This is a genomic window from Moorena bouillonii PNG (assembly GCF_001942495.1).
Taxonomy (GTDB): Bacteria; Cyanobacteriota; Cyanobacteriia; order Cyanobacteriales; family Coleofasciculaceae; genus Moorena; species Moorena bouillonii.
Window position 1 is genome coordinate 2,192,555 of the sequence record NZ_MKZS01000001.1, and the last position, 57,671, is coordinate 2,250,225.

Here is a 57,671-nt window from a genome sequence, read left to right on the forward strand (position 1 = left end):
TCAGCTATCAGCTATCAGCTATCAGCTATCAGTTATCAGCTATCAGTTATCAGCTTAAGCGCTACGCCCACGCTACGGGAACAGCTAAAGGCCTTGGCCTATGGCCACGCTTTGCGAATGGCTGACCGCTGACCGCTGACCGCTGACCGCTGACCGCTGACCACTGACCGCTGACCGCTGACCGCTGACCGCTGACCGCTGACCGCTGACCGCTGACCGCTGAATGCTGAATGCTTAGATAAAGCCTTTATTCAGTCTTTAGAACTGATTCTTTGGAATCGTCTTTGGCAACGTTATCCCTAGGAAAACCCGATATCAATCCACTTTCAATCATTAAACCAATCCCAGCATTAATCACCACTAAGCTTAAGGTTCCTAACCAAAACCAAGGCTCTCCTTCAATTCTTTTAGAAACGGCTTCTCCAAATAAGCATAAACCTAAGGGAAAAAGCAGAACTCCAACTTGAGATTTGATATACCAAATTACTTTCTTGTTCATAGTAGTGGGATAGTGTTTACCAATACAATATAGTAGCTTAATGGTGATAAATTTAAAAGTGGCGCGTTTACCAACTGTTTACCAACTGTTGTTAATAAAACGCGAAATTGTAACGGGCAAGATGCCCATTCCACATTGTGCTACACGGGCAAGATGCCCATTCCACATTGTGCTACGCAGACGCTACGGGAACGGATCTGATAATAGCAGATAGATGCTACACTAACCTGATAACTGAACACCATTATTAAAACCCGTGGCAAATTCCCCAGGATCTCCAGAGTCCCAATCCGAAACCCCTAAATTGGCTCGCACTCCCCTATTTGACCAGGTGGTAGCACAAAATGCCCGCTTGACAGCTTTTGCGGGTTGGGAAATGCCAGTACAATTTAGCGGCTTGAAAAAAGAACATGCTGCAGTACGAACTGCTGTCGGAATTTTCGACATCTCCCATATGGGTAAGTTTGCTTTTCATGGTAAGCAACTACGGGAGCAATTGCAGTCTCTAGTACCTTCAGATTTAACCCGCTTGCAACCAGGTCAAGCTCAATACACGGTGTTGTTAAATCCGAATGGTGGCATCATTGATGACATTATCTTCTACTACCAAGGTGAGGAGGAGTCTGGGGAGCAGCGGGGGATGATGATTGTTAATGGAGCAACCTGCACCAAAGACAAAGACTGGTTGTTAGGTCACCTGGATGCTGACTTAGTTACCTTACAAGACCTTTCAACATCCAAAGTGTTGATCGCAGTACAGGGACCATTAGCTATATCACATCTTCAGCCATTTGTCAAAGAAGCCTTAGCACCAGTCAAAGCGTTTGGACATCTAGAGGCAACGGTGTTGGGAAAACCGGCATTTATTGCTAGAACCGGTTACACGGGGGAAGATGGATTTGAGCTGATGCTAGACCCAGATGTGGGAATAGAGCTGTGGCTGACACTTTTAGAGTCTGGTGTCACTCCCTGTGGTTTAGGTGCCAGAGATACCCTGCGCCTAGAAGCGGCAATGGCACTCTACGGACAAGATATAGATGATACCACTACACCCTTAGAAGCTGGGTTAGGTTGGCTAGTGCATCTTGATAGCAAAGGAGACTTCATCGGACGCTCGGTGCTAGAGCAACAAAAAGCAACGGGGATCGAACGCAAGCTAGTTGGGATCCAGATGCAAGGACGGCAGATTGCTCGCCATGGTTACCCAGTCCTAGCTGATGGTGAGGTGGTAGGAGTTGTCACTAGTGGTACATTAGCACCAACCTTAGGAAATGCGATCGCACTAGCCTATGTTCCCAAAAAGTTGGGCAAAGTTGGACAGCAGCTGGAAGTAGAAATCCGGGGTAAATCCTATCCAGCCGTTGTGGTCAAGAAGCCTTTTTATCGCTCTGAAAATCGTCCATCGGCAAAGTAAAGCTATCCATGGCTGACAGATAACCTTAAAGTTTCAACTTTCAACTTTCAACTTTCAACTCTCAACTTTCAACTTTCAACTTTCAACTTTCAACTCTCAACGTTCAACTTTCGATTGCCTAATGCCTAATATATTTCTGGACAACTTCCCAACCAGTCAGGGAAACCCAGGTAAATCCGACTAGCAAAGCAATGTTGGTAGCAACGTGAACAGCCCTTGCTAAGGGTTGTCGAGGACTTATTTGGGTAGCACTAAAGGCTGAGAGCAACACCAGTGCTACCACAGACCATCCAGCAATTAAGTGGGCTGAATGACCTAGATGACCGTAATGGCCGATGGTCCCTACTAAACCAATTCCCAGCAGAACCAAGACTAGAGCGACCATGATCCAGCCAATGATGTAGTGCAAAGGGCGTAACCAAGTCGGTCGTGGGCGTCCGGAGTGACGTTGATAAAACGCAATGCTGCCGGTGATTGCCAGGAGTACATAGGCAAAGAGGGATAAACCCATTGACCAAGCAGCAATTTTCCAGAGCCAGAGAAAAGAAGGGAGATTCACAGGGTGATGGGGTGATAAAACATAACATGAAAAAGGGGTTGCTCCTGTTGTAAGCAACCCCAACGTATAGATTATAGTAACTAGACCGCGCTAACGAGCGTAGGCAATTTTTCAGTTAAAACTCTTTCACTATCAACTGTTTCTGGATGTGCTTTGATATCCGCAGGTTTGGCTGATTCGGCGGAAACAGCATAGCCATAAGCATTACCACTTTGGCTAAACAATAAGCGGTAACAAGGGATGGTATCTGAGAGAATAGAACTTGCCATCATCCCCGTATGTATTTCTAGAAGAGCCTGTGGCGGTGCTTCAAAAACTAAGCGCTGCCCTGGGAAAACAACTCTTTCAAAGTACCAGTTAGGTATATTAGTTATTCTAGCAATCTGGATCTGGCTAGTAGCGTTCACATAGCAGCACAGAAGGGAATCTTGGCTATCTGAAGGAATAGGATCAAAAACTTGTGTCATATCTATTAATTCTCTAAAGGTTAATTTATTACAAACACCAAGGTAGCATTGATGATTCCGGCGAGCTGTAAACATGGCTACTAATTATTGGAGTTTACCTCAGCCGATCACCAACAAAACACCGTTAATATGCTGATTATTGGGATTATTTAGGATTATTTGCTGGTTTTAGCGATATTCAGCATCATTCAGGTGTAATGCTCACTCTATAAACCCTATTATATGACTTTACTCTATTAGATGACTTTATGCTGATTTTTGATCCCTATAGACAAAACTACCATACGCTTGAGGTAAGTCCCTAATTTTGGTAAAGTTAAGATATGTAAACACCAATTTCATAATTGTTGCCCACCCTTGGTAAGTTCTGCCCGCCGTAGTCTCAAAGTAGAGAAAACGGCGGTAGATAAATCTGTCTATAACTCTAGCTATAACTCTAGGTATAGATCTGCCTTGAAATCTTGAGCTTAATTGGCCTTTGGGCCACGCTACGCGAACGGAATTGGTCAAGAATAACCCAAACTAACCTTCCTGATAAAAAAAACTTATAATAACAAAAAATCATTACTATAAACAGTTACCAATGGAACAGAAAATACTATATGTTCGCCTTCCGTGTAATCCAATCTTTCCGATCGGGGTGGTTTATTTAGCTGACCATGTTCATAAACAGTTCCCGGATGTAGAACAGCGCATTTTTGACTTGGGAACTGTACCTCCCCTAGACTTTGGCAGCGCCTTGGATACTGAGATAGACCAGTTTAAACCAACCCTGTTGGTATTTTCCTGGCGCGACATTCAAATCTATGCTCCAGTGGGTGGTAGGGGTGGTAACCCGCTCCAAAATGCCTTTGAGTTTTACTATGCTGGCAATCCCTTGGTGAAATTACGGGGAGCGCTGGGGGGTCTGCGTTTAGCTGCCTCTTACTATGGCGAACTGTGGGGGAACTTGGGGTTAATCAAACAAGGACTCAAACGAGCTAAACGATATAACCCAGACGCTCGCCTGATTGTGGGGGGTGGAGCAGTTAGTGTATTCTATGAGCAGTTGGAAAATAAACTGCCAACTGGAACCATCGTTTCCGTTGGAGAAGGGGAAACCTTACTCACGAAACTTCTCCGGGGTCAGGACTTCGATGATCAGCGCTGTTATGTGGTAGGGCAAGCTAAGCCACGCGATCGCATGATCCATGAGTCTCCCACTGCCATTGAAAAAATTGCTTGCAACTACGACTATATTCAAAGCATCTGGCCGAGCTTTGATTATTACTTCCAACAGAACGACTTTTACATTGGAGTTCAAACCAAGCGTGGGTGCCCCCATAACTGCTGCTACTGTATCTATACCGTTGTAGAAGGCAAACAGGTAAGGATTAACCCGGCAGATGAAGTGGTGGCAGAAATGCGCCAACTCTATGACCGAGGCATCCGCAAGTTCTGGTTCACTGATGCTCAGTTCATTCCTGCCAAAAAATTCATTGGTGATGCGGTTGAACTGTTGCAGAAAATCCTTGATGCTGGAATGAGCGACATTAACTGGGCAGCATACATTCGGGCAGACAATCTCACCCCAGAATTATGCGACCTGATGGTAAAAACCGGGATGAATTACTTTGAAATCGGGATTACCAGTGGTTCTCAGGAACTGGTGCGGAAAATGCGCATGGGCTATAACCTACGCACCGTACTGCAAAACTGTCGTGATTTAAAAGCAGCTGGCTTCAATGACCTAGTTTCCGTCAACTATTCTTTCAATGTGATCGATGAAACCTTTGACACCATTCGTCAGACTATTGCCTATCACCGGGAACTAGAGCAAATATTTGGTAGGGATAAAGTAGAACCAGCCATCTTCTTCATTGGTCTACAACCCCATACCCATTTAGAACAGTACGCCTTTGACAAAACTATCCTCAACCGGGACTATGATCCCATGAGTCTGATGCCCTGGACAGCCAAGAAACTCCTATGGAATCCCGAACCCCTAGGGTCTTTCTTTGGTGAAGTTTGTCTGGAAGCTTGGCGGCAAAATTCTAATGATTTTGGGCGTGAAGTGATGAAAATCCTTGAAGAAAGACTAGGAGTGGCTCCATTAGAAGCAGCCCTCACTGCCCCAATATTACCAAATAAACACCAAGAAAAAAAACTAGTAAGTTTAAATAACTAGAAAGGGATAATGGCAAAATTAAATTAACAAGTTTAAATAACAAAATTTAATTAACAATTTTTTAGTAACCATGCGCTCAGGTTCGATATTACAAAAACTAGAACAAGCCCATCGCGGCACCAAAAAACCTCTAAGCTTTGGAGTTTATTACAAAAATACCTTAGTATCGCTGTGCCATGCCCTAGAAGACTTTATCCTAGAGTCGGACAGTGCTCCACTAATGATTACGGCCTTCCAGCGGGGCAAATGGTATCTTGAGGAAGCTGAACGCTATGGCGATATAGCGCTGAAATCATCTCAGGTGGTGATCATGGCCGCACCGGATGCTGGCTTTGCTGAACATCCCACCAGTCAGCGGTCGAATGTTGCCCTAGTTAGTTTAGAGTCCTCCGATCCTGTAGCTCAAGAGTGGCACTTGATTATTATTTCCGAGACATACACAGCAATGGTGTTATGTCAAGAATTATCTGAGTCGGATTATGGAACTCAAGGACTGCCAGAGCAGGACCGGGAGCGCAAATTCTATGGATTCTGGACATTTGAGCCAGACTTGGTAAGGGAGACCGTGGAGTTTGCGATCGCTCACATAGGTAACTATAACCCAGACTTGCAAGCCAGCTTAACTGCACAACTTCAACAGATGATCGACAGCACCAGGCCACGAGACTATATTGGGGCAGTGGTGAATCGGGTCGTGAACTATCTTCAGAAAGGTCAACAAGAGTTACCGTCCCATACCTCCCCGAGCCATGTTCAGGTGTTAGACGATAACCTCGTTTCTAATGAAATGCAAGCTTTCTTGCGTATGGCTCAGCTAATTGACCAAGCGGATGCTGTCAATCCCAACGCTGGCGCTGAGGTAAAAAGCTTGTCTGAGACTATAGGCCAGTTGCTGGATTTACCAGCATGGCAACTGAAACGTTTAAGTCTGGCAGCACTCTTGCACCGTCTATCTCCCTTGCAGGGGGTCAAGATAGAACTACCCCCTAAGTCAGCTGCTCAGAAAGAGGTGATCGAGAAGCAGGAATCTCTTCCGAGGGGATCGGTGTTACGGATTATGCCTCGATTGCAGGCTGTCGCTAACATTATTACCCACCAAACCGAATCCTGGGATGGTTCAGGACAACCGGATGGCTTAGCTTACGATAACATTCCCTTGGAATCGAGGATTTTGAGGCTGATGGCTTATTTTCAGCAGCAACTCAATACCTATAAATCTGAGGAGGATGCTCTGTCTCAAGCTCTAAGAAACTGTCAGGCATTGTCAGGGGAAGCCTTTGACCCTAAACTGGTGGAAACCCTGGGACTGATAGTGATGGGAATGCAGCAGGGTATGAGTTTGCAAGCTAATCAGCCTAAAATTCCTTCAGGGATGTGGTTGCTTGATTCCTTATCTGAGGAAAGAGTAACGGTTGAAGGTTGAAGGTTATCAAGGTTGAAGGTTATCAAGGTTGAAGGTTATCAAGGTTGAAGGTTATCAAGGTTGAAGGTTATCAAGGTTGAAGGTTATCAAGGTTGAAGGTTATCAAGGTTGAAGGTTGAAGGTTGAACGCGATGGACAAAGTCCCGCTTTGCTGCGAAGCGCGTGGCCTTTTGGCCAAGGTTGTTCTTGCCCAGGGGTCTGGTGTAGGGTAGGTTGAAGGATGAACAGTTCAAGGTTATCTGGTTGATGGAGATTGAAGCAATTCGGGCGGGGAAAGTAAAGCAACTGCCAGGAGCAGATTTGGAAGATGAGGATCTTTCCGGTAGCCAATTGGAAAAAATTAATCTTGCTGGTGCAACACTTGTGGGGGTGAATTTTTCTGGCTCTAATTTGAATGGTGCTCGTCTCGATGGTGCTAACTTAATTGGTGCCAAACTGGAATCTGCTGACTTACGGGCGAATTTGCTTGGTGCTAACTTAATGCAGGCGGATTTGAGTAGTGCGGATTTGCGGGGTGGTAATCTCCGAGGCGCTAATTTGATGGGGGCTAAGTTGAGTCAGGCTTGCTTTACCGGTGCTTTTTTAAGTGGTGCCAATTTGATGGGGGTGAATTTGCAAGGAGTGGATTTGCGAGGGGCAGATTTGCGAGGAGCTAATCTTAATAGTGCGAATTTGAAGGGAGCAGATTTGTCTCAGGCCGATTTACAAGGGGCAACCTTAAGTGAAGCAAATCTGGAAGAGGCCGATCTCCGTGGAGCTAATCTATCTGGTAGTAATCTCAGTGGGGCGAATTTGCTTTGTGCTGAGATGGATGGAGCTTCTTTGAGTGGTGTTAATTTGGATCGAGCTTGTTTAGTGGGGACTTGTGTGAGTGAGGGATGATTGGCAATAGTGGGTAACGGATATACGGATATAAAGGATGGCAGCTGGGGAGGTATGTGATGGAATTGCTTAGCAAGAAGTAAGAGTTATTTGGAATGAAAAAGTTGACTTTTTAATTCCCTTAACATTCGGCTTGTTCCTTGATTAATTGCCTGTTCTACGAGTTGAGGAATCTGTGTAGTTAAGGATAAATTGGGAAAGGTTGGACTGAGCGACGTTTCTTGATAATTTCCATCTTTGATGATGTAAATTCTAAGTTGTTGTTTGCTATAAATCCATACTTCAGGAACACCAATAGCTGCATAAACCTCAAGAGTTGTTTTTGAAGTAACATCAGATTCAATGGCTAAGTCTGGGGGTGGATAAATGTCTAAGTCAATGTGAGTACAGCCTCGCATTTGAGGAGCATTCTGAATATAAAGACAGGTATCCGGTTCAACACCAGCAATTTCAGGACGTTTAAAGGTAGTTGAACCAAAATCTTCCCAGTCGCGCCCCTGTAGGTTTAATATGGCTTTAACAATATCGGCAATAATCCGGTGGGGTCTTTCGTGAATGGCAAGGGGGGACATGATTTCTAAATTTCCTTGATAGTAGGTCAGCCGCACTCGTCGCTTTTCCCCAAGTTCGTCAAGAATTGTTTCAAAGTCTTGCCATTTAAGGTTATCTATAGTAATAGTACTACCGGGTGTGAGTTGGATAGCTTTGATGGGTATAGTAACGGTCATAGTTTTTCCTCAAGTTTACCGACTTGATGGGTAAGTCCTAATTGGATTAATTTGAGGGACGGAATGCGATCGCAAAATGCCTACACAAAATGCGATCGCATTTACAAATCCTAACTAGTCCCTGGGTTTAAGCAACACCGTTCAGCAGTCAACAAAGAAATCTATTCCACAGTCACCGACTTCGCCAAATTCCTGGGCTGATCCACATCCAACCCTCGCCTTGCCGCAATGTGATAGGCTAACAACTGCAACGGAATCACCGCCAGAATTGGTGAAAGCAACTCCTCCACTTCTGGTACAGGTAACAAATCATCAAAGATATCCATCGCCTCTTTGCCATTGCTCGGTGTCACCCCAATCAACCGAGCATCCCGGGCTTTAGCTTCCTGAGCATTAGAAATTACCTTTTCATAGACAGTACCAGGCATTGCGATCGCAACCACAGGCACCTTAGCATCCAGCAGAGCTATCGGACCATGCTTCATTTCCCCAGCTGGGTAGCCTTCAGCATGAATATAGCTAATTTCCTTAAGTTTCAGCGCCCCTTCTAAAGCAATCGGAAAATTAATCCCCCGTCCTACAAAGATAAAGTCTTGGGTTTCCGCAAAGTCATGGGCTAATTCTTCAATATACTTTTCTTGACTTTCCAGCATCTGCTCAATCTGAGTAGGCAATTGCCGCAAGCCTGCCATAATTGCTTGAATTTTTTCAGGGGCGAGAGTATTACGTCGGTAGGCTAACTCTAGCGCTAGACAATAAAAGGCCACTAACTGGGTCACAAAGGTTTTAGTAGCCGCCACCCCAATTTCAATCCCTGCCTGGGTATCAATCACATCAGGCACCAACTGAGCCAAAGAACTTTCTGGTCGATTCGTAATTCCCAGCAGTCGGGGCTGATACAGAGGGTCTAATCCACTGCGACGGTGTTTTTCCATCTCCAGTGCTGCTAAGGTATCAGCAGTTTCCCCAGACTGAGTTACCCCAATAGTTAGGGTATTCTTAGTTAACGGACCTGGTGCATAACGAAACTCAGATGCGTACTGCACCATGGTAGGAATTCCTGCCAACTGCTCCAACAAATATTTACCCACCAAACTAGCGTGCCAACTGGTCCCACACGCCAGAATCTGAATCTGTTCTACATCCTCGTACAGTGACTCCGGTATGCCTAACTGAACTGGGGAATTAGGCAGGTCTGCCTCTGTCTGTGTAGGATTAGCATGCCAATTACTATTGAGATACCGCTCGAAACAGTTGCGCACTACCCCTGGTTGCTCATAAATTTCCTTAAGCATAAAGTGTCGGAATCCCTGCTTTTCCACTTGAAAGGGGTTCCAACTGAGGGTACGGGGGAACTTATTCAAGCGACGACCCTCAAAGTCGTAAACTTCTGCCCCTAGGGGAGTTAACCGTGCGATTTCCCCATTGTCTAAGTTCAATACTGCCCTGGTATGGGGTAACAATGCTGGGGTATCTGAGCCAAAGAAAAATTCCCCTTGACCAAACCCAATAATCAGAGGAGCCTGTTGCCGCACTCCAATCAATTCATCAGGATAGTCAGCACAAAGGATAGCTAGGGCAAAAGCTCCCTCTAATCGATTCACTGTTTGCCGCACTGCTTCTAAGAAAGGAGAGAAGAAAGAAGAGGAAGAAGCAGAATTTTGCTGTAAACACTCAGCAATTAGATGGGGAATAACTTCTGTATCGGTATCGGAGCGGAATTCATGTCCCCGCTGGATCAATTCCTCCCGCAATTCCCGGTAGTTTTCAACAATGCCATTTTGTACCACTGCCACCCGCATTGCCATGTCCATGTGGGGGTGAGCATTATACTCTTCCGGTTTACCATGGGTTGCCCAGCGCGTGTGTCCAATGCCAATGCGTGCCTGGTTTTCTATTTGTACCAGTTTTTCCCGCAAATTGTGCAATTTTCCCTTAGCACGCACACAATGAACGTCCCCTTCCGAGACTGTAGCAATTCCAGCAGAATCATAGCCTCGATATTCGAGTTTCTCTAATCCTGCCATTAAAATTTCTGTAGCGATTTGCGGACCGATATAGCCGACAATTCCACACATAGTATTGAGTTTAGTCAGTAAGCATAATACTCAAACTATAGCCGTGCTAAGAGTGGACTGTCCTGTGTTGACGGTTGACCGTCAACGGTTGACCATCAACGGTCAACCGTCAACATCGGATAGATTCCTAGGTTAATGCTTAGTAAGCCAAGCCCATGCTGCGAGTTGTTTCACCTCCCAGATAAACCCGGATACTCAAGAAGTCAGTCGGACAAGCCGTTTCGCACCGCTTGCAACCAATACAGTCTTCTGTACGAGGAGAAGAGGCAATCTGACCAGCTTTACAGCCATCCCAGGGAACCATCTCCAATACATCTAGAGGGCAAGCCCGAACACATTGGGTGCAACCAATACAGGTATCGTAAATTTTAACGCTATGAGACATTGATTTAAGAACTCCTACATTTTTTTATCGGACATTGCGGAAAAACCGCTTACCTGTCTCCTTGGGAAAATTGGGTATATTCCCGATGATTCCACCAGGATTATCTTTGCCTAGGTTCGATCTTTGGGCGTTTCAGGCAAACGACAGGGAATTTTAAGGATCAAGGGCTAGTTTACCGCAGGGTTTTGATAGTCTTGCGCCAGAGGTTACAGAACTTTAAATTCTTTAATATATCAGTATCAGAAACTATTGTGTCATCGAACCTAATCTATGGGTCAATCTCAGGAAGAACGATAACGGGGAAATCTTGGTAATTCAATAGAGGCTAAGGATTTGCGCCCTTTGGAGGGACGTAGGGGATAGAGTACTGGTGATGGCGACTGACCCTGAGACGGAAATAGGTCATTGGTTTGATTTGACTGTGACTCAGCCTCTATGATACCTTCTGGGAATTCCTGACTCGATGGATTGGCTTCAGGCTCCAAGGTCTGAGTATGCTCTGACCTACTGGTTTGCTCAGGGTCACTAGTCAATACAACGGTTTGGTCAGATTCATCTAAGTTAGTGGTTTCTAGTGTGGTTTCTAGTTCTGATCTGCCATCGACTTTGGTATCAGCCCACTCTGATGGCAACTCGGACAACCCAAATTCCTCTGCCAGGGCAGACATTTGTTCAATTAACTGTTGTGCTACTTCTAATTCTTTGGCGGTCACATTTTCAGGGGAGATTCCCTGAGTTTCACCTGATGCTAAAGCATCTGCTGGGGATATAGGATCAATTTGGTTAGGTTGGCTGCTGTCAACCGATAATGCTTCTGTGGTAGATTCAGACTGGGCAGGAGAATTACCAGTACTGTTAAAAATAAATTCTTCTGCAAATAACTCTGGGTCGGCAGACCAGGGTCTAATTGGCTGGGCTTTTTGTAGTAGAGATTGCTGAGCAATGATGCTGCGACTCTCTTGCTGTTGTACTACAGAACTCTCAGAGGCAGGCATTTCCAGACACTTTTCTAAGGCTACCTTAAATTGCAAGGTTTGCTGTTGTTGTCGGTATAGACGGGTTCTAAGTTCTCGACAGGTATCTTTCAATTGCACCAGCTGATGAGATTGTTCGTTGTAGCGCTGCTGGGTTTGGGAATAGTCCTGCTCGAGTCTGACAACTTGATCCTGAGAGCTTTGTAACTGTTCTGATAAGGTTTCGACCAAAATTTGCTGGCGTTGACCGGATTGATGGGATGATTCTAGAGTGTGGAACAAACGGGTTAATTGGTCTTGAACTGTATTCAGTTCCAGATCTTTTGTGGACAGGAGTTTGTCGTACTCTCGCAATTGCTTAGCTTGTCCGTTTAACTCCTGCTGTTTTTCCTGGAGTGCTTGCTGCAGCTGAGTCACTTGCTGCTGTAAGCGATGATTGTCCAAGCGCAGTTTTTGAGCTAAGCCAAACCATTCACCATCTTTGGCTAACTGTTCCTCAGAAACATCAGCTATCTCAGTGTCAATATCAGTGTTATCAGTATCATCAGTACCATCAGTATCCGTTTCTGTAACTGATGATGCCATGGTGGTAAGCAGTGATTCTATAGTCTGTTCTAGTATTGACTGTTCAATAAGATTATCTATATCATCAGATACGATTGTGAAATCATCAGGTACTGGTGCGAAGCTGAGCATTTTTGGGTTATGGTCGGTCTGCTGCTGATCTTGCTTCTTAGTATCCTGGTTATCCATTTCGGTAGTAGACTCAGGCAGGGGAAGGTTATTGGGGTTTTCAGATTCACTCATTGCTCTTCATCAAGGGGTTCACAATTTCACCATTGGGGCAAGGAGCCAAAAAGTCAATTCCTCAAGATGATTTTAGTCTTGAGGGGCAACTTTGGGTCAAGATGCAGACTCTTGAAAGTGCCGATGGCTTGATATTGACTTAAGTTTGGGCGCAGATGGTTGACATTACTTTACTACTTACTAACCCAAGAATAATGCATAAAAATTGACTGGCTAAAAATTTTCAGACCACAAATGGATGCTGATTAGAAAACAGGAGCTAGGAAGCAACACTTTAATACAAATGTACTATCATTGAGCAATCAGCTAATGGTTTCCCGTAGCGTAGCCACAGACCAATCGCCATTTCAGTTTTTGATAAATCTGATTACTATATAGCGTTTGGCTATGAAAAATTAGCAGTATTTTTCATGATATATTTGGAAATGCTATAGAGATTAAATGTATTTAATTTTCCTTTATTATACTATTTTGTTTATTGAATTGTAAACTAGTAAAATCTCAATACCTTCATCTGTTTTCAAGACAGAGTAAGGGGTTAAAAGGATGACACAGTTTGGCTTGAAATGAGAGGAAACCGGATTGATCTCAGAGTCGGAAATCACCCCTGGTTGATAACCAGTGAAAAAATCGATTGACCTATGGCCACGCTACGCGATTGCATAACCAGTATGGGGACGAACGTCTGGTGGGTGAAACCCTAGCACAATATCTGATTTGGGAATCCCTGCAGCGACAAGTTCTTCAGTGATGCCATCTTCGATACCATCCCGTTGAATCCAGATTTTCCCATCAATAATCTGAACATGGGTAATGCAGCCGTGGACTCGACGTTTGCCATCCCAGCCAACAACCATTAGCATAAAATGATTGTTCAGAGTATCAGTAATGGCATAACTTTGGATATCGCCGTGACTGTAACTAATCCGAGCGTAACGCTCTAGAATTTCTCGAATTAATTTGGAATACTCATCTAATCTATCCATTGCACTATTTCTTCTCCTTCTGCATCAAAAATTAGCAAATTAAACTGATTGTTTTCAATAGCAATTCGAGCAATTTTATCTTGAAAAAAATCTAAGTAAACTGCATTGCGAATCGCTAGATATAATGTTCGATATCGATGGTTTGTTGATTCTTTTAACAAACCTCGATAAAGCACATATTGACCGAGGGCATTTTCTAGGTCTTGTACAGGAGAAGGACGAATAAAACTTTTTACCTCAACTGCAATACGTCGCCGACCTTTTTCTGCTGCAAAAAGTTTCTCCGATCCCATATCTACGTAAACGGTTCCCTCTCCAACAGCTAATGCTAGGGGATCGTTAGTAATCACCCATCCGTCTTTGATCAGAGCCGTTTTAACCGTTTCGTGGTAGATATCTTTTGCCATTAAAAGTAGCTCATTCTTGCCATGCTCAAGGGTATCTCTATGGTAACTTGATCACGCTTTAGGTATTGGTCACAAGCAGAAATTTTGAATCTTGAAATAAAACGTTACACAAACCTGCAGATTTTTACTATAGCGCTTTCTATCCTAATGAGATACACAGGATTTTTTACTTCTTGCCTCTTGCCTCTTGCCTATTGCCTCTTGCCTATTGCCTGTTCCCTATTCCCTATTCCCTGTTCCCTATTCCCTGCTCCCTGCTCCCTGCTCCCTAAAAATGTACCTCTGCTAGTTAATCCATGGGCAAGTCCCGCAGGAAGTAAAAGCAATCACTTTTACTATCCGTTTCCTTGATTCGCCCCAAGTAGCCAGTTAAGGGAGAAGAAAGCTCAATCAATATTTCGTGTAGTTCTGGCTGAGTCAAGGACTGGGGTGGATTGGAGAAGTTATAGGCTCCATAGATCATCTCTACTCCCACGGTGTGATTATCTCTATCGTCAATTAGCTTTTTCACCAGCTGGACAATATGCGATCGCAATTTCATTTTTTCAGAAATATGATTAATATATTTCTCAACTTCCTGATCAGCTTGACCAGGTATCAAGTAATTCTTTAGTATAATTAAATCAACGGAATTGGGATACTGGCTTTGGAGTTTCACCAGCTTCTCAAGAGTTTCAGGATTAATAATTGCCATACCATGTACCATAGCTGCATCCATAAGTTGTTTAGTCGGCTCACCAGGGCCAATAATTAACTTAGCAGTTTCTTTAAGTAGTTCTTGATTGTTTAAACGTAACGTTCCTAAATTCAACAGTTGTACTGCCGTATCGTTAGGAATTTTTTTCCCAGCCTTGCACTCACCCACCAACGGATAAGGTTTTGAGCAGAATAAATCTAAACCACCAGCACCACCTTTGTGAGTATGATCGATGGTAAATCCCAGAAACTTAAGGCTATCACGAACAATATTTTCAAAATCTGTGCCAGCTTGATAATTAGTTTTACCTTGATCCAACTCTTTGCTGCGATTTCCCAATGCTGTTATGGTATTTATCCAAGCTAAATCTGGATTAGATGAGGTTAACTGATTGTTGCTACTCCAGCCTATAAATTTTTTTATCTCTTCGTCAAGGGCTTCAGCCGCTGGGTTAGTAATGGCCAGGTTAGCGATTTGACTCTGTAATTCTTCCAATTCTGGATACAGTGGCGGGAGTCGATTTTCTAGCTGGTGTCGCCGTTGGCTGAAAATGCGATCGCTTAATACTGGCCAATCCTCAGTAACCCTAATATTATCACCTAAACTAACAAATTTCCCAAGGGGCTGACTAGTATTCTTTCTAGTATTACTTCTAGCTACTTCAAGTACTTTAGGCAACTGATAAACCCGCAAGTAAGCCAGGAAAATACGCTGCTGTTTCTCAAGTCTTGCTTGTAATCCTGCTGCTGTCCATACCGTTAACGGTGATAAGTTTTCCAAGGATTCAGTTGTCTTCAGATGTTGGCAAAGTTCACACCTAGCCCAAGCCTTAATTAAAACTGTTTCAGAATTCAGTGCCGCTAGGCTTTTTTGGGCTATTTCTCTAAAACTAGAGCGATAATACTGCTCAAGAGACAGGGGATTACTAGATATATTCTTATTAGATATATTATTAGATATAATATTACTTGATAGTGTAGACGGATATAGGACAAATTTACGCCCTGGATTGATAAATAAGTGAGGTATAGCAGCAATCATTCGCCCTTCGAGTAAGGCTTCGATATCTGGTGCTGGTAAAAGTAGGGCTATTGAAATTCTATCTTGCTGACTCATTCTCTTGCTAACTCATTACTAGATATCTAGAGCACTTACTATCAATCAATTTCATCCCTTGCGTCAACTGTGTAACTCCTGTTAAATTTAGCATTTAAAACTAAAAATTATATAATAATCACTGTAGTAATTGTGATAATTTTTATCCGAAGTTTCCTACTCCCTACTCCCTATTTCCATATCCGCTGTTCCTTTTGCTATATAGCTTCGTTGACTTAATCACCCAACTTTACGCCTCTTCATGCACTGCCTCTTCAGGAATTTCGACCGATGGAGCACTCAAAATTTTTCGCAGTAATCGGTTATCTATTGCTAGGTTTGTTTTAGAGATAAAATCCTTAATCTGCTCTTCACTCAACTCATAGTCTTCACGACTGTCATAAACAGCGCGAATCGCAATTAAGGGCTTAACGTCCTCTGTTTTCAACACTACCCATTTTCCTTCTTGAGCCTTAAGGTTATTCAAAGACTCTTGAGCCTTCTTGGCATTTGGACTTATGGGTTTAGAGCGGACTAAACAACCACGGGTCAGATCATATTTTTTATAATTCCCAAGATGAGATAACCCAGCTGTTACACTGTTTGAACTAGACGTTTGGATGACCGCTATTCCAATTTTGACCGTCTTCCCCTCTTGTTTACCAACTATCTTTACCCCTAGGTATTTATTTTTGGGCTTAACCGGAGCTTCAATTTTTTCGATTGTGACTCCTTCCACTATCTGTCCTATGATTTGCTTTAGGCAAAACTTAATAGCGTTAGTCAGTTGAGAGTCATCTTCCATGTACTCTTCATTGTCAATATTGTCTATATTTTTGATCTCGTTATTATAAGCAGAGCTAACGGGATTTATAGGAGGTCTATGGGAGGAAACTTGCTTACCATTAGGTAATCCCCAATTAGTTTGACACCATTTCAAAACATCTCTTGCTGTTGGTCTTTGTTTACCTAATTCTTTCAGTGTTTCTTCGCTAAAGGGATAAACCGGCTGGGGAGGAGTTAGTTTATTTTCAGCATAAAACTCTTTTAACCGTAGGTAAACTAGAGCAATTATCTGATCAGAATTTAGAGGCTTTAATTCAACTTCTCGCTCCCCAATTCTGTCAACAACTGCATCATTTAACTCTAATGCTCTAATTTGATGTGTCCAAGTTTCAGGAAACATAGCCGTCAGCAGCACCCCCCGTTTAAGGCTATTGTATAAATCTGTTGCTAAGCTGGCAATAACTTGTGCTCTGCTAAACCCTGCATCATCACATTCTGTACCGTCTAATTGATCAAAACATACTACCAAAGGATTGTAATCACTAATTAGGTCTAAAATCTGACAAGTTATATCGAAATGATCTTTGTCATCTTCCGAATCGTTAGGTAACTCCATTTCGTCAGCTTTTTTCTGGGCTAAACTTTTCCCAGAAAGCCAGTTAATAGCATAAATAGCATGCTGGTTTGATAATGTCCAAAAAATACCTTTGATCAGATAGGGATTGTCGATGTCGGTCTTGATTTCAAGAACTTTATCAGTCAGTTGTTCAATTAGCCTCGGATTCTTAGCCAAGGCATTGGGAAATACATTGACTAACTGCTGAGATGTGTAATTTTTTTGCATCGCCTCATTGGCTAAAGCAGTCCCTAACTCTTGCCACTGAGTCACCCCCTGGCTACCCACCTCCTTAAGACTTAATGCCAGGGTTTTCAAAAATTCTGGCTTGATCCGATTAAGGTCATTATAATCGGTCATGTAGACAAACCAAGCACTGCCATCAGCTTGAAGTTGATGGCGAACCCTACTGAGTAAATGAGTTTTGCCTAACCCTTTGTTAGCCTTGATGGTAATGCCAATCACCTGACGCTGCCCGCTACGAACTTCTTCAATTGCCTTAAAAACAGCATCGTAAGCATGAGCATTGATAGAAGTAACGTGAGGTAATTCTTTTTTCCATACATTTTGCTTCTTGACAACGGGCTCTTTGTTAAAAGGGTTTTCTTTTTTGATGGCATTCTGGAGTTCTTCAAGGGGAGATGAACTGTTATTCATGGTTGTTCAAGGAGAGATGAACTGTTATTCATGATCAACTGTTAGTCATTTTAGTGTGAGGAAACGCTACAAACAGTCAACAGAGATTTATTACAATAACCAGGCCAGCCTAGGATTATAGCCGCTTAGCATAGCAGCGTAATCCACTCAGTTCTGTTGTGATGGAATCTTCAATTTGGGATGGATCGCTATCGGGTAAGCTACCGCCTTGGAGTTGCAAAATATCCTTAGCTTGCATCTCCAACAACCACTCATTGAACTGGGAACGACTGACACTATCCCCAATTTCCCGTCTAATCCGATAAATCGGTACAAGGTCATCAAGGTTATAGTCCTGATTCAGCTTGTCGTAAACCTCCAAGACTACCGACTCAAAGGTTTCATAAGAAGCGATCGCATTTTCCCCAGTTTGTCCAGCATCAGCCCCTGGGTCAAGGACTTTAGCCACTGAGCTTCTCTCTCGAATCCAATTTAGAACAGCCTTGACATCCTTGGCTCTGACCAGACTACCGTCAAACTCAAAATCAGCGCTTTTGATGCCAGCATCTAGTACTTCCAAGCCTTGCTCTGTCAAAAACACATACTCGATTCGGGCTTTTTTTGTTTTCTTGATCGTCCCATCTGTTTCCAATGTTTTAAAGATGTCAGTATAATCACCAGACCTCTCATTATTCAGTTTTACTGTATCACTTAAGTCTTTTCTTTTCACCTCCTGCTTTGATCCCCCTAGATCCCACAAGTGTAGTAGCAGACGAGTTGTAGCTTGGGCTGGGGTACCTCGTAACCCTTTTTTATTTTCTTTCTTCTTTTCTGCTTCAGGGTTTGTTGACATTTCCGTTTGTTCTGTTTGTTCTACTGTTGACATTTCCGTTTGTTCTACTGTTGACATTTCCATTTGTTCTAGGTATTTAGTTCTAGGTATTGAGTAGGTCAGATTATGGCTTGTCACCTCTATATCCAGTGATAGCCTAACCAATAGTATGATGCCAATTCGGCAGGATTTAGTGAGAAGCTGTAAATTTTTATGGCTACCCTAGCCTAAGGCCAGCCAAATTAAGCGTCTACCTTTGTATAGCCCTAAAATGACATTTTGAGGACATTTTGAGGGCTAAAAGTAATAGCTAAGTTAATCACAGGTCCGCAATCACAATTTCCCATGGTATTGCCCCTTGGGTTGCATCGGAATTGCGAAATCTTACTCACTTGCCTCTAGGATCAGAATTTCCAAACTATCCAGTCTTTCCCCCCAGAAAGCGATCGCATTTACTGGGACAATCTCAAATTCTGGCAGCTTGAGTAGAGCAAGGTAGTCGAGTCTCGATATTATATCACTTCTGTTCAGTCTAGGTTGCTTTCAACTATTATTTCTGTGCTATTTCTGTGTCCCCTGTGCTGCCTCTGCTCACTCTGCCGTGATCGGATCACACTTCTGTAACTAAATAGGTTTGAGCCAAATCAGCTGGACTCATGGACTCATAAGGTTCAAAAGGCTGATGAATCCAAGGATTATCTGGCAAATAATCCACATAGTAATCAGGAGCAATCCCAGAACAGGCTTTATACCAGATCACAGCAGTACGAATCTCCTCAATTTCTGTACCATAATGACTATAAAGCCATTTAATCCCCTCTCGTAGACTAATACCAGAATCCACTAAATCATCTACCAATAGGATCCGATTACCTAATTTTGCCGTCGTCATGGCCAGGTGGCTCGAAAACGTTATCGGTCCTCGGATACGATTGTCTGGTCCAGTATAGGAAGCAGCAGACAGAATCCCTAAGGGCTGATTGTAAATGCGGCAGAGCAGATCACCAACCCGTAATCCGCCCTTAGCAATACAGACAATCTGGTTGAAATCCCAATCGGCTTGATAGAGTTTGACAGCGAGCCGTTCGATTTTTTCATAGTACTCTGACCAGGAGACGTAAAGTTCTGACATAGTTCGTGCCATTGATATTGGTTAGGTATTGCTCAGGGAATTGACCTGAAACAAAAGTCGAAAACTATTCGACCGAATCTGGCCGTTGTTCCGAATAAACCCAAGTTCCGAATTTCCCTACTTCTACAAGAAGTCTAATGTTAGAAATGGCTTATGAGTGATTCGTTTTGCTAAAAAAATCCCTATCACTACATTCGCTAGCTAAATTATCTTATCGGTTATGAGTGATGTTTCTAGTTCTGATGCCAGTAATCGTCCCCAAGTCTCCGGTGGACTCGAAAAGCTTAACTTTACCACCAAACTAGCTTATGGTGCTGGAGATATGGGTCCAGCCATGACCGCCAATCTCTTAGTCTTTTACCTCCTGCCATTTTTAACCAATGTGGCTGGTTTACCAGCGGGTTTGGCAGGGAGCATTCTGATGATTGGCAAAGTTTCCGATGCCATCAATGATCCCATGGTTGGGATTATGAGCGATCGCACTCGTTCTAGTTGGGGGCGTCGCATTCCCTGGATGCTGTTTGGGGCAATTCCCTTTGGTGTTCTGTTTTTCTTACAGTGGATTGTCCCGCACTTCAGCAATAACAATACCATTAATAACTGGTTACTGTTTAGCTACTATCTTCTGATTGCTATTCTCTTCAACATTGCCTACACTGCAGTTAACCTACCCTACACCGCCCTAACCCCAGAACTCACCCAAGACTACAACGAACGCACTAGCCTCAACAGCTTTCGCTTTACCTTTTCCATCGGTGGCAGCATCCTAACCTTAATTCTAGGGGGATTAATTTTTAGTGCCTATGCCGGTGATAGTGGTAAGCAATATCTAGTGCTAGGGTTAGTTACCACCTTGCTGGCGGTGGTGCCGATATTGTGGTGTGTGCTGCGCATCCAAGAACGAGGTGCACAGCCTATATTGGGAACTCAGCAGAAAAAGACTGTAGGAACTCTGCTCACCCTAATTGGACCCCTATCATTTTTCTATGGCATTGCCCGGATTATCCCAGTGACTGCCCAATTATTGGGTGCCACTAGCAACCCTGATATCACTGGTATCTTTCTCAGTCTTCTTGGTTTACTAATTACCGTCTTTGGTATAACTCTGATATTTTCTACCCCAGAACCCCACCTGAAAGATAGCTCTGCTTTCACAGAGCGCTCTGAAGCTGACACTTCAGCCTCCTTATCTTTTTTTGAGCAACTGCGGATTGTATTCAGTAACCAGCCTTTTCTATATGTGATTGGTATTTACCTGTGTTCCTGGTTAGGTGTCCAGTTAATCGGTTCTATCCTGCTTTACTTCGTAGTCAATTGGATGGGATTGCCCGAGTCTACCTTTCCCTTAGTCGCCCTTGCGGTTCAAGGTACTGCGTTATTAATGCTGTTTTTCTGGAAGATGGTCAGTGAGCGATTGGGCAAAAAAACCGCTTACTTTATGGGCACTAGTATCTGGGTTATCGCTCAAGTTGGTCTATTTTTGCTACAACCTGGTCAAGTGGCCTTAATGTACTGTTTAGCTGTTATGGCTGGTTTTGGCGTTTCTGTGGCTTATCTGATCCCCTGGTCCATGGTGCCCGATGTGATTGAACTCGATGAATTGACCACAGGTCAGCGTCGGGAAGGGATATTTTATGGCTTCATGGTTTTGCTGCAAAAACTTGGTTTAGCCCTAGGACTGTTTTTAGTCGGTATTGTCCTAGAGTGGTCAGGATTCATCTCATCTACTGCTGGGCAACCAGTCCCCACCCAACCCGATTCCGCACTGCTAGCCATCCGTATCGCTATTGGACCATTGCCAACCCTATTCTTGATTGGTGGTATAGCACTCGCTTACTTCTATCCCATCACCAAGGAATTTCATGCCCAAATTCTCTTGCAGCTACGAGAGCGTGATCGAGCTACTAGGCAAGGGGAATAGGAATTGATCGGTTCTGTTGAAGATCTAGTTTGACTCAGGAGTAGTTTTCTAACTGGGGGAAATTTGCCAATCAATAGACTTCGCCGGAGTTCTCAGGCAAAAGGCTTGCATAAACAACAATTGAGGCAAACAGCATCATCAAACTACTAAGTATAGCAGGTCTAATGCCAATCAATCAATCAATGATGAAAAAGGTCAGCAATTCTCATTTTGGGAAATAGGTGTTCAAATTGTGGAAATGCGGATAGTGTATTAATATCTAGATCACTTCTAGATCACTACTGAGAGTTGAAGCGAGCAAAACCACCAGGGTTGTTTGACACAATAGTCAGTTATTTTCGCTCCTGTCTGAAATCTCTGCCAGACTTGCGCACGGGCAAAAACACTCGCGTTTACATTGGAAGATGCCGCCCAAGCGTGCCTTTGGTGTGTTCTTCACCCAAACTCCATCATTCCTAGCTTACCAGCGCCAGATGGAGAAAAGCTTTGGGTGCAGCAATGCTCAAAGCCTGCGCACGAGTGCATCAGATTCCAAGGGACAACCAGATCCGAAGTTTACTCGACCCAACTCACGCCTGAGTGTTTGTCGCCAGTGTTTGAGGAAATTGTGCAAATGCTGGAAGACCAGGGGCAGTTGAGGAAGTTTCGAGGATTTGCCGACACGCTGTTGATACCACTCGATGGCACGGAATATTTCAGCTCACAGAAAATCCACTGTCCCCAATGTTCAACCAGAAAGAGTAAGTCAGGAAAAACCCACTACTTTCATGGGGTAGTCACCCCAGTGATAGCCTGCCGAGATCGTTGCCAAGTAATTCCATTGATGCCAGAGTTCATCGTGCCCCAAGATGGCCATGAAAAGCCTCGACTGCGAAACGGCGGCAGCCAAAAGGTGGATAGTTAACCATGGAAAACGCTACGGGCGTCACTTAGTGACGATTTTGGGGGATGACCTGTATTGCCGCCAGCAATGCATGCGAGTTGCTATCTCAGGAGGGGCTCAACTTTATCCTGACTTGCCGCGAGTCATCTCATCCTACCCTCTATGAGCATCTGGCGGGCATTGTACTGCCCACTGTCAGTGTGAAAAGATGGACAGCGGATTGAGCAGCAAATCTACACCTATCGTTATCTCAATGGTGTGCCTCTCAAAGATGGGGAGGATGCCCTGTTGGTAAATTGGTGTGAACTCACCGTCACTATGACTGACGGATTAGTCGTTTATAACAATGGGTTTGCCACTGATTTCAAGATCACAAATCACAATGTGGCCGACATTGTTCAATCCGGTCGGGCTCGCACTTAAGTCGAAAATGAGAACAACAATACCCTTAAAACATTGGGCTACAACCTAGAACACAATTTTGGCCATGGCCAAAAACATCTCTCCTGTGTTCTAGTTACCCATTATCTCCTCTCTCTGCTATTTCATACTTTGCTGGAATTGCTGGATCACAAGTATCAGGTGTTGCGAGCACACAAACCCAACTCGGAAAACCTTTTTTGAGGATTTGCGAGCCTTGACCCGTTATATGTATTTCGATAGTTGGGAAGATCTCCTCACTTTCATGGTCGAGGGATTGGAGTTAGAACTCTATCCCAACACTAGTTGATATTTCATACTGAGAATTGCTGGAAAAAGGTAGATGCATTATGGCTTGAGTCGTCGCAATTAGCCTAAGCAGCTCGGGCGTCGCTTAAGACGCCTGCCATTCCAATTCAGGCAGACTCTCCCAGGCTTCGACAAGCAGGTCATTGAGTAATACTCTTTGTGAGTGATCAAGCCAATCGTCTTCTGCTAAGACTTCGGCAGTTAAATCGTCAAGGGACTGTCCCTCTTGACGGGCAATTTGAATGACACCAGCAATCGCCATTACCACCAGTTCTTCATCAACTGGTTGTTGACGTAGGGCGACTATTTCTTGTGGACTAGCTGGAATGGGATAATTCATACCTAACAAACAAGGGCACCCTTGACTATAACTAAACTGAAATCAATGTAAAGTATTTTTACGAATATTAAACAAGTCGATACTTGGAAGCTTAGCGTATTTTCACTACTGATTACCTCCGTCTCTCCTCTTAATGACATTTGTGATCACATAACCCCTATGAAAGAGATTTTGTACGTAGAAATCCCTACACCAGACACCAAGACTGTCTGCCACTGGTTGCAACAGGAATGGCAGCCTAAGCTCGGGGATAAGATAATCACGCCGGATGGTATCCGTCTGCAATGGGAGACTACTCCTGATGAGAATTCTAATCACAAGACTACAGTTGTAGTTTCTTTGATTCCAGAAATCTCGATTTTTGTGTGGTCCGTCCAGCGAACCACCTACCTCAAAGCCTTTCGTTGGTCCGAAAAGCCCCTGAGCGGCGAAACGCTAATTCTAAGACAGCTGACCCAGAGTCTTCGGGATCAATTCCCGTACCACTATCCAGAACCACCGGATGTAGAGTTATCGGAGCAATCCATCTTTGAAGCATTAGCACCCTATTATCCTCAGACTGTGCACTTTTTCCGGAAAATGCCTAGAGGAGAATATGACCTGAATCGAGTTTATTGGTGGGAAAAGCGCTGGCGTGAGGGGGTTCGTAACCCCCAGCAGCCCAAGCAGGTAGTGTTTAAGGAGTTGAAGGTTGAAAGTTCCCAACAGTTGAAGGTTGGCCAGTTGCACGTTGTTCGCGAACAACCATCTAACCTTCAACCAACTAACCTTGAACCATCTAACCTTCAACCAACTAACCTTCAACCATCTAACCTTCAACCATCTAACCTTCAACCAACTAACCTTCAACCAACTAACCTTCAACCATCTAACCTTCAACCATCTAACCTTCAACCATCTAACCTTCAACCGACTAACCTTGAACCTTCAACCTCTAAGTACGACGTAATCTACATCGGTGGTGCCTTGGGAGTGATCCATGCTGCAACAATGGCGCAGCGGGGTTATCGGGTATTGCTGATTGAGCGGTTAACCTTTGGGCGGATGAACCGGGAATGGAATATTTCACGGGATGAGTTTCAAAGCTTGATTGATTTGGGTTTATTTACCCCAACTGAGTTTGAAGGGATTATTGCTAGGGAATACGTTGATGGATTCAATAAGTTCTTTGATAGCAACAACCCACCCCACTTGAAAGCAGCCATTTTGCACACGCCAAGGGTGCTCAATATCGCCATTGATTCTGCTAAATTTTTGCAACTGTGTGGGAAAAAACTAAAGAGTGCTGGGGGAGAAATCTGGGATGAGACAGAGTTTATCCAAGCAACTATCACCCCAGAGGAAGTTGTGGTGGACTTGCAACACTTACCGACTAAATCTAACCGACAAGTGAGTGGTCGTCTGTTGGTGGATGCCATGGGAACGGCTTCACCAATTGCTTGGCAGCTCAATGGGGGTAGGGCGTTTAATAGTGTCTGTCCCACCGTGGGGGCTGTGATTGAGGGATTAGAGCCTCAGGTGTGGGATCCCGATTATGGTGATGTTCTCAATAGTCATGGGGATATTTCACGGGGACGTCAGCTGATTTGGGAGTTGTTCCCTGGTGCAGGTGAGGAATTGACAATTTATTTGTTCCATTACCATCAGATACATCCTGAGAATCCCGGCTCTTTATTAGAAATGTATGAAGATTTCTTTACTATCTTACCGGAGTACCGCCGATGTGATATAGAAAAGTTGGTGTGGAAGAAGCCAACCTTTGGGTATATTCCCGGACATTTTACGGTGGGAAGTCGCGATCGCATTGTGGCCTTTGACCGACTGGTTGCCATTGGTGATGCTGCTTCCCTTCAGTCCCCCTTGGTGTTCACTGGCTTCGGTTCCTTAGTGCGTAACCTCTATCGCTTAACCGATCTGTTGGACACTGCCTTGCGGCACAATCTTTTGAGTGTTAAGGATTTAAATCAAATTCGCGCCTATCAAAGTAATATTGCTGTTACCTGGCTGTTTTCCCAAGGGATGATGGTACCAACAGGTCGTCATCTACCACCCCAGCGGATTAACGCCATGCTCAATACCTTCTTTGGATTGTTGGCAGATGAACCACCGGAGGTACCAGATACGTTTATTAAAGACCGTTTCAGTTGGTTAACCTTTAATCGACTGGCACTCAAAGCAGCTCGGCGAAACCCTGCCCTCATCCCCTGGATTTTGGAAATGGCTGGTGCTAAGGATTTCTTGCTTTGGGTAGGCAGTTACTTAAGTTTTACTAGCAATGCCTTGGTCAGCGGGTTGCTCAAAGGTTGGTTTCCCAGTCTAGTTCGACGGTTACAGCCCTGGCTTGAAAAGCGTTATCCACGGCTTTGGTTACAGTTGTTGGCTCAAAGTTATGCCATCACAGCTGGGATGGGGCGTCCTGAAAAAGTAAACCGTGAGCTCAAGTTCGATTGAATACTTATCATTGAAGGTTATTCGTTAATGGTTAATTAACGAATAACCAAGAAGGAAGATGATAATGAGTCAAAGAAAGAGTTTAGTAATTATCTGTCTAATTTTAATCGCTGTGGTCGGTGTTGTGATTAATGTCAAACTTTTGCAAGTTTGGAACTATAACACTGAAGGACATGATATTTACTATAGCTGGGTAGAAGGGAAGCGAATTTTATCGGGGGAAAATCCCTACGCTAGAGTCTTATCGGGAAATATGAGAGAGAATCAGAAGTATGCTACCTATTTCCCCCTTTTTTATTGGCTTTCAGCATTAACTCAATTATTGGGGTTCCAAGACTACTCAGACTGGATTTCCCTATGGCGACCGATATTTTTAATGGTTAATATCGGGATTGCTGGTCTAATTTTCTATCATTTGTATAACCATAACCTCTTTATATTTGGCTGGTTTGCTGCTTTATTCTGGTTACTGAACCGATGGACAATTTATGTTAGTATCGACGGCAACTTGGATTTCCTAGCTATATTTTTTCTGATTCTTTCCCTGATGTTACTGCCGAAACACAAGTCCACAGCTTTCTTGATGTTTAGCTTGTCTTTAGCGATTAAACAAATTGCTATCTTTTTACTACCACTTTATCTGATTTGGGCTTGGCAATCATCAGAGGATAATCCTATCAAGGATACCTTCATCGCTTTGTTGTTAATAATTGTTATCCCTGGGATAACGTCACTACCATTTATCTTATGGAATGCAGAAGGATTCTTTAAATCGATTCTATTTTCAGCCACTAGAAATCCAGACGGACATGTTAATGCTCCTTCCTTAGATGGGTTAATTACATTATCAAATCCTGATTTCATTGGTATCAAAGCTAAGTTGCCAATGGTGTTGGTAATGAGTCTAGTATTTCTGAGTGCCATGAAGCGACAAATTGGCATCTATACTAGTGCTTTGCTGACCATGTCGGTATTTATTGAATTCAATTCAGTAATATTTAACCAATATTTTTGTTGGGTCGTACCTTTGTTGCCTCTCGCTAGTTGCGAGATACTTCTTAAGAAGTACGCCAAATGAGATATCCTTCCCTCAAACGCGATGCTCGGTACGAGCCGCTACGCGATTGGCCGTAGGCCACGCTACGCGAACGCATCAAGATCCCAATACAATATATAGACTTTCCCTGTTGAGTGACAAATTTTGGTTTGTCCGTTGGGTCGAACATAGTGAAACCCAACATTGGCAATGGTTTTGTTCGGTTTAGCTACCGCTCCACCGCTACCTAAGTAAAACCGTTGATTTTAGGAGTAAAGTCAGTCAATCACCTCTAGCACTAGTCCCCTGCCCCCTCAAGGATGGAGCTATACAAACTTTCGTCCGCACCTCAAGGACTCAGAGAAAATCATTGGTGTGGTCAGCCTAAGTCTGGAAGTTTAGTTTGTGTAGTCACTACCTATCCGTTACATGCACCTATCCGTTGCCGCATTTATCCATCACCCTGTCAGCCGAAACCCTTACTTATACCGCACTTCGGAGGGATTAGTTATTTTTATACCAGATTTGTTAAGTATTGTGACCTTTCCCATGATATGATTACCTCTGGTTTGTGAAAACAAGCCAGATGACTGGACTAGCATTTGCTGCTACCGGTGAACTTGTCAGATGACCCTCTTGAGAAACCATTGACCATGGAGGAAAACACGCAAACAAGTTACTTGTCCCCTTCAACGAGTTCGTCAATGGAGGAGTATTACCAACTCAAACAAACTCTGTTGTTGGTCACCCTAGTCGCGACAGGGATTATTTTCATCTGTGTGTGGCTGGTTTACTCCCTCAACATTGCCTTGAATTATTTGATTGGGGCGTGTACTGGTATGGTTTACTTGAGAATGTTGGCTAAAGACGTAGAGCGGCTAAGCCAACAAAATAGGCGTCCGAGCACGGCTCGGTTTGCGGTTTTTATTGGGATAATTGTAGTAGCCAGTCAATGGCAAAAATTACAAATACTTCCTATATTTTTAGGGTTTCTGACGTACAAAGCCGCAATTATCGTCTATATCCTGCAAAGCCTAGTAAATCCTACCTCTAAGTAAGATTTATTTAAGTCGGATTTATTGGTAGGATAAACAGACGTTTCACCCTTGACAGAAATCTGGGTAAATCTCCAGAATGGAAATGATAAATGCTTTAAACGTTCTGAATTCTTTACCCCTTGCTTCCTTAGAAGTTGGTGAACACTTTTATTGGCGGATTGGCAATTTAACATTACACGGTCAGGTTTTTCTCACCTCCTGGGTAGTGATTGCTATTCTGGTAGTAGCTTCCCTTGCGGCAACTCGAAATGTCCAAATGGTTCCTGGCGGTATCCAAAATTTGATGGAGTACGCCCTAGAATTTTTGAGGGATTTAGCGAAAAACCAGCTGGGGGAAAAAGAATATCGCCCTTGGGTACCTTTTATCGGTACACTGTTTTTGTTTATCTTCGTGTCAAACTGGTCAGGAGCCCTAATTCCTTGGGGAATTATCGAGCTCCCATCCGGTGAGCTGGCGGCTCCTACCAATGACATCAATACCACCGTTGCTTTAGCCTTACTAACATCCTTGGCGTATTTTTACGCTGGTTTGAGCAAGAAGGGTTTAGGTTACTTCGCTGGCTATATTCAGCCAATACCAATCCTCTTGCCGATCAAGATTTTAGAAGACTTCACCAAGCCCCTCTCCCTAAGCTTCCGTTTATTTGGCAATATTCTGGCAGATGAATTGGTAGTAGCCGTGTTGGTGCTGCTAGTGCCTCTGTTTATCCCGTTGCCAATTATGGCGCTAGGTCTATTTACCAGTGCAATTCAAGCCCTGGTATTCGCTACCTTGGCAGCTGCCTACATTCACGAGGCAATAGAAGTCGAAGGCGAAGAACATTAAGGGATAACCTTATGATGGGAATGGCACGGTAGCCTTAAATTAGGAATAGTTGGAATTGATCACTCCTTCGGAGTTTCCTTCTGACTAGTAGCTCTGTATTTTGTTCTTTAATCACGGATAAGAAAAATAATCATGGATCCAATCATTGCTGCTGCTTCAGTTGTCGCTGCTGCTCTCGCTGTCGGTTTAGCTGCTATCGGCCCTGGTATCGGTCAAGGAAATGCTGCTGGTCAAGCTGTAGAAGGTATTGCTCGTCAGCCGGAAGCTGAAGGAAAAATTCGCGGTACTCTGCTGTTAACCTTGGCATTTATGGAATCCCTGACTATCTATGGTCTGGTAATTTCTCTGGTTCTGCTGTTTGCTAACCCATTTTCTTAGAACCTGATACTTGATGTAGAGACGTTGCAGGCAACGTCTCTACATGGTAGGTCTGATACGGTGAATTGTTCGGTTTGATTCCGATTTGGGATTTGTAAAAAATGTTTGATTTTGATGCTACTCTGCCTCTGATGGCATTGCAGTTTCTGGTTTTGACAGTTGTATTAAATACCATATTCTATAAGCCACTGACAAAAACCCTCGATGAGCGTGACGAATACATCCGGAATCAGGAATCTGATGCCAAAGAACGCTTGTCTAAAGCCGAAAAAATGGCTAAAGAGTATGAAGAACAGTTGGGTCAAGCCCGGAAGCAGTCTCAAGCTGTGATCGCTGCTGCTCAAGAAGATGCCAGAAAAATGGCAGCTCAAGCGGTCGCTGAAGCCCAACAAGAAGCTCAGGCTGAACGAGCAAAAGCTCAAGAAGAAATTGATCAACAGAAACAGCAAGCAATGGCTTCCCTCGAACAACAGGTGGATGATCTATCTCGCCAAATCTTAGAAAAATTGTTAGGGCCAGCGTTAGTAAGATAAATGGTGGCGTCTTGACCGCCTGACCCATATATTTACTAAAACTCCTAAGAGATTGGCGATGTGGGAGTACTGTCAAACTATTTCAAACTATTAATTATCTTGAGATAATTGTCTTAAAATAATTGTCTTGAGATAATTATCTTGAGAGTAGGTGGACAGGTCATAGCTTAGCAAGATTATGCGTTCAAAACAATTGTAAACGGATATGATGGGGAATTTAGTATTATTGGCAACAGAAGCTCATGGAGAAGGTGGTTTTGGATTAAACTTTAATATTCTTGAAACCAACCTAATCAACCTGAGTATTTTGTTGGGAGTACTCTACTACTTCGGAAGCAAATTAGTGGGAAACATTTTGAGTGAGCGACGCTCAAAAATTGAACAGGCCATTAAAGAAGTAGAAGCTCGTCAAAGACAAGGAGCTGAAGCCTTAGCAGATCAACAGCAGAAGTTAGCTCAAGCCCAAGTCGAGGCAGAAAACATTCGTGCTGCAGCAGAAGTTAATGCTAAAGCAGCTAAAGAGGCAATTTTGGCCGCTTCGGCTCAAGAGATTGAACGGATGAAAGAATCAGCAGTTCAGGATTTGAACTCGGAGAGGGAACGAGCCATGGCCGAACTACGCCAGCGAGTTGCTACTATGGCAATGGCTAAGGTTGATTCCCAACTAAGAGAGACATTAGATAACTCCGCTCAACAACAATTAATTGACCGCAACATCGCTCTGTTGGGAGGTGGCTCATGAAAGGTGGTTTTTTGAGTGGCCAAGTACTCGAACCTTATGCAGAAGCGTTGCTCGATTTGGCTAAGTCCGATAACGAACTCAAAGGCAAACTGAGTGAGGATGTAGATACTCTGCTGAGTCTTTTGAAAGAATCGCCACAATTGCAGGAGTTTTTAGGCTCTCCTGTGGTTAGAGCTGAGGATAAAATCGGGGTGTTGCAACAAATTGCTGGGGACCAACTTCACCCCTACACCATGAATTTTTTAAGGATTCTAGTAGACCGTGGGCGCATTGCGTTTTTGGAAGGCATTTGCCTGAAGTACCAAGAACTTCTCAGGGAGTTAGATCAAACTGTTTTGGCTGAGGTCAGTTCAGCAATAGAACTTTCTGAAGCTCAGCAAGAATCAGTTCGTGAGAAAGTTAAGTCCCTCACGGGAGCCAATCAGGTAGAACTGGATACAAAAATTGACCCGGATGTAATTGGTGGTGTGATCATTAAAGTCGGGTCTCAGATATTTGATGCCAGTCTAAAAGGACAACTCCGTCGCATCGGTATGGCTCTGACGAGTTGAAGTACGTCACGTTGGTTGTTCGCCCCGTAGTCGGTGTAGGGTAAGTTAGTTGGTTCTCTGAGGCTTACCTTTTAGGGTAGGTTAGTTGGTTAAAGATTAACCCCTTGGGACATAACCTTGAACAGTCAACAGTCAACAGTCAACAGTTAATAGTTAACAGTAAACAATTAGTTAGTTAACGATAAAAACACATCATGATTAGCATTAGACCAGACGAAATTAGCAGCATTATTCGGCAGCAAATTCAAGGATATAACCAAGGTTTTGCCGTTTCCAACGTTGGAACGGTTTTGCAAGTTGGTGATGGTATTGCCCGGATTTATGGCTTGGAAAAGTGCATGGCTGGGGAACTGCTGGAGTTTGAAGATGGCACCGTTGGCATTGCCCAGAACTTAGAACAGGACAATGTGGGTGCAGTGCTGATGGGGGATGGTTTAAATATCCAGGAAGGTAGCTCGGTTACTGCTACTGGTAAAATTGCTCAGGTACCCGTCGGAGAGGCACTGATTGGTCGGGTAGTTGATGGCTTGGGTCGTCCCATTGATGGTAAGGGGGACATTCAAAGCACTGAATCCCGTCTGGTGGAATCCATGGCCCCAGGGATTATTGCGCGGCGTTCAGTTTGTGAACCCATGCAAACGGGAATCACCGCTATTGACGCTATGATTCCCGTTGGACGCGGTCAGCGGGAGTTGATTATCGGTGACCGACAAACCGGGAAAACTGCTATTGCTGTAGACACAATCATCAACCAGAAACAGGAAGATGTAATTTGTGTCTATGTTGCTATTGGTCAGAAGGCATCTACGGTAGCCCAAGTGGTGAATACCCTCCAGGAAAAAGGAGCATTAGACTACACTGTGATCGTGGCAGCGAACGCCAATGACCCAGCTACTCTACAGTTCTTGGCTCCCTACACTGGTGCCTCGATTGCCGAGTACTTTATGTACAACGGTAAGGCAACCCTAGTGATTTATGATGACTTGTCTAAGCAAGCTCAAGCCTATCGCCAGATGTCCCTACTGCTGCGCCGTCCACCAGGACGGGAAGCTTATCCAGGAGATGTGTTCTACGTCCACTCCCGGTTGTTGGAACGGGCAGCTAAACTGAATGATGAACTGGGTGGTGGTAGTATGACTGCACTGCCTATTATTGAAACTCAGGCTGGTGACGTATCAGCTTACATCCCGACTAATGTAATTTCTATTACCGATGGTCAAATCTTCCTCTCCTCTGACCTATTCAACTCTGGTGTCAGACCAGCGATTAACCCTGGTATCTCAGTGTCACGGGTAGGTTCTGCTGCCCAAACCAAGGCAATGAAGAAAGTGGCTGGTAAGTTGAAGCTAGAACTAGCCCAGTTTGACGACTTGCAAGCTTTTGCTCAGTTTGCCTCCGACTTGGATGCCGCTACCCAAGCTCAGTTGGCTCGGGGTCAGCGTTTACGGGAAGTGTTGAAGCAACCTCAGAATTCCCCCCTAGCTGTGTTTGAGCAAGTGGCAATCGTTTACGCTGGACTCAATGGCTATCTAGATGATGTGCCTACTGATAAGGTGACAACTTTTACTCAGGGACTGCGGGAGTACTTGAAAACCAGCAAGCCAGAGTACGTTGAGATCATCAAAAAGGAGAAGAAGCTCACTGATGAAGCCGAAAGCATTCTAAAGGAAGCGATCGCAGAATACAAACAGACCTTCCTAGTCTCCGCTTAACAGGTTAAAGATTAGTTTCGGTTGCAGGTTAGTTTCCGTTGCAGGTTGCAGGTTAGTTTCCGTTGCAGGTTAGTAGGTTGCAGGTTCTCTAAAACACAGTCAACCTAGCCTACACCGAACGCCAAAGGCGAACAACCAGACAACCTTCAACCCGAGACAACCTTCAACCCGAGACAACCTTCAACCAGACAACCTTCAACCCGAGACAACCTTCATCCTTCATCCTTGAACAGATTATGCCTAATCTAAAAGATATTCGCGATCGCATTAAGTCAGTCAAAAATACCCGAAAAATCACCGAAGCGATGCGCCTTGTGGCTGCGGCTAAGGTACGTCGTGCTCAACAACAGGTAACTGCCACCCGTCCCTTTGCTGACCGCTTAACACAAGTTCTCTACGGTTTGCAAAACCGGATGCAGTTTGAAGATGCCAATCTCCCCCTACTAAAAGAACGGGAAATCAAGAATGTAGGCTTGCTCGTCGTTTCAGGGGATAGAGGACTATGTGGCGGTTACAATACTAACGTTATCAAGCGTGCAGAAAACCGTGCAAAGGAACTACAGGAAAAAGGGGTTGGCTACAAATACGTGCTAGTTGGACGCAAAGCTATTCAGTACTTCGAACGCCGCGACCAGCCAATTGATGCCAAGTACACCGGTTTAGAACAGATTCCCACCGCATCAGAAGCATCTATGATTGCTGACCAACTCCTCTCCCTGTTTCTGTCTGAAACCGTAGACCGGGTGGAGTTGATATACACCAAATTCGTCTCATTGATTAGTTCTAGACCTGCGGTTCAAACTCTGCTACCCCTAACAGCTAAGGGACTAGAATCACAGGATGATGAAATCTTCAGATTAACAACTAAAGGTGGTGAGTTCAAGGTAGAGCGGGAGTTAGTCACAAGGACAACTACCGAGACTTTCCCCCGTGACATGATCTTTGAACAAGACCCCGTCCAAATCCTGGATGCCCTGTTGCCTTTATATCTAAACAACCAGTTACTACGGGCATTACAAGAGTCAGCAGCTAGTGAACTGGCTTGTCGGATGACAGCAATGAGTAATGCTAGTGATAATGCATCGGAACTGACTGGTAAACTAACCCTAACCTACAACAAGGCACGGCAAGCCGCAATTACCCAGGAAATTCTGGAAGTTGTGGGTGGTGCTGAAGCACTCGGTTAATTTCATTTTATTTAATTTTTTTTATCATCAGCTGCAAAGATTACCTGCGTCTGGAATTAACCAGGCGCATTTTTACTTTTTGCGAATTGTAAGCATTCAGCTAAAGGCCTTTGGCCACGCTACGCGAACAGCCGTCAGCCGTCAGCTTATTTTATTCAAAAGCACCATTAGTAGCCTAAGCTATGGGCATAAACTGTTCGCTTAGCGTGGCCACAGACCTTTAGCATCTCAAGTAGCGTGCGCGTAGCGCATTAGCTGTTCGCGTAGCGTGTGCGTAGCACATAAGCTGATAACTGATAGCTGACGGCTGAATGCTTACAGGATGATAGGGAAGAGCGGGTTAGCTCATAAAACAAGTGTAGGTCATGAAACAATTATGGAATCGGCAGCCGATTGAGATTAGGTACACAATATTGGCTGCTGTTTTAGTATTAGTTATAGTAAGTTTCTTTTATTTTGTAAAATTTGAAGGGAACATTACTGGCTTTTTCAGAATTGGATCACTATTCCCTATTTCTCCTTATCTCAATAGTGATCAAGTATTGATTTATCAGGGAGAGCAGGGATATGATGGTCAACAGTTTCTCACTATTGCCCTCGATCCATGGTTAGAAAACTCAGGAACAATAGAAGCCATTACTCCTCCGCAATATCGCTACAGAAGAATTCTGTATCCACTGCTAGGTTATCTATTAGGTTTTGGGAATCCCCAGCTAATTCCCTACGCAATGGTTGGGATTAACTGTCTAGCTATTATTCTCATAGTATTTGTGAGTAGTTTATATTTCAAACGATATAGTGGTAGAACTTGGCACTCACTCCTGGTTCTTTCTATACCAGGAGTTTGGATGGTTTTATCCCTTTCAACAGCTGATTTAATTAGTAGCTTGCTGCTCGTAACAGCTATCTATTTTTATCGCAATGAAAAACCGATTTACACAGCAATAGCCATCGCAGCTGCTTGTCTGACACGGGAGACAATGCTATTAATGTGGTTGGCAATTTTATTAACTAGTATATGGGAGCGCAAAGGTCGGCAGCTGCAACATCTATTATGGGCTTGGATACCAGTAGCTGGGTGGGCTATCTATGTTTTCTATCGTCTAGAAGTTCAAGAGAATCTAGAAGGTAGTGAAAATTTTGGCTACCCCCTATTTGGCATAGGTCAAAAGCTGATTAATAGTCTCACAGGAGGACTAGGGGGAAAAAACCTGTTTGAAGCTTATTCGTTTGCCTTATTAATAGCAGCTTTTTTAGTTACTATACTGCTAGCCAGTCAATCCCTACGAGAAAACAAAGTTATCCTAATCAGTGCCATTATTTATGCTGTGCTATTTTCAATGACTAGCATGACTATCTTGGGTTATTATTTAGATTATTCTCGTGTATACCTAGATATCTATTTCTTACTATTACTAAGTACCAGTTACTCAAAACGCTATTTAAGCTATTTAAAAAATATCGTCATGGCTGGTGCCAGCTTGGCAAGCATCACCTATTTACTTGCCCATTCATGAAACACCGGAAATGGAAAATAAAGATTCGGTAAAAATTTGATTTAGCGTTTGTATTTGAGATGTAAAATTTACAGCGGTTTGCAATTCAGTTAGGGACAAAGTTCCTAGGTTTTTAGGGAGCAGGGAGCAGGGAGCAGGGAGCAGGGAGCAGGAAAGAGGGAAGAAGGAAGAGGGAAAACAATCCTGTGTACCTGATAGTTATGCAAACCGCCGTAACACGATAAATAAAGATATAATATCAGGTGTACTTTGGGGGAAAAAGCGACATCATGAATAATATCAAGTCAGGTTAAATACCCTCAGCCCTGGTGCTAATGGTTTAGTAAATAGGAGCACTTCTGAAAATAAGCTTGATATTCATCATAGCATCTATGAATAATCTTGTTGACCCTTGGATAATCACTTTTTGCTAACTTAAGAATACCCGAATCATAACGGTAATGGTCAGAGTCAATTAAGATCAAAAAATTAATTAATTATTAAATTAATAACCATGCCAGTTCGTGACTACTATCATGATAGTGTACGCAATGCCCTTCAAAAAGACGGTTGGACAATCACCCACGATCCCTATCGTTTAAAACTCACTAGAAAAAAGAATTTATATATTGACTTAGGGGCAGAACGACTCATTGCGGCGGAAAAAGGTGTCCAGAAAATTGCTGTTGAAATCAAAAGTTTCCGCAGTGCATCAGAAATGAAAGATTTAGAGGAAGCAGTGGGTCAATTTGTTTTGTATGAACACCTACTGGTACGCTACGAACCCGAAAGAAAACTCTATTTAGCTGTTCCAGAAGATGTGATATCATCAGTGTTTGAAGAAGAAGCAGGACAAGTTTTAATCGAAGATAAAATCATTCGCATTTTTACCTTTGACGTCAATCAAGAGGAGCTTATTACATGGATACCTTAAACAAAACTAATCTAAAACAAGCCATTATCAAAGTCTTACAAGACTACGTTGAATTTTTAGGAAATGACCCCGAAAGCGACCTTCAATTAATCATTGACGAAAATAAAGATCACTATCTCCTCATGGAAATAGGTTGGCACAAAAATCAAAGAATTTACGGCAGTTTGATTCACATTGATATCATTAACGAAAAAATTTGGCTTCAACAAGACGGCACAGAAGAAGGAGTCGCCAACGAACTGGTAAAACTAGGCATTTCACCTCAACAAATTGTCCTTGCCTTTAAAACCTTAGAACGCCGTAAAATAACTGACTTTGCCGTTTCCTAATTCAAAACTAAGTACCTAGGCAAAATTGCTTACACATTGAAAGTTCACGGGGTGACAAAAAAGCTCAAACCTAGATAGGTGTTAGGTGTTAGGTTTTAGGTATTGGGTAAAATGAGTGCGATGAGTCATTTGTATTTGCCAGCAATTGAAGCAATTTTCACGCATACTTCGTCAATGATAGTTTTAATCAATCCATACCCGCACGGACATTCTTCACGCTTCACCTAACCCCTAAAACCTAACCCCTGTAAGATTTTAAAGAGCGCTTGTCACCCCCTGAGCCTATTTACTTGCCCATTCATGAAAAACCGGAAAGGTAAAATGAAGATTCGGTAAAATTTAAATTAAACTCTAACAAAGGTAAAAAAAATGCATATATAGCGTCTTTGATAGCGCTATCCTTATAGTTAAGGGGTAACCTAATTTGGTGGGTCTGAGTGAAATCAGGCGCATTTTTAATGAGGTTTTTTATACCCACATATTTTATTAATAACTATTACAAAAAATTTTTTTTTTCAGAAAAAGGGCAATTTTAACTTGATTAATTATTAAAGGCTGAAAATCACACCAGTTTTCAGATACAGCCTCAGATACTACCCAGGTGTGCATTATATAACAACTTAGAATTTATTAATTACGGAGCAAACATTGATGGTTTCTAATGATAACTTTGCAGACCGGATATTCTTAAAGCGTACATCAGTTAGTACCACAGGCACTAACGTGGGTTTCACTGGGGAGTCAGGTGAGCCCGATCATGCAGGCATTAGCAGCCCGTTAAATTCTGCCTGGTGGTCTTGGACAGCTCCCGGTGATGGTACAGTCACTATTGACACTTTTGGGAGTAACTACGACACTAGTCTAGCAGTCTACACCGGTTCAGCACTTAACAGCTTAACAGAGATTGCCAGTGATGATGACACCTTTGGTTTACAAAGTGAAGTTGTATTTACTGTTAGCGCTGGTACAACCTACCAAATTGCTGTTGATGGCTTTTCTTCCAACACAGGCTTGATTGATCTCAACATTAACTTAGATATTGACGACAATCTTATTTTAGGAACATCAGGCAATGATAGCCTGTTCGGCAGTGTCGAAAACGATCAGATTGAGGGTTTGGCTGGCAATGACACAATTTTTGGTAGTGAGGGAATTAATACCCTTCTCGGCGGTGATGGTAATGACGTGATCTACGGTGGTTCAAAGCTGGATGTGATTCGCGGTGGTAGCGGTAACGATACCATCTTCGCCAGTGAGGGGAATAATGAAATCTTTGGTGGTTCTGGTGATGACATTATCTATTCTGGCTCTGGCAATGATTTGATTAATAGTGGCAGTGGTGACGACACCCTGTGGCTAGGGGGTGGTGATGATCTAATTGTCCTCCAAAGCGGCAATGGCTTTGATACTATCAAAAACTTCCAGCTTGGTCTAACTATCTTTGATGCTGGCGATAGTGATCAGCTGAGCATCGTGGATGGTGCTAATGGTTCTGAAATCTCGCGCGGCGGAGACCTCCTGGCTGTGGTTAGTTGGACTCAAGCTAGCACTCTCATCGACAATCTCGACATGGTGTTTGTCTAGGGTTTTTCTGCAAGCCTCCGGTAGAGCAAAATTTGCCGGAGCATAAAATCATTACTTGATGAGCATAGTGCGTCTGAGTGAACTCAGGCGCATTTTTGATCAGGGTTGGTCTGCCCAGGACTTTTGTTAAGGAATATTACAAAAATCGGACCTTTTGTAGAAAAAGACCCGATTTAATTTGATTAACCATTAGAGGCTGAAAAACACAGCAGTTTTTAGATACAGCCTCAGACAACACCTCAGATGTAACTTCAGATACAACCGAGGTGTGGGTTACATAACAACTGACGATTCCTAATTAAGGAGGAAACATCAATGAATTCTATTAATAGTATCACAGGAACAGCAGGTGATGATAACCTGTTTGGCACTGTCGGAAACGATCGGATTTACGGTTTAGCTGGCAATGACAGCATCTTTGGCAGTGAGGGAATTAATTCCCTTTTCGGCGGTGATGGCAATGACCAAATCTTTGGTGGTTCACAGCGGGATTTCATTCGCGGTGGTAACGGTAACGATACCATCAGAGGAGCTGAGGGAGTTAATACCCTTTACGGCGGTAATGGTAATGACCTGATCGAGGGTGGTTCACAGCCGGATCTGATTTACGGTGGTAGCGGTAACGATACCCTCAGAGGAGCTGAAGGTAATAACAGAATCTATGGTGGTTCTGGTAATGACATGATCTATTCTGGCTCTGGCAATGATTTCATTAATAGTGGCAGTGGTTACGACACCATTTCTCTAGGGGGTGGTGAGGATCGAATTGTCCTCAACACCGGGGATGGCTTTGATACTATCAAAAACTTCCAGCTTGGTCTAACTACCTTTGATGTTGCCAATCCTAACCAGCTCAGCATCGTTGATGGTTATAATGGTGCCCAAATCTCAAGCGGCGGAGACCTCTTGGCTGTGGTGAGTTCGACTCAAGCTAGCACTCTCATAGACAATCTGGATCAGGTGTTTGTCTAGGGTTTTTCTGTAAAGCTCCGGTAAAGCAAAGCTTGCTGGAGGATCAAATCATGATTTGATGAGCATAGTGCGTCTGAGTGAACTCAGGCGCATTTTTGATCAGGGTTGGTCTGCCCAGGACTTTTGTTAAGGAATATTACAAAAATCGGACCTTTTGTAGAAAAAGACCCGATTTAATTTGATTAACCATTAGAGGCTGAAAAACACAGCAGTTTTTAGATACAGCCTCAGACAACACCTCAGATGTAACTTCAGATACAACCGAGGTGTGGGTTACATAACAACTGACGATTCCTAATTAAGGAGGAAACATCAATGAATTCTATTAATAGTATCACAGGAACAGCAGGTGATGATAACCTGTTTGGCACTGTCGGAAACGATCGGATTTACGGTTTAGCTGGCAATGACAGCATCTTTGGCAGTGAGGGAATTAATTCCCTTTTCGGCGGTGATGGCAATGACCAAATCTTTGGTGGTTCACAGCGGGATTTCATTCGCGGTGGTAACGGTAACGATACCATCAGAGGAGCTGAGGGAGTTAATACCCTTTACGGCGGTAATGGTAATGACCTGATCGAGGGTGGTTCACAGCCGGATCTGATTTACGGTGGTAGCGGTAACGATACCCTCAGAGGAGCTGAAGGTAATAACAGAATCTATGGTGGTTCTGGTAATGACATGATCTATTCTGGCTCTGGCAATGATTTCATTAATAGTGGCAGTGGTTACGACACCATTTCTCTAGGGGGTGGTGAGGATCGAATTGTCCTCAACACCGGGGATGGCTTTGATACTATCAAAAACTTCCAGCTTGGTCTAACTACCTTTGATGTTGCCAATCCTAACCAGCTCAGCATCGTTGATGGTTATAATGGTGCCCAAATCTCAAGCGGCGGAGACCTCTTGGCTGTGGTGAGTTCGACTCAAGCTAGCACTCTCATAGACAATCTGGATCAGGTGTTTGTCTAGGGTTTTTCTGCAAGCGTGCAATAAAGCAAAGCTTACCAGAGCATAAAATCATTATTTAATTAGCATAGTGCGTCTGAGTTAACTCAGGCGCATTTTTGATCAGGGTTGGTCTGCCCAGGGCTTTTGTTAAAGAACATTACAAAAATCTGCCCTTTTGTAGAAAAAGGAACATTTAACTTGATTAATTATTCAAGGCTAAAAACTAAGTAAGTAGGTGGGTTTAATTATCCGTAAAATAGCGATTGAAATTGAAAATCCTGAAAACCACTTGAATAAAGGCTTCCAGCTTTATTTTCGGATTTTTAGTTTTAACGTTTATTTATTCCCAGCTACTTACAGCAGTTTTCAGATACAGCCTCAGACACAACCTCAGATATAACTTCAGATACAGCTGAGGAGTGGGTTACATAGCAACTAACGATTCATTAATTACGGAGCAAACATCAATGAGTTTTTTCAATAATATCACGGGAACACCAGGCAATAATACCCTGTTCGGCACTGTCGAAAACGATTGCATTGACGGTTTGGCTGGCAATGACACCATCACTGGTAGTGAGGGAATTAATTTTATTTCCGGCGGTGATGGTAATGATCGCATCGACGGTGGTTCACGGCAGGATGTGATTTTCGGTGGTAATGGTGATGACACGATCGCTGGTAGTGAGAGCGTTAATTCCCTTTTTGGCGATAATGGTAATGACTTGATTTACGGTGGTTCACAGCAGGAGGTGATTCTTAGCGGTGGTAACGGTAACGATACCATCTTCGGTAGTGAGGGGAATAATCGAATCTTTGGTGGTGCTGGTGATGACATCATCTATTCTGGCTCTGGCAATGATTTGATTGTTAGTGGCAGTGGTAACGACACCCTGTGGCTAGGAGGTGGTGAGGATGTAATTTTCCTCGAAAGCGGCAATGGCTTTGATACTATCAACAACTTCCAGCTTGGTCTAACTATCTTTGATCTTGCCAATCCTAATCAGCTCAGCATCATTGATGGTGATAATGGTGCTGAAATCTCGAGGGGCGGAGATCTCTTGGCTGTGGTGAGTTGGACTCAAGCTAGCACTCTCATCGACAATTTCTCTGAGGTGTTTGTCGACAATCTCTCTGAGATCTTTGTCTAGGGTTTTTCTGCAAGTTTCCGGTGGAGCAAAGCTTGCCGGAGCATAGAATCATTTTTTTGCAGAATTCTTGTTAGAGGAGGTGAGGAAGATCTTAGAATTAAAACTTCGGTGATCTTCCCCCTCTTTCCCTTCTTGGTATTCTCACCAATGAATGATAAGATGTCAGGATAATTAGTGATAAAAAAACATCTCCGATTCAACCTTACTCCTTTCCTTCTGCCTTCCTTTTTGCCCGTGCGCGAAGCACAATCCCATACCAGATATAGCATTTCCAAATAAATGGTAAAAAAAGATGACAGTTCTTTCCATTCCCAAAAATTATTATATACTTTATTATCTCTTGCCTCTTGCCTCTTGCCTTTCTAAAAGGGGACTATGTTCACAACTGAAATAAAAATGCTATATCAACGCCACAACCTCTTAATTTCCTGCCAAATTTGTGATTGTCCTAACTGAGTATTCGGATGAGTTAACACTCCCTGACTGGGACTAAATAAAAATGCCAGCATAAATAAACCAAAAGCTACTAAAACAATTGCTGGTCCAGAAGGCAGATTAAAAAAATAACTCAGGTACATACCAGTAATACTAGCTATTACCCCAAGGGCTGAACCCAAAATCATCATCTGGTGCAACCGATTGACTAATAAGTAAGCTGTTGCTCCTGGTGTGATTAACATCGCTAGCACCAAAATCACTCCAACTCCTTTGAGGCTAGCGACAATGGTCAAGGCAATCAAGATCATTAGACCAAAGTTCAGCAAGTTGGTTGGTAAACCTGCTGCTTTTGCCCCTAAGGGGTCAAAGGTATAATACATTAATTCTTTGTACAGCAGGAGAATGATTGATAGTACAATGGCGGTGATAATGGCTGTATTGATTACTTCTTCATTGGTTACACTCAGAATATTGCCGAATAGGAAGTGATTGAGGTCAATTTTGTTATCTTTCTCCATTACCGTAATTAAGGTGATACCGAGGGCAAAGAAAGCGGAAAATACAATCCCCATGGCGGCATCTTCTTTAATTTGCGATCGCGTCCGGATCCAAGTAATCACCACAGTGCTAACCACCCCAGCAATAAAGGCTCCTACAAAAATGTCAGCACCGATCATAAATGCGATCGCTAATCCTGGTAGTACAGAATGACTGATAGCATCTCCGAGTAAGGCAAGTCGCTGTACCATTAGGTAGCTACCAACTGCGGCACAAACGATACCCACTAACACCGCAGTAATTAGCGATCGCTGCATAAACCCATACTGCAACGGCTCAATTAAAACCTCTAACATATAACATTTTCAGGTGAGATGTCAACATAAGATTGATGGTAAAAGGGAACAGGGAACAGAGAACAGGGAACAGGGAACAGGGAACAGTAGAAAAGAGCGATGGGAAGATTTTTTTGTGCTATCAGAAATCAGCTTTTGCCTTTTGCCTTTTCCCTTTTGCCTTCTTTCACTTTACAGCAACTGGATCTAACCAAAAAACGACTTGACCACCATAAGCCTGTTGCATATTAGCTGCACTCAATACCTCTTGCCTACAGCCACTAGCAATTAACTCCCGATTCAACAAAATCAAATCATCAAAATGAGTCATCGCTTCTCCCAAATCATGGTGAACGACTAGCACAATTTTTCCGGCATCGGCGAGTTGATGGAGGATAGTAAAAATTACAGCTTCAGTTTTTTTGTCAATACCAGCCATCGGTTCATCAAAACAGAATATATCTGCTTGTTCAGCTAATGCTTTAGCGAGAAAAACCCGCTGCTGCTGTCCTCCCGATAGCTGTCCAATCGGACGATTGCGGTAATCACTCATGCCAACTTGTTCAATGGCATCCGCTGCGATCCGCCGGGATACCGTGGAAAAGCGACGAAACCATCCTGTTTTCCGGACTCTACCCATTAGCACAACATCCCAGATAGTTGCGGGATAAGTCCAGTCAATTTGCGTCCGCTGTGGCATATAAGCCACATTTTCTAACTGTTCTATCAACGGTTTTCCCTGATACATAGCAAAGCCCGTGGCAGTGGGAATTAACCCCAGCATGGCTTTGATCAGAGTACTTTTCCCTGCACCATTCGGACCAATAATTCCGGTTAATCGTCCTGGTTTGATCTCACAGTTGATATCCCTGAGTGCTTCCACTAGGCGGTAGTGTACACCCAGTTGCCTTAGGGTAATGGTTCCTGTCTGGGACAGATTGCTATATCCAGCTTGGTGTTTCCTCTTGGGAGAAGCAAGGTGATGAACCGAGGCAGCATGTGGCATAGAGGGTTCCGGAAACAAAAAATGATACAAATATGAAAATAGTTTATCATGAAAAATGAAAAGAATATGATAGGATTTATGCTGCAAACCCAGTTTGTTAGCCATGTAGCGCCTTCATGAGGGGGTTTCCAGGCCAGTTGCTCATGGTGCATGGGTCTGTGTGGGTCACCTGGGTCCGCACCTTGAAAGCCCCGTGGAACGCCAGTTGCTCATGGGGGTTCCCCCCATGACCGGGCTGGATCGCTGTTTCAATCCCCTGAATTCCTTCGTGGGGTATTTTTGAATTTTGAATTGATAATTTTGAATTGGAGCGAAGCGGTTGAGAGTAATTATTCAGTCTCACAGTAGAAAGCGCCAATGGTGGCTGACAGTAGTAATCATTTTAGGAGTCTGGATCAGTGGGTGTGATACCACCGGAACAAACCAGAGTGGTATTGATGGCGATGATAAGCCCAATGTAGTTACCACTAGCACTATCATTACCGACTGGACGAAACAAGTAGGAGGAGATGAAATTGAACTGACGGGTATCCTAAAACCCGGAGCAGATCCCCATGTCTATGAGCCAGTCCCAGCAGATACTATTGCGTTGGAACAAGCTAATCTGATTTTATACAATGGCTACAATCTGGAACCAGCACTGATTAAGCTGATTAAGTCGGCTGGGGTTAACATCAAGACCTTTGCGGTTGGGGAAGTGGTGTCACCCTTGGATTTTGAATACGAAGGAAAGAAGGAACCGGATCCTCATGTTTGGGGAGATGCTAAAAATGCGATCGCAATGGTGAATGCCATTCGGGATCAGTTGATTGAACTCTCACCAGAGGACAAGGAAGAATTTACCAAGAATGCAGCACAGCTAACTGCTGAATTAAAAAAGCTTGATGCTTGGATTATCCAGCAGATTCAAACTATTCCTAAGAAGCACCGCTACCTAGTCACAACTCATGATGCTTTTCAATATTATGCTAGTGCCTATGGCATACCAGTAGCTGGAACCTTAATTGGCATCAGTACTGAGGAACAACCCAGTGCTCAGACTGTCAAGGGTTTGGCAGACGCTATCAAAAAAATTGGGGTTCCGGCGATTTTTGCGGAAACCACGATCAACCCAGCTTTGATCAACACTGTGGCCCAGGAAGCTGGGGTGAAATTAGCCCCACAAGAATTATACTCTGATTCCTTAAGTGTACCAGGTAGTGAAGCTGATACTTACATCAAAATGTTAATCACTAATACTCAAACAGTTGTGGAAGCCTTAGGAGGGAACTATCAAACGTTTAATCCAGTTGACTAATGTAGTTTACTAATACAGTTGGCTACTTGCCAGAGACTTGTTTTAGTTTTTAATAATTTAGGCAACTAATGAACTTTGTTCAACATCTATCATCCGAAAATAAAGTACTTGTTCATTAATTTCTAGATTATTGATAATTTTCACAGTAGCCAGTAACCCTTCACTAATAAGTTCACTCTTGACTTCACCGTATTCCGTTTGCAAGATAATATTTTTTTCCCGGTCGTCATGGGAGACATTATTAGGATCTGTCCAGGTCCCTTCTCCTCCTATTTGGGTTACCGCTACCATGAAGTCTATAACGTGGAATTTATGCTCTGGTACGATCAGCGTCAACAATTCTCGTTCTACTCGATCAAATCGAACATTGGTATCTTTATCTCCAAAGAGCAGTGCGTAAAACACATCTTTAGCTTCAAGCAAAAGTTCATTACCCTTACTACTCCTTTCGGTGTTAGTAATTAAAGCTGTTCCTTTTTGAGGAGGATTTTTTAGGTATCCTTGTGCTTCGAGTTGCTCCCGATCTAGTCTCTTATACCTCTTGATAATTTGGGCCAGTTTGTCCTCATCAAGCTGTATCTTAGAGATGCGTTCAAGTCTAGCCCGGTGTTTTCTTTCTTTATCTTCTAGGGCTAAAGCTAGTTTCTGGGTAGTTGGCGGTTTTATCCCACAGACCAATTGGTTGTCTCGGCTTAAGGTTAATGAGATGATCTGCTCTACTAACCACTCTTTATCCTGGCTCATGAGGATTTTGCGCAACCGCTCACTGAATTCGTCAGATAACTCTGTCTTGATTTGGTCGATTAATTTATTAAGGGTTGTCACGGCCACTCTCCTTGTCTAGTGTAGTCACCCATTTAACTGGCCTATACCAAGTGGCGATCAAAGTGGTAATTTACTGATAGGATTACCGTTGGTGTTGACTAGTATTTGACTAGTATTTGACTATTAATAGTTAACATTTAACTCTCAACGGTCAACCTTAAACATAGTTACCCCAAGGAATGCAACATGGTATTACTTAATATTTTGGCTTGAAAAATTATAAATTGGGAATTGGCTAGACAAGATTAAATAGAAGAAATGTGCGATAAGTTACCAAATTACAAAAAACTAAGCTATCACACTGGTAACTTGTACATTCAAGTAGATGGAGCAGATGGGGTAACGGATGAATTAGGACATGTAACGAATGAGACGATATAGGCAATTTCAAAACCCTTAAACTGTCTGCTAACTACCAGTAGCTACCTGCTCTCTAGATGCCAGCAAAGGTAGACAAAGAGATAAATACAATGGTCAGATTTATGGATTAATTAGATCTTGAAACCGTTGCTCGTCTTTAATCATGTCAAAATCCGCATCAATATTAATGATAGACTTAAGTCTATCATTCAAACTCATCGCTTGTTCTAGACTTGCAATTGCTGAGTCAATCTCACCGTTTAAGGCATAATAACAAGCTTGGTTGTAGTAAAGATTAGATGAATTTGATTTTAGCTGCCGTACTCTTTCCAAACTGTCCCAGGCTTCTTGATAGCGACCAAGTTTGATCAAGGCATAGGCTCTATGGTTCCAAGCATGATGAAAATCTGGGTTGATCTGAATAACCTGATCATAGGAAATCAGTGCTTCTTCATAGTGTTCCATGTATCTGAGAGTATAACCTTGTCCAAACCAACTCCTAAAGTTGTTCGGATTAATTTTAATCGCCTCGGCATGGGCAGCGAGGGATTCGTCATATCGCTTTAATCTCTGCAGAGCTTGGCCTTTTCCTGACCAAGCCACATCGGAATCTGGCTGGAGCTGAAGCGCTTTTTGATAGGATGCGATCGCATCTTGATAGCGATTTTCAATCCACAGAGCGTGTCCTTGATTGATATAGTCATCAACTGTTAAGTATAGCTGGGGATTAGCAGACTTTAACGACTCCAGCTGTTTAGTTAGCTCTTCCAGTTTTTGTTGGACTTCTGGAGCAACAAATTCTTCTTGGATAATGGACGGAGTAATTCGAGAAATTTCGTTAAAAATCTGCTCTTTCTCATGTTGAGCAGCCACAACTAGATGCTGAAGTTGAGAAACTAAATCAGATTTAAGGGTTTCCAGCTCCTGCTTAAAAGCTTCAACTTGTCGTTTTAATTCCGTAGTGACTTCAGCGTCAATTTGCTCTTTTATTTTTTGTTCAGCTTCTTCTTGGAATTGCTTTTGCGTCTCAGACACTAATTGGTTGATGATGCTACGTCTTAGCAAGAGCACTGCCAGACTAGTAACAATAGGGATGGCGATTAGTACTGTAATTAAAAGGTTAAGCAGGTTAATCGTCCAGTCAAAGGTTCGATGAACTTCCGATTGGATCTGATTGCGAATTGTGTAGCTTTTCTCTAGATGATCATTAATTAACCTTTCCACTTCCTCGCGTTGTTGGTTGGACAGTGGTGGAGTTGGTGGTGTAGAGTCAGTAAATGATGAATTAGGTTGAGCAATTGCCCCCTCAACTGATAGCAGTAAAGTAGCCAAAGTAATAGCAAGGTTAGGCTTGATTTTCATAACCACTGATATCAAGTATTGCCAATCCGAATCAACTGTGTTTTCATAATTGAGCGACAAGTAATTACATTTTATATACGAGCGCGAACATTTCGGATGCTAGCCAGTACAATATGGATCTTATTGATGGGCTTTTTTGGGGGTCAACTTGCCCGTCGTTTGGGAGCACCTCCTTTGATTGGCATGATTGTGGTGGGTATCCTAATCGGACCAGAAGTGGGGGATGCGATCGCACCACAAGTCCTAGTTATGGCTGATGACCTACGCACCTTCGCAGTTATGGTCATTTTAATGCGGGCAGGACTGGGATTGGATCTTGAGAAACTCCTGGAGCAAGGAACTGTTGCGCTAAGGTTAGGCATTTTGCCCGCCATCACCGAAGCGATCGCAGTAGCTGTTGCCGCCATGATACTGTTTAATTTCGATTTTCCCACTGGATTACTCCTAGGCTGTGTAGTCGGAGCAGAATCCCCCGCCGTAATTGTGCCAGGAATGCTGCGACTCAAAAGTTTAGGGTGGGGCGTAGCTAAAGGGATACCAGATGTGATTCTAACTGGGAGTGCCTTATCCGATGTCCTAGTATTGCTACTCTTCAGTTTGATGGTGAATTTCTTGGCACAGGGAACAATCAACAGTAATGCTCTCCAGTTCCTACCCCTGCAAGTTCTAATCCAGGTCGCCCTTGGTGTCTTAATTGGATATATCGCTGCTCAGTTAATTATTTTCCTATTAACCAAACAAAATTGGACCGAAACTATCGTCCAAGATACCTTAATTACCGCAGCACTTGCCTTATTATTGGTAGTTTTAGCTAAAACTATGCCATATTTTTCTGGCTATTTAGCTACCATGGCAATGGGATTTTTCCTAATAGAATTAGACCCTCCCTTAGCACGGCGCTTGCGAGTGGAATTTAACCATCTGTGGGTAGTAGCAGAGATTATTCTATTTGTCTTGATGGGAGCCAGTATTCAACTGCGGGTATTAGAAACAACCCTGTTACCTGGCATTGTAATCCTCGCAATTGGCTTATTTATCGGTCGGATGGTCGGGTGGTATCTCTCCACATTGGGCAGTAATTGGACTTGGCGAGAGAAACTGTTTTTGTTGCCCGGAAACTCCGCAAAAGCCACAGTACAAGCAGCCATTGGTGGTATTCCCTTGAGTCAAGGGCTAGAAGGAGGTCAAACAATTTTAGCGATCGCAGCCCTCTCGATTTTGATTACCGCACCCCTAGGGGCTTGGGCAATTCCCACCTTTGCCCCTAAACTCTTATCCCAAGACCCTGTAGACCCCACCAAAGTAACCGTTGCCTCTCATACTCTCCTACTAGCCGCTGTCGATACCTCTAGTTTAGCCACCCACGTATTAACTAAAGTAGCAGATTTAGCAAGACGAAGTAATGGGGAAGTTATTGTTTTACATGTGAGCACAACATCAAATCAGCCAGAAGTCAAGCAGTTACAGAACCAAATCAAACGCTTGCTCTTGGATATTCGGCATCAGTTTATTACCGTAACCGGTTCGATTCCCGAAGAAATTGTTCGCATAGCCCAAGAGCATCAAGTAACAGATATAGTGATCGGAAAACGGGGACATCAACCCTGGCAGCAAGTGCTGGTCGGTTCCGTATCTCAGGCAGTGTTAGAAACCAGTCCAATTCCAGTAATTTTGGTTGAAGAAGTAGAACGAACCTCTCAAGCTTCCCACCACTAAAGCAATCGCTCTTAAAACAAACCCCAAACCATTATAATGTCAGTGGTAATACGCAAGTAAAGAGCAAAATAGATCACAGTCATAATTCTTTAAATTATGGCTTTGCCATCTGTATCATTTTTTGATACTTTAAAAAAAAACAGCGACTAAGTCGTTGATTTGATTTGTTGATTTGATTTCTTGTTACCCTCAAATGGGCAGTATTAATCCATGTTAGAGAAGTTTGATATTTTAGGATACCTGAACGAAGATCAGTTAAAAGAGGTAGAGAAGATTGGAGAAATTAAAAAATACTCTCAGGAAGAGTTGATTGTCAAAGAAGGAGAATATAGTAGTGAAATTTACTTTATTATCTCAGGAGCCGTTGATTTATTGAAAGTTGAAACCCGTACTAATACAAATATTAAATTTGGAGAAATCCTAGCCGGGGAAACTTTCGGAGAAATGTCATTCTTCGATGAAGGACCTAGAACTTGCTCTGTAATAGCACAACCGAATACTGAAGTTTATATCTTATCTAGAACCCAGCTGCTCGAGAATGTCGATGACGCTCAAGAAATCATCAAGATTATAGATGAAGCAATAACTTATGACGTCAGTAAGCGTCTACGATATTGGACTACTCAATATACAGCTAATCTCCAAGAACAAATCGACCAGCTAAAAGAACGCAATAATTTTGGCTTGTTTTTCGTAATCATATTCGTGATGTCGCTGATCGCAATACTGATTAATTCATGTTTGGATGATTTTTTCCCAAATTTTCTGAATCTTTATTCAGTGGCGTTTATTTGGATACATCTTGTAGTAATAGTCATTCCTGCTTTAATTACCTTGACAAAGTTTAATATTTCTTTAGATCAAGTAGGAGTGACAAAAATAAATTTTAAAAAATCTGTTTTAGATGGCTTGATAATCAGTGGATTAGGAATTATATTAATAGGGTTAATAGCGTTTGGAATAGATCTAATTACGACCGGAAATCAATTAACATCAAAAATATTAAAATTTCCGATATCTTTAGTATCTGTGATGTCATTCACTTATTTTATACACTCTTATATACAAGAGTTTGTCCGAGCTACTGTGCAAACAGCTTTGCAACGATTTCTCCTAGATGAAAAAGGTTACTTTTCTGTTTTTATTGCAGCAATTTTATTTGGAATGTTTCACGTTAGCCTAGGAACTCAAGCGATACTAGTTACATTGGTTGCTGGGGAAATATTTGGTCTAATTTACCTACGTAGTTACAATTTGATAGGGGTATCATTAGTCCATTACCTTCTTGGCTATCTATTTATATATATAAGTTTAATTTGAGATGTTAAACTAGCTTCAAGTCTTATTTAAACAGGCTGCTTGGTTCATAAATAAAATCGAAATGCTATCAGGTGCTAGGCTTTAAGGACTAAAACCTAACACCTAAAAGCTAACACCTAAAAGCTAACATCTTGCCCTAATCATAAAAACTAAATTGAAAGGGTATTAGTACCGCTCCCAATAAGGCTGAAAACCTCGCCGTTTTAGAATATCTACCTCCAGCCGCAGGATACGATTATCGAGCTTAGGATTAACTGTCCCTGTAGACTCTTTCTCTTCAAAGTTGAGTCCTTCAAACCGTTGGAGGGCTGTAAACGGAAAGTCTTGGGCAACACTTAATTCAGCCAAATTTTTGCGAGCCGATAAATTCTTTGGCTCCAGTTCTAGTATCTGTTTATAAAACCCCGTTGCCTTAGCATAGTGCTGTTGAGTAAAGTTAATTCCTGCCAAGGCTAGTAAGGCACCAATTTGATTAGGATCCCGTTCCAAAATTTCTTCGTAAGCGTTGCTAGCTAATCGCAAATCCCTCAATCCCATAGCCAATTCTCCCTGCACAAAGTAGGCATCGATATTATCAGGATTACCGGCAATCCACTCAGCTATTTCAGCTTTAGCTAACTTAGGCTCTCGCTGTGCTAAAACCTGTAGCCGTCGCAATTGTACAGGAGCATTATCTGGTGAGACCTCTAGTAGAGTAATGTACAGGGTTTCTCGTGCTGGGTCAGCAGGCAAAGCACCCACCAAACTCAACAATTCCGGCGATGGATCAATAGAAGGCTGAGTCTGTAGCCATTGATTGAGTACCCCTTGCGCTTCCTGTTGGTCAATACGTTTAGTTTGATATGCCACACTAGTACGCCCCAGCTGGGCTAATAAATCATTGCGATCGCGAGATAGCAGCTGGTCATAGATAACCAGAGCTTTCTGTGGATCACCTTGGGCAATGTGGATTCCCGCTAACCCCCGCAAAGCACCATTGAACAAATTATTATTTGGATTACTCTGAATAATTCTCTGATACCGCTGGATACTGGCATCGAGATTTCCCTGGCGACGGTCAATCTCTGCTAGCAATAATTCCGTACTCTGGTCGGAACCACCAGTAGAGGTTGCCCTGTAACTGTCAATTGCACTTGTTGCCTGGGCTAGTCGATTCTGCTTTATCAAAATCTGAGCAACACGGAAATGCAAAAACGGTACATCTACCCCTGTAGCCAGCAAATCTTGGTAAACACTCAGCAGTTCTGGCTCAGGAGGGTCTAGACGCAACAAAGCTTGGGCTAAATCTCGCTGCTGAGCTGGTTCACTCGGTAGAGTTTGGGTTATCTCAAGCAACCGCTGTCGCCGTTGAGTTCCGGATAACTGTCCCAATTTACCTTCTAGAATAATCTGCTTCACCAACAAGCTTTGGTTATTCGACTTCACCAACAAGCTTTGGTTATTCGACTGCTCCTCGGTCAACTGCTGATAAAGCCGTAGAGCTGATGCCCACTGGCTTGGTACCTCACTCATCACATCAGCCACTTCCCTGACTAAAGCAACAGATGGCTTTGGTGTTGAGGCCAGTACCTGACGGTAGAGAGTAACCGCGTCTTCGGTTAGGTCAGAGCGACTCTCACGACGACCAATTTCTGAAAGGGCCCGGGCTAAGGGTAAAGCCGCCTCATCTCTCCCTCGCAACGGTTCTAGGACAGACAAAGCTTCTGTCAGTTGCCCAGAAGCTTGATAAGCTTGAGCTAAATCAGCCCGTAGATAACTATCATTGCCATAGAATTGGGAAAATTGATTGAGCTGAGCTTCCAATACCTGTACCGCCTGAGCAGGATTCCCAGTTTCCCGTAGAGCCAGAGCATAGGCTCCCGCTGCATTTCCCGGAATCGGCTGACCGTTAGCTTGGTAACGATCAAATAGCTCTAGCCCTTGCTGATAGTCACCACTGTAGGTATAGATTTGAGCAGCACCAACAATGATTTCTGGTGTAGGATTGCTCTCCAGCAAAATTTCATAATCAGCTAGGGCTTCCGGAAAACGACCTTGGTAGCCCAGCAGTAAAGCCCGCTGAGCACGAACACCAGTATCATTAGGAGTTAGGTTTAATAAAGTGGTTAGGGCTTCAATCCCATCCGCCTGCCATTCAGCACGATAACCTCCCAATTCTCCTACCGCTTCCAGAGCCTCTTTATTGTTTGGGTCGATGGCTAAGACTTGTTGATAAGCAGCCCAAGCATCTGCATCTCGCCCTGCTCGCTGATACGCTATCGCTAGACCTAACCTCCCTTCCTTCGATTGGGGAGAGCCTTTTAGAGCTTGTTCAAAGGTTGCGATCGCATTATCTACCCATCCTTTCTTTAACAGAGAGTAACCTCGGCGTACAGCAGAAGTAACTTGTGCTTGGAGCGCTGGTACCACCGATTCAACTGGGCTGAAGATTAATACTCCTGCTAACCCAAAAACCATCAAAAAGACCCACCAACGCTGCCAGTATAAATTTTTTTTGCCAAGATAATGGTTATTCATTGGTCAAAAGGATGAAGTATGAACTATCAAGAATGAAGGATAAACTATCAAGGATAAACTATCAAGGATGAATCAGTGTCTATGTTCTATCTATGTCAGCAATTCTATTAGCGAGTAGCTTGAAAAACCTATTACTCATTACTCAGCACTCAATCCCACAGATTACTCACATCAAAATCAGCCCTGACTCGAACACCAAGAATTGTATCTGAAAACTCATCTCGTCCTTGCAAAGTCACACCTGCACGCACATTAGGTGAAACACGCACGTCATAGAACAATTCCCAAACATCTGGTACTTTATTACCTTCGTCCTGGCGCAAGTCATCATTAGACAATTGCCGACCATAGCCAAGCCCTAGTCGGTCATCATCCATAAACAAATCTAAGAGGTTCAGACCCACACTGTAGGTATCCCCGCTTTCCTCTAAATCAAGATTTTCGTACCAACCATAGCGCCCAAACAGTCCCATCTTGAGAGCAGGAATATATAGTTCTCCATTAATCCCGTAAGCTTCTTCGCGGTCAGAGGACTTCGGACCAAACTCGTTATCCCCTCGGTTCAAAGAAAAAATTTCCTGGAATCCATCTTTCTGAGCATCCCGAGCCGATAGGTAAGTCCCCCGAATGATTGCTGTACCTACCCGGAAAGCTAGCTCTGAAGAAAACCCATCAAAAGCAAAATCATCCAGGTCTCGGTCTGAAGAAAAGCCCGCAGCTCTTACTTCCAGGTTGTCGGTTAGATTCCAGTTGAGCAGCACCCCCGGACGAGACGCAATACCAGCTGCTGCCAGAGCAGGATTCGTCTGAAACACCGGGTTAAAGAAATGGGTCGTACTATCTTTAGCAAAGCTATTGCGGTCAAAATAAGATGTCAAATCCATTAGACCAACCACAAAGCGCAGATTAGAATAGCTAGGCACAGAAGTGGTAAAGTAAAGTTCATTGATACTTAATCCGGTTTCCTCGGTGTCGGAAAAGCCCTCCCCAGTGGTGAGGTCAACTGTGGCACCAAACAAAGCATGGGGAGAAAGGGGATAAGTTCCTTGCAGCCGTAGTCTCGCTGATGTGTCTACCTGATTCACCAAGGCACCTTGTATGTTTAGGGTCGGAGCTAACGGGTTATCATCCTTAGGGTCAATCTCTGGAATTAATGGACGCTCTGGTGCTTCCTCAAAGTTGGTTTGTGCCAGCTTCTTAGGCTCAATCGATACCCAATCATCTTCACTGGGGTGGAAGTTCTTAGGGTCATATTGCTTGGATAAACCTACAGTCCTATCAAAGTCCCTCAGGCAGCTTTCGTTTGTGTAGCCACAACCAAATTCTTGTCCGCTACTAACCGAGTAGTATTGGCTGTTCGGGTTTGCTTGAAACCTAGCCCTCATCCTCGTGCATGAATCCTTAACAGCCCAGTCCTCCTGGGCCTTTTCAGGCAAATTTGTAGAGTTGAACCTGTCCAGCCGGTCTTGGTCTGTGTTGCTCCAGACATTATTCTGTGATGGTTTCGAGGTTTCGCTCTTAGGGCTAAGAGGTTTTTCCGAAACAATTTGATCCGGAAGACTAAGACATAGCCCCGAAAAATGAGCATAGGCTGGTTCTGTTTTCAGACTAGCAACACCTAACAAAAGTGATAGGGTGATCGGGGCTATAAAACCCCATTTGGCTAAGGGGGAAGTCGAGGCAATGGATAATAAGAAGTAACTTAGCCCAACCGAACGCTTTAAGGCGCTCATACTTGGTTGATTAGGATCAATAGCAATAGGGATTTGATTTATGTCTATCATGAGCACCACAATCAATTAAATATAACTGTGCTTAGTTCACATTTATAGGGAATAAACGTTGTTTTACCAGCAGATAAAATATTATCCGTTTTTTTTTCGGTATAGATAATTATGTAGGTTATATAATTACGAATCTTGATTACTTTTTTCAAAGTATTAGGGTGAATTTTATCTCACAAGGTTTGGTAATTCATCCATGTTATTATACCAAGGCTAATAGACTTGATATCACTCTCAAATTCATACAACAAAAAAAATAAATAATTGCTTATTAGGAGATAGTTAACGCCCAATTATTCATCATATAAATAATAGACATGGTTGAAATAGCCGCCTGAAACCATAACATAAAAAAAATAACTCAATAAATAAAAATTAACCATAGTAAACCTTAATCAATTTTATTTGATTAAAATAAAATTTAACCTGTTAAAATTTTATTTAATGACATTTTTATGCAAGTATCGGCTATGCACAAAACCTTTATTTTTATTTGGGCAAAAAAAATAGTCAAACAAAATCTGACCCATTTGTTGAAAAGGGTATTTAGCATCTTTATACTCTTACTATTAAGTACTGGATGCACCCAGATTCCATTACCAGGACGGCAATTAACTAATCGATTACTCGGTCAACCTCCCGAAGCAATTTTTCAGCTTACGGTGACCAAATCAGACCGTCCAGGGATCTACACCGTAGCAGGAACCACGAATCTTCCGGAGGAAATTCCCATCACGGTAGCAGCGATTCGCTATTTGCACCCTAATCAACAGCTCTCTTTCAACAGAGACCCAAATTTTATCTATTCAATTCTGGCTTATCAAAATGTCGATGTAAAGAAGGGAAGATGGCAGACCGACTTGAAACTATGGCAAATTGCACCAGACGGTCAGTTTCAAGAAGTCTGGCAAATGGATCAGTCCAAACTTGGGTTATCACTAAAACCAGCAGAGGAAGTAACCTTCCTAGCCACCCTCACCCCCAAAGAGTCCCTCTGGGAACTAGAAGAGGAGTTAAAGAAGCAGCGAATAACCTTAGCAAGCAGCCTGATCAACAATACATCCGATGGTCAACGGTATGTCCAGGCACGTGAAGTTCTGTCCGTTGCCTTACCCACCGGTCAGACTAAACCACCTGAACCTAGACCTGAGGATATTAATGATGGGTGGGGCAAGCGGTATCTGCTGCTACCAGAACCACCGATTATTTATAAACTTGACAAGCCTAGTCAACGTCGAATCGATGCTCCCCTTTCAACTCCTGAGTTTTTACAATGATATCTGGTTTAAGGAGTGATGGAGTGATGGGGTGATCGGGTGATCGGGTGACCGAGTGATGGAGGGATGGAGTGATCACTCCATCCCTCCGTTCTTGTGCTTGGACAAAAGATACTGTGGAAAGGGAATTTTCCTCACCTGTTTATCCCCTCACCTGTTCATCCCCTCACCCCTTGAGAGTACTGATACTAATATCGCCCATCACAACACACTGGCAAGCTAGACGTGCGTGAGGATTGTCTGGAGCTAACACATCAAGCAAATCCTGCTCATCAGCTGTGATAGGTGACAGGTGTTCAATGCCTCTGACTACCTCGATTAGACAGGTGCCACAGGATGCTTCCCGACAACCAAAAAGAAGGGAAATGGGATGCTCATCGCAGATCTCAGCTAGATTTTGGTTAGGTTCGACCTCAAGGGTTTGTTGATCGTCTTCAACGTGAATACTCACCATAGCAACAATTTGGGTATCTCATGTATAACATTACTGGAGCAGGAGCTGGCAAAAGTTTGACCTAACGCTTAACGGATCTCGAGAACTGCTTAAACTCTCGAATGTTATTTGCAACAGCTTTTTCAACTGAACCGGATGAAGCCATCAGACGCATCTCGCGATTAACAGGTGACAGATAGTCTAGACCTTCAAGAAACTTGCGGATATCCGATAGAAGACGCTGGTGATATTTAGCTGCCACATGTAAGCCTTGATGTTCCTGACAGAAACACTTCTCCATCATCAGTAGTGCTTCTTGCTTAGACATGCTAAATAGAGGTGTTTGCAAGAGCTTATACACCATAGGCATAAGATTTCCACCAAAGGTACCAGGGAGTGTAGTAGATAGCCCATTAAACACATCGGTTTGTAAGCTGTGGATCGTTTGGTTACCAATGTACTTCTCCCAGGCGTTTGGCTGAGGGAAATCCTTATAGATTTCGTGGGACATTAACTGAGACGTTGCGGTGTGGAAACTTTCGTCTAGTAGATGATAACGAGAAACTGCTGTTGGAGCGGGAATAAACTCACGATTTTTCTCTAATCTCTTATATAACTGGGAAAAACTATATTCCTTATTTTTGAGATTTAAATTGCCGATCCCACGGGCAGTATAGTACTGGCTCGCTAGAAAAGGAGAATTACTGATACTGATGGTGTACACTTGCATTCCCAAAGGAGAGCTTGTACGTCCACCCATCCCTTTAAAAGCAGCTAATGTTTTATCCATTTCCTTAGGTTTGGTTGACCTAGGACAGTGAAAAACTGTTTCGCCCATTAGGGCTAACTCTGTCTTACTACCAATAGTGTTAAAGGCACGAACATGGTAACGTTCTTGATTAGTTTCAAGGTCTAGCGCATGGCAGAGAACTTCGTAATCATCAAAGGGAAAGAAGGCATTTGCTGTAACTTCATTAAATAAAATTGTATTCGTTTCAGTAGCAGCAATTAAATAGTAATTCAAAGCCCAATAAAGATGGTTTAGAGCTTTTTGTTGTGAGGGTGAAGCCGCTTCATAGAGGGGGCTACCGTACAGCATTGAAAGCTCAGGTTCACCCCAGTAATAATCGCTATTGCTGCTATAATCAAAGTTTTTATACAACTCCTCT

Annotated in this window: 50 protein-coding genes and 1 pseudogene (1 of these 51 cut by a window edge); 28 read left to right on the forward strand and 23 right to left on the reverse strand. The window is 43.2% G+C overall.

What is annotated here, in order from left to right; genetic code table 11:
* Positions 1-247: 247 nt before the first annotated feature.
* Positions 248-499, reverse strand: coding sequence for a hypothetical protein (locus BJP37_RS09150; RefSeq protein WP_075898185.1), 252 nt, complete (start codon positions 497-499; stop codon positions 248-250).
* A 256-nt stretch (positions 500-755) separates the two neighbouring features.
* Between BJP37_RS09150 and gcvT the strand changes: the two genes are divergently transcribed.
* Entirely contained in the window at positions 756-1,913 is a 1,158-nt protein-coding gene (gene gcvT / locus BJP37_RS09155) for a glycine cleavage system aminomethyltransferase GcvT (RefSeq protein WP_075898187.1), read from the forward strand.
* Between the two features lie 118 nt (positions 1,914-2,031).
* Here the strand turns inward: gcvT and BJP37_RS09160 are convergent, their stop codons facing one another.
* Together BJP37_RS09160 and BJP37_RS09165 are read right to left on the reverse strand one after the other, a co-directional pair.
* Positions 2,032-2,472 carry a DUF4079 domain-containing protein gene (locus BJP37_RS09160; RefSeq protein ID WP_075898189.1) on the reverse strand — a complete coding sequence of 147 codons (441 nt, stop codon included), beginning with the start codon at positions 2,470-2,472 and terminating at the stop codon, positions 2,032-2,034.
* Positions 2,473-2,552: 80 nt separating this feature from the next.
* Entirely contained in the window at positions 2,553-2,939 is a 387-nt protein-coding gene (locus BJP37_RS09165) for a DUF1830 domain-containing protein (protein WP_075905923.1), read from the reverse strand.
* A 583-nt stretch (positions 2,940-3,522) separates the two neighbouring features.
* On the opposite strand from BJP37_RS09165, the gene BJP37_RS09170 reads away from it, so the two are divergent.
* Positions 3,523-5,106, forward strand: a complete 1,584-nt coding sequence (locus BJP37_RS09170; RefSeq protein WP_075898191.1) for a photosystem II high light acclimation radical SAM protein — start codon at positions 3,523-3,525, stop codon at positions 5,104-5,106.
* Between the two features lie 70 nt (positions 5,107-5,176).
* Positions 5,177-6,529 carry a DICT sensory domain-containing protein gene (locus tag BJP37_RS09175; protein WP_075898193.1) on the forward strand — a complete coding sequence of 451 codons (1,353 nt, stop codon included), beginning with the start codon at positions 5,177-5,179 and terminating at the stop codon, positions 6,527-6,529.
* Positions 6,530-6,615: 86 nt separating this feature from the next.
* Here the strand turns inward: BJP37_RS09175 and BJP37_RS38820 are convergent, their stop codons facing one another.
* Entirely contained in the window at positions 6,616-6,762 is a 147-nt protein-coding gene (locus tag BJP37_RS38820) for a hypothetical protein (protein ID WP_158069498.1), read from the reverse strand.
* 13 nt (positions 6,763-6,775) lie between these two features.
* Here BJP37_RS38820 and BJP37_RS09180 point away from each other — a divergent pair, with 13 nt between their 5' ends.
* Positions 6,776-7,411 carry a pentapeptide repeat-containing protein gene (locus BJP37_RS09180; protein ID WP_075905925.1) on the forward strand — a complete coding sequence of 212 codons (636 nt, stop codon included), beginning with the start codon at positions 6,776-6,778 and terminating at the stop codon, positions 7,409-7,411.
* Positions 7,412-7,497: 86 nt separating this feature from the next.
* Here the strand turns inward: BJP37_RS09180 and BJP37_RS09185 are convergent, their stop codons facing one another.
* The 10 genes from BJP37_RS09185 to BJP37_RS09230 form a co-directional block, all read right to left on the reverse strand.
* Positions 7,498-8,139: a Uma2 family endonuclease gene (locus tag BJP37_RS09185; RefSeq protein ID WP_075898195.1), complete on the reverse strand. Its 642-nt coding sequence runs from the start codon at positions 8,137-8,139 to the stop codon at positions 7,498-7,500.
* A gap of 161 nt (positions 8,140-8,300) precedes the next feature.
* Entirely contained in the window at positions 8,301-10,217 is a 1,917-nt protein-coding gene (gene glmS / locus BJP37_RS09190; RefSeq protein ID WP_075898197.1) for a glutamine--fructose-6-phosphate transaminase (isomerizing), read from the reverse strand.
* Positions 10,218-10,356: 139 nt separating this feature from the next.
* Complete coding sequence (psaC, locus tag BJP37_RS09195; RefSeq protein ID WP_075898199.1) at positions 10,357-10,602, reverse strand: photosystem I iron-sulfur center protein PsaC; 246 nt, start codon at positions 10,600-10,602, stop codon at positions 10,357-10,359.
* 281 nt (positions 10,603-10,883) lie between these two features.
* Positions 10,884-12,383 carry a hypothetical protein gene (locus BJP37_RS09200; protein WP_075898201.1) on the reverse strand — a complete coding sequence of 500 codons (1,500 nt, stop codon included), beginning with the start codon at positions 12,381-12,383 and terminating at the stop codon, positions 10,884-10,886.
* Positions 12,384-13,033: 650 nt separating this feature from the next.
* Positions 13,034-13,369 (reverse strand): XisI protein, encoded by a 336-nt coding sequence (locus BJP37_RS09205; RefSeq protein WP_075898203.1) that lies wholly within the window; start codon positions 13,367-13,369, stop codon positions 13,034-13,036.
* Positions 13,357-13,776: an element excision factor XisH family protein gene (locus tag BJP37_RS09210; protein WP_075898205.1), complete on the reverse strand. Its 420-nt coding sequence runs from the start codon at positions 13,774-13,776 to the stop codon at positions 13,357-13,359. The genes BJP37_RS09205 and BJP37_RS09210 overlap by 13 nt, the downstream gene beginning before the upstream one ends.
* A 289-nt stretch (positions 13,777-14,065) precedes the next feature.
* On the reverse strand, positions 14,066-15,589 hold the full coding sequence (locus BJP37_RS09215) for a DUF1802 family protein (protein WP_075898207.1): 1,524 nt from the start codon (positions 15,587-15,589) through the stop codon (positions 14,066-14,068).
* Between the two features lie 229 nt (positions 15,590-15,818).
* Complete coding sequence (locus tag BJP37_RS09220; RefSeq protein WP_075898209.1) at positions 15,819-17,627, reverse strand: hypothetical protein; 1,809 nt, start codon at positions 17,625-17,627, stop codon at positions 15,819-15,821.
* A 115-nt stretch (positions 17,628-17,742) separates the two neighbouring features.
* On the reverse strand, positions 17,743-18,603 hold the full coding sequence (locus BJP37_RS09225; RefSeq protein ID WP_229415254.1) for a hypothetical protein: 861 nt from the start codon (positions 18,601-18,603) through the stop codon (positions 17,743-17,745).
* A gap of 445 nt (positions 18,604-19,048) precedes the next feature.
* Entirely contained in the window at positions 19,049-19,570 is a 522-nt protein-coding gene (locus BJP37_RS09230; protein ID WP_075898211.1) for a phosphoribosyltransferase, read from the reverse strand.
* A 220-nt stretch (positions 19,571-19,790) separates the two neighbouring features.
* Here BJP37_RS09230 and BJP37_RS09235 point away from each other — a divergent pair, with 220 nt between their 5' ends.
* Together BJP37_RS09235 and BJP37_RS09240 are read left to right on the forward strand one after the other, a co-directional pair.
* Positions 19,791-21,491: an MFS transporter gene (locus tag BJP37_RS09235; protein ID WP_075898213.1), complete on the forward strand. Its 1,701-nt coding sequence runs from the start codon at positions 19,791-19,793 to the stop codon at positions 21,489-21,491.
* A gap of 324 nt (positions 21,492-21,815) precedes the next feature.
* Positions 21,816-23,104 (forward strand): annotated as a pseudogene (locus tag BJP37_RS09240) (ISNCY family transposase).
* Positions 23,105-23,188: 84 nt separating this feature from the next.
* Here BJP37_RS09240 and BJP37_RS09245 read toward each other — a convergent pair.
* The gene (locus tag BJP37_RS09245) at positions 23,189-23,443 is read right to left on the reverse strand and encodes a hypothetical protein (RefSeq protein WP_075898215.1); all 255 of its coding nucleotides are present in this window, start codon (positions 23,441-23,443) and stop codon (positions 23,189-23,191) included.
* Between the two features lie 159 nt (positions 23,444-23,602).
* Between BJP37_RS09245 and BJP37_RS09255 the strand changes: the two genes are divergently transcribed.
* From BJP37_RS09255 to BJP37_RS09340, 17 genes are all read left to right on the forward strand, one after another.
* Positions 23,603-25,894: a flavin-dependent dehydrogenase gene (locus BJP37_RS09255; protein WP_229415255.1), complete on the forward strand. Its 2,292-nt coding sequence runs from the start codon at positions 23,603-23,605 to the stop codon at positions 25,892-25,894.
* A gap of 64 nt (positions 25,895-25,958) precedes the next feature.
* The gene (locus tag BJP37_RS09260; RefSeq protein WP_081431118.1) at positions 25,959-26,972 is read left to right on the forward strand and encodes a glycosyltransferase family protein; all 1,014 of its coding nucleotides are present in this window, start codon (positions 25,959-25,961) and stop codon (positions 26,970-26,972) included.
* A 611-nt stretch (positions 26,973-27,583) separates the two neighbouring features.
* On the forward strand, positions 27,584-27,988 hold the full coding sequence (locus tag BJP37_RS09265; RefSeq protein ID WP_418904120.1) for an ATP synthase subunit I: 405 nt from the start codon (positions 27,584-27,586) through the stop codon (positions 27,986-27,988).
* A 76-nt stretch (positions 27,989-28,064) separates the two neighbouring features.
* Entirely contained in the window at positions 28,065-28,814 is a 750-nt protein-coding gene (atpB, locus tag BJP37_RS09270; protein ID WP_070392128.1) for a F0F1 ATP synthase subunit A, read from the forward strand.
* A 132-nt stretch (positions 28,815-28,946) separates the two neighbouring features.
* Positions 28,947-29,192 carry an ATP synthase F0 subunit C gene (atpE, locus tag BJP37_RS09275; protein WP_070392129.1) on the forward strand — a complete coding sequence of 82 codons (246 nt, stop codon included), beginning with the start codon at positions 28,947-28,949 and terminating at the stop codon, positions 29,190-29,192.
* 101 nt (positions 29,193-29,293) lie between these two features.
* Positions 29,294-29,725, forward strand: coding sequence for a F0F1 ATP synthase subunit B' (locus tag BJP37_RS09280; RefSeq protein WP_075898222.1), 432 nt, complete (start codon positions 29,294-29,296; stop codon positions 29,723-29,725).
* Positions 29,726-29,933: 208 nt separating this feature from the next.
* Complete coding sequence (locus BJP37_RS09285) at positions 29,934-30,467, forward strand: F0F1 ATP synthase subunit B (protein WP_075898224.1); 534 nt, start codon at positions 29,934-29,936, stop codon at positions 30,465-30,467.
* Complete coding sequence (atpH, locus tag BJP37_RS09290; protein ID WP_075898226.1) at positions 30,464-31,018, forward strand: ATP synthase F1 subunit delta; 555 nt, start codon at positions 30,464-30,466, stop codon at positions 31,016-31,018. The genes BJP37_RS09285 and atpH overlap by 4 nt, the downstream gene beginning before the upstream one ends.
* 194 nt (positions 31,019-31,212) lie before the next feature.
* A complete protein-coding gene (atpA, locus tag BJP37_RS09295; protein WP_075898228.1) occupies positions 31,213-32,730 on the forward strand; it encodes a F0F1 ATP synthase subunit alpha in 1,518 nt (505 codons plus the stop codon).
* 236 nt (positions 32,731-32,966) lie between these two features.
* Complete coding sequence (locus BJP37_RS09300; protein WP_075898230.1) at positions 32,967-33,917, forward strand: F0F1 ATP synthase subunit gamma; 951 nt, start codon at positions 32,967-32,969, stop codon at positions 33,915-33,917.
* Positions 33,918-34,282: 365 nt separating this feature from the next.
* Positions 34,283-35,434, forward strand: a complete 1,152-nt coding sequence (locus BJP37_RS09305) for an AZOBR_p60025 family cell surface glycopolymer formation protein (RefSeq protein WP_075898232.1) — start codon at positions 34,283-34,285, stop codon at positions 35,432-35,434.
* A gap of 493 nt (positions 35,435-35,927) precedes the next feature.
* Positions 35,928-36,347: a XisH family protein gene (locus tag BJP37_RS09310; RefSeq protein ID WP_075898234.1), complete on the forward strand. Its 420-nt coding sequence runs from the start codon at positions 35,928-35,930 to the stop codon at positions 36,345-36,347.
* Complete coding sequence (locus BJP37_RS09315) at positions 36,335-36,676, forward strand: XisI protein (RefSeq protein ID WP_008181118.1); 342 nt, start codon at positions 36,335-36,337, stop codon at positions 36,674-36,676. Before BJP37_RS09310 ends, BJP37_RS09315 begins: the two co-directional genes overlap by 13 nt.
* 651 nt (positions 36,677-37,327) lie before the next feature.
* Entirely contained in the window at positions 37,328-38,260 is a 933-nt protein-coding gene (locus tag BJP37_RS09320) for a calcium-binding protein (RefSeq protein WP_075898236.1), read from the forward strand.
* A 315-nt stretch (positions 38,261-38,575) separates the two neighbouring features.
* On the forward strand, positions 38,576-39,232 hold the full coding sequence (locus BJP37_RS09325; protein ID WP_075898238.1) for a calcium-binding protein: 657 nt from the start codon (positions 38,576-38,578) through the stop codon (positions 39,230-39,232).
* A 315-nt stretch (positions 39,233-39,547) separates the two neighbouring features.
* Positions 39,548-40,204, forward strand: a complete 657-nt coding sequence (locus BJP37_RS09330; protein ID WP_075898238.1) for a calcium-binding protein — start codon at positions 39,548-39,550, stop codon at positions 40,202-40,204.
* Positions 40,205-40,650: 446 nt separating this feature from the next.
* Complete coding sequence (locus tag BJP37_RS09340) at positions 40,651-41,334, forward strand: calcium-binding protein (protein WP_143727538.1); 684 nt, start codon at positions 40,651-40,653, stop codon at positions 41,332-41,334.
* A gap of 404 nt (positions 41,335-41,738) precedes the next feature.
* On the opposite strand, the gene BJP37_RS09350 is transcribed toward BJP37_RS09340, so the two are convergent.
* Positions 41,739-42,626: a metal ABC transporter permease gene (locus BJP37_RS09350; RefSeq protein ID WP_075898246.1), complete on the reverse strand. Its 888-nt coding sequence runs from the start codon at positions 42,624-42,626 to the stop codon at positions 41,739-41,741.
* 166 nt (positions 42,627-42,792) lie between these two features.
* A complete protein-coding gene (locus BJP37_RS09355) occupies positions 42,793-43,611 on the reverse strand; it encodes a metal ABC transporter ATP-binding protein (protein ID WP_143727539.1) in 819 nt (272 codons plus the stop codon).
* A gap of 319 nt (positions 43,612-43,930) precedes the next feature.
* On the opposite strand from BJP37_RS09355, the gene BJP37_RS09360 reads away from it, so the two are divergent.
* Positions 43,931-44,908: a metal ABC transporter substrate-binding protein gene (locus BJP37_RS09360; protein WP_075898248.1), complete on the forward strand. Its 978-nt coding sequence runs from the start codon at positions 43,931-43,933 to the stop codon at positions 44,906-44,908.
* Between the two features lie 57 nt (positions 44,909-44,965).
* Here BJP37_RS09360 and BJP37_RS09365 read toward each other — a convergent pair whose 3' ends face one another.
* The gene (locus BJP37_RS09365; protein WP_075898250.1) at positions 44,966-45,733 is read right to left on the reverse strand and encodes a hypothetical protein; all 768 of its coding nucleotides are present in this window, start codon (positions 45,731-45,733) and stop codon (positions 44,966-44,968) included.
* Positions 45,734-45,991: 258 nt separating this feature from the next.
* Between BJP37_RS09365 and BJP37_RS43410 the strand changes: the two genes are divergently transcribed.
* Positions 45,992-46,114 carry a hypothetical protein gene (locus BJP37_RS43410; protein WP_269086974.1) on the forward strand — a complete coding sequence of 41 codons (123 nt, stop codon included), beginning with the start codon at positions 45,992-45,994 and terminating at the stop codon, positions 46,112-46,114.
* A gap of 99 nt (positions 46,115-46,213) precedes the next feature.
* On the opposite strand, the gene BJP37_RS09370 is transcribed toward BJP37_RS43410, so the two are convergent.
* Positions 46,214-47,455 (reverse strand): tetratricopeptide repeat protein, encoded by a 1,242-nt coding sequence (locus BJP37_RS09370; RefSeq protein WP_075898252.1) that lies wholly within the window; start codon positions 47,453-47,455, stop codon positions 46,214-46,216.
* 96 nt (positions 47,456-47,551) lie between these two features.
* Between BJP37_RS09370 and BJP37_RS09375 the strand changes: the two genes are divergently transcribed.
* On the forward strand, positions 47,552-49,171 hold the full coding sequence (locus tag BJP37_RS09375; protein ID WP_075898254.1) for a cation:proton antiporter: 1,620 nt from the start codon (positions 47,552-47,554) through the stop codon (positions 49,169-49,171).
* Between the two features lie 210 nt (positions 49,172-49,381).
* A complete protein-coding gene (locus BJP37_RS09380) occupies positions 49,382-50,491 on the forward strand; it encodes a cyclic nucleotide-binding domain-containing protein (RefSeq protein ID WP_075898256.1) in 1,110 nt (369 codons plus the stop codon).
* Positions 50,492-50,656: 165 nt separating this feature from the next.
* Here the strand turns inward: BJP37_RS09380 and BJP37_RS09385 are convergent, their stop codons facing one another.
* Both BJP37_RS09385 and BJP37_RS09390 read right to left on the reverse strand, forming a co-directional pair.
* Complete coding sequence (locus BJP37_RS09385; RefSeq protein WP_075898258.1) at positions 50,657-53,008, reverse strand: tetratricopeptide repeat protein; 2,352 nt, start codon at positions 53,006-53,008, stop codon at positions 50,657-50,659.
* Positions 53,009-53,157: 149 nt separating this feature from the next.
* Positions 53,158-54,792 carry a porin family protein gene (locus tag BJP37_RS09390; RefSeq protein WP_075898260.1) on the reverse strand — a complete coding sequence of 545 codons (1,635 nt, stop codon included), beginning with the start codon at positions 54,790-54,792 and terminating at the stop codon, positions 53,158-53,160.
* 470 nt (positions 54,793-55,262) lie between these two features.
* Between BJP37_RS09390 and BJP37_RS09395 the strand changes: the two genes are divergently transcribed.
* The gene (locus BJP37_RS09395) at positions 55,263-56,069 is read left to right on the forward strand and encodes a hypothetical protein (RefSeq protein ID WP_075898262.1); all 807 of its coding nucleotides are present in this window, start codon (positions 55,263-55,265) and stop codon (positions 56,067-56,069) included.
* A 166-nt stretch (positions 56,070-56,235) separates the two neighbouring features.
* Here the strand turns inward: BJP37_RS09395 and BJP37_RS09400 are convergent, their stop codons facing one another.
* Together BJP37_RS09400 and BJP37_RS09405 are read right to left on the reverse strand one after the other, a co-directional pair.
* A complete protein-coding gene (locus tag BJP37_RS09400; protein ID WP_070392150.1) occupies positions 56,236-56,523 on the reverse strand; it encodes a 2Fe-2S iron-sulfur cluster-binding protein in 288 nt (95 codons plus the stop codon).
* A 61-nt stretch (positions 56,524-56,584) separates the two neighbouring features.
* A protein-coding gene (locus BJP37_RS09405) for a hypothetical protein (protein WP_075898264.1) crosses the window boundary here: on the reverse strand, positions 56,585-57,671 show its 3' portion. 140 nt of this gene lie beyond the right edge of the window; the window shows 1,087 of its 1,227 coding nt (coding positions 141-1,227); its start codon lies beyond the right edge, outside the window; it ends in the stop codon at positions 56,585-56,587.

What these genes read in the sequence shown, in the direction of transcription:
- BJP37_RS09230 (WP_075898211.1), bottom strand. Translation starts at nt 19,570, where the DNA reads ATGTCAGAACTTTACGTCTCCTGGTCAGAGTACTATGAAAAAATCGAA.
- BJP37_RS09280 (WP_075898222.1), top strand. Translation starts at nt 29,294, where the DNA reads ATGTTTGATTTTGATGCTACTCTGCCTCTGATGGCATTGCAGTTTCTG.
- BJP37_RS09165 (WP_075905923.1), bottom strand. Translation starts at nt 2,939, where the DNA reads ATGACACAAGTTTTTGATCCTATTCCTTCAGATAGCCAAGATTCCCTT.
- BJP37_RS09175 (WP_075898193.1), top strand. Translation starts at nt 5,177, where the DNA reads ATGCGCTCAGGTTCGATATTACAAAAACTAGAACAAGCCCATCGCGGC.
- atpH (WP_075898226.1), top strand. Translation starts at nt 30,464, where the DNA reads ATGAAAGGTGGTTTTTTGAGTGGCCAAGTACTCGAACCTTATGCAGAA.
- BJP37_RS09350 (WP_075898246.1), bottom strand. Translation starts at nt 42,626, where the DNA reads ATGTTAGAGGTTTTAATTGAGCCGTTGCAGTATGGGTTTATGCAGCGA.
- atpE (WP_070392129.1), top strand. Translation starts at nt 28,947, where the DNA reads ATGGATCCAATCATTGCTGCTGCTTCAGTTGTCGCTGCTGCTCTCGCT.
- BJP37_RS09185 (WP_075898195.1), bottom strand. Translation starts at nt 8,139, where the DNA reads ATGACCGTTACTATACCCATCAAAGCTATCCAACTCACACCCGGTAGT.
- BJP37_RS09285 (WP_075898224.1), top strand. Translation starts at nt 29,934, where the DNA reads ATGGGGAATTTAGTATTATTGGCAACAGAAGCTCATGGAGAAGGTGGT.
- BJP37_RS09245 (WP_075898215.1), bottom strand. Translation starts at nt 23,443, where the DNA reads ATGAATTATCCCATTCCAGCTAGTCCACAAGAAATAGTCGCCCTACGT.
- BJP37_RS09210 (WP_075898205.1), bottom strand. Translation starts at nt 13,776, where the DNA reads ATGGCAAAAGATATCTACCACGAAACGGTTAAAACGGCTCTGATCAAA.
- BJP37_RS09395 (WP_075898262.1), top strand. Translation starts at nt 55,263, where the DNA reads ATGCACAAAACCTTTATTTTTATTTGGGCAAAAAAAATAGTCAAACAA.
- BJP37_RS09200 (WP_075898201.1), bottom strand. Translation starts at nt 12,383, where the DNA reads ATGAGTGAATCTGAAAACCCCAATAACCTTCCCCTGCCTGAGTCTACT.
- BJP37_RS09310 (WP_075898234.1), top strand. Translation starts at nt 35,928, where the DNA reads ATGCCAGTTCGTGACTACTATCATGATAGTGTACGCAATGCCCTTCAA.
- BJP37_RS09170 (WP_075898191.1), top strand. Translation starts at nt 3,523, where the DNA reads ATGGAACAGAAAATACTATATGTTCGCCTTCCGTGTAATCCAATCTTT.
- BJP37_RS09400 (WP_070392150.1), bottom strand. Translation starts at nt 56,523, where the DNA reads ATGGTGAGTATTCACGTTGAAGACGATCAACAAACCCTTGAGGTCGAA.
- BJP37_RS09340 (WP_143727538.1), top strand. Translation starts at nt 40,651, where the DNA reads ATGAGTTTTTTCAATAATATCACGGGAACACCAGGCAATAATACCCTG.
- BJP37_RS09260 (WP_081431118.1), top strand. Translation starts at nt 25,959, where the DNA reads ATGAGTCAAAGAAAGAGTTTAGTAATTATCTGTCTAATTTTAATCGCT.
- BJP37_RS09315 (WP_008181118.1), top strand. Translation starts at nt 36,335, where the DNA reads ATGGATACCTTAAACAAAACTAATCTAAAACAAGCCATTATCAAAGTC.
- BJP37_RS09265 (WP_418904120.1), top strand. Translation starts at nt 27,584, where the DNA reads ATGGAGGAAAACACGCAAACAAGTTACTTGTCCCCTTCAACGAGTTCG.
- BJP37_RS09215 (WP_075898207.1), bottom strand. Translation starts at nt 15,589, where the DNA reads ATGAGTCAGCAAGATAGAATTTCAATAGCCCTACTTTTACCAGCACCA.
- BJP37_RS09390 (WP_075898260.1), bottom strand. Translation starts at nt 54,792, where the DNA reads ATGATAGACATAAATCAAATCCCTATTGCTATTGATCCTAATCAACCA.
- BJP37_RS09220 (WP_075898209.1), bottom strand. Translation starts at nt 17,627, where the DNA reads ATGAATAACAGTTCATCTCCCCTTGAAGAACTCCAGAATGCCATCAAA.
- atpA (WP_075898228.1), top strand. Translation starts at nt 31,213, where the DNA reads ATGATTAGCATTAGACCAGACGAAATTAGCAGCATTATTCGGCAGCAA.
- BJP37_RS09205 (WP_075898203.1), bottom strand. Translation starts at nt 13,369, where the DNA reads ATGGATAGATTAGATGAGTATTCCAAATTAATTCGAGAAATTCTAGAG.
- glmS (WP_075898197.1), bottom strand. Translation starts at nt 10,217, where the DNA reads ATGTGTGGAATTGTCGGCTATATCGGTCCGCAAATCGCTACAGAAATT.
- BJP37_RS09325 (WP_075898238.1), top strand. Translation starts at nt 38,576, where the DNA reads ATGAATTCTATTAATAGTATCACAGGAACAGCAGGTGATGATAACCTG.
- BJP37_RS09305 (WP_075898232.1), top strand. Translation starts at nt 34,283, where the DNA reads ATGAAACAATTATGGAATCGGCAGCCGATTGAGATTAGGTACACAATA.
- BJP37_RS09180 (WP_075905925.1), top strand. Translation starts at nt 6,776, where the DNA reads ATGGAGATTGAAGCAATTCGGGCGGGGAAAGTAAAGCAACTGCCAGGA.
- BJP37_RS09150 (WP_075898185.1), bottom strand. Translation starts at nt 499, where the DNA reads ATGAACAAGAAAGTAATTTGGTATATCAAATCTCAAGTTGGAGTTCTG.
- BJP37_RS09300 (WP_075898230.1), top strand. Translation starts at nt 32,967, where the DNA reads ATGCCTAATCTAAAAGATATTCGCGATCGCATTAAGTCAGTCAAAAAT.
- BJP37_RS09385 (WP_075898258.1), bottom strand. Translation starts at nt 53,008, where the DNA reads ATGAATAACCATTATCTTGGCAAAAAAAATTTATACTGGCAGCGTTGG.
- BJP37_RS09235 (WP_075898213.1), top strand. Translation starts at nt 19,791, where the DNA reads ATGAGTGATGTTTCTAGTTCTGATGCCAGTAATCGTCCCCAAGTCTCC.
- BJP37_RS09380 (WP_075898256.1), top strand. Translation starts at nt 49,382, where the DNA reads ATGTTAGAGAAGTTTGATATTTTAGGATACCTGAACGAAGATCAGTTA.
- BJP37_RS09330 (WP_075898238.1), top strand. Translation starts at nt 39,548, where the DNA reads ATGAATTCTATTAATAGTATCACAGGAACAGCAGGTGATGATAACCTG.
- BJP37_RS09375 (WP_075898254.1), top strand. Translation starts at nt 47,552, where the DNA reads ATGCTAGCCAGTACAATATGGATCTTATTGATGGGCTTTTTTGGGGGT.
- atpB (WP_070392128.1), top strand. Translation starts at nt 28,065, where the DNA reads ATGGAAATGATAAATGCTTTAAACGTTCTGAATTCTTTACCCCTTGCT.
- BJP37_RS09355 (WP_143727539.1), bottom strand. Translation starts at nt 43,611, where the DNA reads ATGCCACATGCTGCCTCGGTTCATCACCTTGCTTCTCCCAAGAGGAAA.
- BJP37_RS09255 (WP_229415255.1), top strand. Translation starts at nt 23,603, where the DNA reads ATGAAAGAGATTTTGTACGTAGAAATCCCTACACCAGACACCAAGACT.
- BJP37_RS43410 (WP_269086974.1), top strand. Translation starts at nt 45,992, where the DNA reads ATGTGCGATAAGTTACCAAATTACAAAAAACTAAGCTATCACACTGGT.
- psaC (WP_075898199.1), bottom strand. Translation starts at nt 10,602, where the DNA reads ATGTCTCATAGCGTTAAAATTTACGATACCTGTATTGGTTGCACCCAA.
- BJP37_RS09320 (WP_075898236.1), top strand. Translation starts at nt 37,328, where the DNA reads ATGGTTTCTAATGATAACTTTGCAGACCGGATATTCTTAAAGCGTACA.
- BJP37_RS09370 (WP_075898252.1), bottom strand. Translation starts at nt 47,455, where the DNA reads ATGAAAATCAAGCCTAACCTTGCTATTACTTTGGCTACTTTACTGCTA.